Annotated in this window: 43 protein-coding genes, 1 tRNA gene and 4 pseudogenes (2 of these 48 only partly in view); 25 read left to right on the top strand and 23 right to left on the bottom strand. The window is 69.2% G+C overall.

Features of this window, described 5'->3' with window-relative positions; translation table 11 throughout:
* A protein-coding gene (locus BUB75_RS13730) for a ParB/RepB/Spo0J family partition protein (RefSeq protein ID WP_084741004.1) crosses the window boundary here: on the top strand, window positions 1-1,511 show its 3' portion. It extends 136 nt beyond the left edge of the window; the window shows 1,511 of its 1,647 coding nt (coding positions 137-1,647); its start codon lies off the left edge, out of view; its stop codon occupies window positions 1,509-1,511.
* Between the two features lie 257 nt (window positions 1,512-1,768).
* Complete coding sequence (locus BUB75_RS48130) at window positions 1,769-1,894, top strand: hypothetical protein (RefSeq protein ID WP_281248316.1); 126 nt, start codon at window positions 1,769-1,771, stop codon at window positions 1,892-1,894.
* Between the two features lie 123 nt (window positions 1,895-2,017).
* On the opposite strand, the gene BUB75_RS13725 is transcribed toward BUB75_RS48130, so the two are convergent.
* Window positions 2,018-2,839, bottom strand: a complete 822-nt coding sequence (locus BUB75_RS13725; protein WP_073256767.1) for a hypothetical protein — start codon at window positions 2,837-2,839, stop codon at window positions 2,018-2,020.
* A gap of 39 nt (window positions 2,840-2,878) precedes the next feature.
* Window positions 2,879-4,936: a hypothetical protein gene (locus BUB75_RS13720; protein WP_073256765.1), complete on the bottom strand. Its 2,058-nt coding sequence runs from the start codon at window positions 4,934-4,936 to the stop codon at window positions 2,879-2,881.
* Between the two features lie 465 nt (window positions 4,937-5,401).
* Between BUB75_RS13720 and BUB75_RS46220 the strand changes: the two genes are divergently transcribed.
* Window positions 5,402-5,481 (top strand) — tRNA-OTHER (locus tag BUB75_RS46220).
* Window positions 5,482-5,826: 345 nt separating this feature from the next.
* Complete coding sequence (locus BUB75_RS13715; RefSeq protein WP_143175181.1) at window positions 5,827-7,413, top strand: ankyrin repeat domain-containing protein; 1,587 nt, start codon at window positions 5,827-5,829, stop codon at window positions 7,411-7,413.
* Between the two features lie 940 nt (window positions 7,414-8,353).
* Here the strand turns inward: BUB75_RS13715 and BUB75_RS13710 are convergent.
* The 4 genes from BUB75_RS13710 to BUB75_RS13695 form a co-directional block, all read right to left on the bottom strand.
* The gene (locus BUB75_RS13710) at window positions 8,354-9,724 is read right to left on the bottom strand and encodes an alpha/beta hydrolase (protein WP_073256761.1); all 1,371 of its coding nucleotides are present in this window, start codon (window positions 9,722-9,724) and stop codon (window positions 8,354-8,356) included.
* A gap of 282 nt (window positions 9,725-10,006) precedes the next feature.
* Window positions 10,007-11,311: an L-serine ammonia-lyase gene (locus BUB75_RS13705; protein ID WP_073257241.1), complete on the bottom strand. Its 1,305-nt coding sequence runs from the start codon at window positions 11,309-11,311 to the stop codon at window positions 10,007-10,009.
* Between the two features lie 125 nt (window positions 11,312-11,436).
* A complete protein-coding gene (locus BUB75_RS13700) occupies window positions 11,437-12,732 on the bottom strand; it encodes an MFS transporter (RefSeq protein ID WP_073256759.1) in 1,296 nt (431 codons plus the stop codon).
* Between the two features lie 85 nt (window positions 12,733-12,817).
* Complete coding sequence (locus tag BUB75_RS13695; RefSeq protein WP_073256757.1) at window positions 12,818-14,242, bottom strand: amidase; 1,425 nt, start codon at window positions 14,240-14,242, stop codon at window positions 12,818-12,820.
* Between the two features lie 157 nt (window positions 14,243-14,399).
* Here BUB75_RS13695 and BUB75_RS13690 point away from each other — a divergent pair, with 157 nt between their 5' ends.
* Window positions 14,400-15,065 carry a TetR/AcrR family transcriptional regulator gene (locus BUB75_RS13690; RefSeq protein ID WP_073256755.1) on the top strand — a complete coding sequence of 222 codons (666 nt, stop codon included), beginning with the start codon at window positions 14,400-14,402 and terminating at the stop codon, window positions 15,063-15,065.
* 265 nt (window positions 15,066-15,330) lie between these two features.
* Here the strand turns inward: BUB75_RS13690 and BUB75_RS13685 are convergent, their stop codons facing one another.
* Window positions 15,331-16,875, bottom strand: coding sequence for a tannase/feruloyl esterase family alpha/beta hydrolase (locus BUB75_RS13685; protein ID WP_178379857.1), 1,545 nt, complete (start codon window positions 16,873-16,875; stop codon window positions 15,331-15,333).
* A 356-nt stretch (window positions 16,876-17,231) separates the two neighbouring features.
* Between BUB75_RS13685 and BUB75_RS45095 the strand changes: the two are divergent.
* Window positions 17,232-17,683 (top strand): annotated as a pseudogene (locus BUB75_RS45095) (IS1380 family transposase); the annotation flags it as partial.
* A gap of 155 nt (window positions 17,684-17,838) precedes the next feature.
* On the opposite strand, the gene BUB75_RS13675 reads toward BUB75_RS45095, so the two are convergent.
* From BUB75_RS13675 to BUB75_RS13645, 7 genes are read right to left on the bottom strand one after another with little or no spacing between them, the layout of a single operon-like run.
* Window positions 17,839-20,310, bottom strand: coding sequence for a toprim domain-containing protein (locus tag BUB75_RS13675; protein WP_073256749.1), 2,472 nt, complete (start codon window positions 20,308-20,310; stop codon window positions 17,839-17,841).
* Window positions 20,310-22,226, bottom strand: a complete 1,917-nt coding sequence (locus BUB75_RS13670) for a type IV secretory system conjugative DNA transfer family protein (RefSeq protein ID WP_084740998.1) — start codon at window positions 22,224-22,226, stop codon at window positions 20,310-20,312. The genes BUB75_RS13675 and BUB75_RS13670 overlap by 1 nt, the downstream gene beginning before the upstream one ends.
* Complete coding sequence (locus tag BUB75_RS13665) at window positions 22,223-23,689, bottom strand: hypothetical protein (protein ID WP_073256745.1); 1,467 nt, start codon at window positions 23,687-23,689, stop codon at window positions 22,223-22,225. The genes BUB75_RS13670 and BUB75_RS13665 overlap by 4 nt, the downstream gene beginning before the upstream one ends.
* 14 nt (window positions 23,690-23,703) lie before the next feature.
* A complete protein-coding gene (locus tag BUB75_RS13660; protein WP_342761131.1) occupies window positions 23,704-25,191 on the bottom strand; it encodes an SCO6880 family protein in 1,488 nt (495 codons plus the stop codon).
* Between the two features lie 7 nt (window positions 25,192-25,198).
* Window positions 25,199-26,428 (bottom strand): hypothetical protein, encoded by a 1,230-nt coding sequence (locus BUB75_RS13655; RefSeq protein ID WP_073256743.1) that lies wholly within the window; start codon window positions 26,426-26,428, stop codon window positions 25,199-25,201.
* Window positions 26,428-27,141, bottom strand: coding sequence for a DUF8175 domain-containg protein (locus tag BUB75_RS13650; protein WP_073256741.1), 714 nt, complete (start codon window positions 27,139-27,141; stop codon window positions 26,428-26,430). The genes BUB75_RS13655 and BUB75_RS13650 overlap by 1 nt, the downstream gene beginning before the upstream one ends.
* A gap of 7 nt (window positions 27,142-27,148) precedes the next feature.
* On the bottom strand, window positions 27,149-27,496 hold the full coding sequence (locus BUB75_RS13645) for a hypothetical protein (RefSeq protein ID WP_218617498.1): 348 nt from the start codon (window positions 27,494-27,496) through the stop codon (window positions 27,149-27,151).
* A gap of 270 nt (window positions 27,497-27,766) precedes the next feature.
* Between BUB75_RS13645 and BUB75_RS13640 the strand changes: the two genes are divergently transcribed.
* From BUB75_RS13640 to BUB75_RS45080, 11 genes are all read left to right on the top strand, one after another.
* Window positions 27,767-28,759, top strand: a complete 993-nt coding sequence (locus BUB75_RS13640; protein WP_218617497.1) for a peptidoglycan DD-metalloendopeptidase family protein — start codon at window positions 27,767-27,769, stop codon at window positions 28,757-28,759.
* A gap of 239 nt (window positions 28,760-28,998) precedes the next feature.
* Entirely contained in the window at window positions 28,999-29,664 is a 666-nt protein-coding gene (locus BUB75_RS13635; protein WP_073256736.1) for a hypothetical protein, read from the top strand.
* Window positions 29,665-29,700: 36 nt separating this feature from the next.
* Window positions 29,701-29,889, top strand: coding sequence for a hypothetical protein (locus BUB75_RS45090; RefSeq protein ID WP_143175178.1), 189 nt, complete (start codon window positions 29,701-29,703; stop codon window positions 29,887-29,889).
* A 168-nt stretch (window positions 29,890-30,057) separates the two neighbouring features.
* Window positions 30,058-30,492: a hypothetical protein gene (locus BUB75_RS13630; RefSeq protein WP_073256734.1), complete on the top strand. Its 435-nt coding sequence runs from the start codon at window positions 30,058-30,060 to the stop codon at window positions 30,490-30,492.
* A gap of 14 nt (window positions 30,493-30,506) precedes the next feature.
* Entirely contained in the window at window positions 30,507-31,997 is a 1,491-nt protein-coding gene (locus BUB75_RS45085) for a hypothetical protein (RefSeq protein WP_143175177.1), read from the top strand.
* Between the two features lie 210 nt (window positions 31,998-32,207).
* Entirely contained in the window at window positions 32,208-32,765 is a 558-nt protein-coding gene (locus BUB75_RS13625) for a hypothetical protein (RefSeq protein ID WP_143175176.1), read from the top strand.
* A gap of 38 nt (window positions 32,766-32,803) precedes the next feature.
* The gene (locus tag BUB75_RS46215) at window positions 32,804-33,475 is read left to right on the top strand and encodes a hypothetical protein (protein WP_218617496.1); all 672 of its coding nucleotides are present in this window, start codon (window positions 32,804-32,806) and stop codon (window positions 33,473-33,475) included.
* Complete coding sequence (locus tag BUB75_RS13615) at window positions 33,472-34,158, top strand: SAF domain-containing protein (RefSeq protein ID WP_073256727.1); 687 nt, start codon at window positions 33,472-33,474, stop codon at window positions 34,156-34,158. Before BUB75_RS46215 ends, BUB75_RS13615 begins: the two co-directional genes overlap by 4 nt.
* Window positions 34,158-34,964: a CpaE/TadZ family protein gene (locus BUB75_RS13610; RefSeq protein WP_073256724.1), complete on the top strand. Its 807-nt coding sequence runs from the start codon at window positions 34,158-34,160 to the stop codon at window positions 34,962-34,964. The genes BUB75_RS13615 and BUB75_RS13610 overlap by 1 nt, the downstream gene beginning before the upstream one ends.
* Window positions 34,961-36,460, top strand: a complete 1,500-nt coding sequence (locus BUB75_RS13605) for a TadA family conjugal transfer-associated ATPase (RefSeq protein ID WP_084740990.1) — start codon at window positions 34,961-34,963, stop codon at window positions 36,458-36,460. Before BUB75_RS13610 ends, BUB75_RS13605 begins: the two co-directional genes overlap by 4 nt.
* Entirely contained in the window at window positions 36,457-39,729 is a 3,273-nt protein-coding gene (locus BUB75_RS45080) for a LysM peptidoglycan-binding domain-containing protein (RefSeq protein WP_143175174.1), read from the top strand. The genes BUB75_RS13605 and BUB75_RS45080 overlap by 4 nt, the downstream gene beginning before the upstream one ends.
* 8 nt (window positions 39,730-39,737) lie before the next feature.
* On the opposite strand, the gene BUB75_RS13595 is transcribed toward BUB75_RS45080, so the two are convergent.
* Both BUB75_RS13595 and BUB75_RS13590 read right to left on the bottom strand, forming a co-directional pair.
* Entirely contained in the window at window positions 39,738-40,280 is a 543-nt protein-coding gene (locus tag BUB75_RS13595) for a GNAT family N-acetyltransferase (protein WP_073256718.1), read from the bottom strand.
* Window positions 40,281-41,564, bottom strand: coding sequence for an NsdA family TPR-like regulatory protein (locus tag BUB75_RS13590; protein WP_143175173.1), 1,284 nt, complete (start codon window positions 41,562-41,564; stop codon window positions 40,281-40,283).
* 416 nt (window positions 41,565-41,980) lie between these two features.
* Between BUB75_RS13590 and BUB75_RS13585 the strand changes: the two genes are divergently transcribed.
* From BUB75_RS13585 to BUB75_RS48820, 6 genes and pseudogenes are all read left to right on the top strand, one after another.
* Complete coding sequence (locus BUB75_RS13585) at window positions 41,981-42,388, top strand: hypothetical protein (protein ID WP_073256713.1); 408 nt, start codon at window positions 41,981-41,983, stop codon at window positions 42,386-42,388.
* A 328-nt stretch (window positions 42,389-42,716) separates the two neighbouring features.
* On the top strand, window positions 42,717-43,052 hold the full coding sequence (locus BUB75_RS13580; protein ID WP_073256710.1) for a PadR family transcriptional regulator: 336 nt from the start codon (window positions 42,717-42,719) through the stop codon (window positions 43,050-43,052).
* Between the two features lie 86 nt (window positions 43,053-43,138).
* The gene (locus tag BUB75_RS45075; RefSeq protein WP_073256707.1) at window positions 43,139-44,695 is read left to right on the top strand and encodes an MFS transporter; all 1,557 of its coding nucleotides are present in this window, start codon (window positions 43,139-43,141) and stop codon (window positions 44,693-44,695) included.
* Between the two features lie 231 nt (window positions 44,696-44,926).
* A complete protein-coding gene (locus BUB75_RS13570) occupies window positions 44,927-45,436 on the top strand; it encodes an FAD-dependent monooxygenase (RefSeq protein ID WP_218617494.1) in 510 nt (169 codons plus the stop codon).
* Window positions 45,433-47,665, top strand: a pseudogene (locus tag BUB75_RS48490) (transketolase-like TK C-terminal-containing protein). Before BUB75_RS13570 ends, BUB75_RS48490 begins: the two are co-directional and overlap by 4 nt.
* Before the next feature lie 83 nt (window positions 47,666-47,748).
* Window positions 47,749-48,712, top strand: a pseudogene (locus tag BUB75_RS48820) (fumarylacetoacetate hydrolase family protein).
* A 117-nt stretch (window positions 48,713-48,829) separates the two neighbouring features.
* On the opposite strand, the gene BUB75_RS13555 reads toward BUB75_RS48820, so the two are convergent.
* The 5 genes from BUB75_RS13555 to BUB75_RS13535 all read right to left on the bottom strand — a co-directional run bounded on the left by BUB75_RS13555 (window position 48,830) and on the right by BUB75_RS13535 (window position 53,205).
* Entirely contained in the window at window positions 48,830-49,687 is an 858-nt protein-coding gene (locus BUB75_RS13555; RefSeq protein ID WP_218617486.1) for a 3-keto-5-aminohexanoate cleavage protein, read from the bottom strand.
* 5 nt (window positions 49,688-49,692) lie between these two features.
* A complete protein-coding gene (locus BUB75_RS13550) occupies window positions 49,693-50,223 on the bottom strand; it encodes a TetR/AcrR family transcriptional regulator (protein ID WP_178379855.1) in 531 nt (176 codons plus the stop codon).
* Window positions 50,224-50,582: 359 nt separating this feature from the next.
* Entirely contained in the window at window positions 50,583-50,837 is a 255-nt protein-coding gene (locus tag BUB75_RS48815) for an SDR family oxidoreductase (protein WP_425430881.1), read from the bottom strand.
* A 275-nt stretch (window positions 50,838-51,112) separates the two neighbouring features.
* The gene (locus BUB75_RS13540) at window positions 51,113-51,796 is read right to left on the bottom strand and encodes an alpha/beta fold hydrolase (protein WP_073256699.1); all 684 of its coding nucleotides are present in this window, start codon (window positions 51,794-51,796) and stop codon (window positions 51,113-51,115) included.
* 143 nt (window positions 51,797-51,939) lie between these two features.
* Entirely contained in the window at window positions 51,940-53,205 is a 1,266-nt protein-coding gene (locus BUB75_RS13535) for an MFS transporter (RefSeq protein WP_073256696.1), read from the bottom strand.
* Between the two features lie 123 nt (window positions 53,206-53,328).
* Between BUB75_RS13535 and BUB75_RS13530 the strand changes: the two genes are divergently transcribed.
* The gene (locus tag BUB75_RS13530) at window positions 53,329-54,315 is read left to right on the top strand and encodes a LacI family DNA-binding transcriptional regulator (RefSeq protein ID WP_073256693.1); all 987 of its coding nucleotides are present in this window, start codon (window positions 53,329-53,331) and stop codon (window positions 54,313-54,315) included.
* A 238-nt stretch (window positions 54,316-54,553) separates the two neighbouring features.
* Window positions 54,554-54,837: pseudogene (locus tag BUB75_RS47635) on the top strand (transposase); the annotation flags it as partial.
* A gap of 161 nt (window positions 54,838-54,998) precedes the next feature.
* Here BUB75_RS47635 and BUB75_RS13520 read toward each other — a convergent pair.
* Together BUB75_RS13520 and BUB75_RS13515 are read right to left on the bottom strand one after the other, a co-directional pair.
* Window positions 54,999-57,077, bottom strand: a complete 2,079-nt coding sequence (locus tag BUB75_RS13520; protein ID WP_073256687.1) for a tannase/feruloyl esterase family alpha/beta hydrolase — start codon at window positions 57,075-57,077, stop codon at window positions 54,999-55,001.
* A gap of 149 nt (window positions 57,078-57,226) precedes the next feature.
* Window positions 57,227-57,671, bottom strand: partial view of an NADP-dependent oxidoreductase gene (locus BUB75_RS13515; RefSeq protein WP_073256684.1) — the end only. It continues 506 nt past the right edge of the window; the window shows 445 of its 951 coding nt (coding positions 507-951); the start codon falls outside the window, past its right edge; the stop codon is at window positions 57,227-57,229.

The following is a 57,671-nucleotide window of genomic DNA, read 5'->3' as shown; positions in this document are numbered from 1 at the left end:
GCGCCGAGAGCACCCCAGCCTTCGGCGCCGCGTTCGGGGACCTGCTGATGATCCCCTGGGTCGATCTGGTCGCCAACCCGGACAACATCCGCAGCCATTCGGCGCCGAATCCGGGTCTGGTCGCGAATCTCAAAGCGGACGGCATCGCTGGTCTGCTTCAGCCGCTCATCGTTGTCGAGCATCCCGAGCAGCCTGGCTACCTAGTTCTGGACGGCGGCGACCGACTCGCGTCCGTCGAAGAGGCGGCCCAGACCCGCCCGGACCTCACCCACGTCCCTGCCATCTTCCGTCCTGACCTGGCGGACAAGGCGACGCAGATCGTCACGATGCTGCGCACCGGTGTTCACCGTCGTGCGCTGACGAGCGTCGAGGAGGCACATGGCGTCGAGCAGCTCGCACTCGAAGGGCTCAGCGGCCGCGCGATCATCCAGCGCACCGGCCTCAAACGCGACCAAGTCAAGGACGCCCGTACGGTCGCCAAGCTGCGCTCCGACACCGCCGAGAAGGTCACGAGGCGTAGCCTCGACCTGCATCAGGCGGCCGTCGTGCAGGAGTTCGAGGATGACGAGCCCGCGGTCGCGCAGCTACTCGACGCCGCTGAGCGCGGCCCGATCGCGTTCGACAAGAAGGCCGCCGAGGTCCGCGCCGAACGGCGGGAGGCCGCGCAGCGCGCCGCTCGAATCGCGGAGCTGACGGCGGCGGGCGTCCCGGTCATCGACAGCGACGTGCTGCAGGCGAGCGGAACACGGGCGGCGCGGGTGAGCGCGCTCCTGCACGATGGGGAACCCCTCACCGGCGACAACCACGTCGGCTGCCCGGGCAGCGCGATCACCTTCGACCGGGTCTACGACGGCTACCAGGAGACGGCCTGCTGCCTCGACTGGCAGAAGTACGGCCACACCAACCGGTACGGGCCTAACCGTCCTTCGGGCGGGCCGATGAGCGACGAGCAGAAAGCCGAACGCCAGCTCGTCATCGCCAACAACAAGGCCATGCGCGCGGCCAACGACGTGCGCCGGACGTGGCTCGCCGAGCTGCTCAAGCGGGTCAAGCTTCCTGGTGCAGCCCGGTACGTCGCCGAGACGCTCGTCAGCCGCCCGCAGTTCGTCGCCCGCTGGATGCAGAAGGACGCGCCGCTCCTGGAGGAGTTGCTGGGCACCTCCGATGGCGGCGGCGGGCGCGCGGTCATCCCGCCGTCGGCCAACGACGCCCGTGCCACCGTCTACGCGTTCGCTGCGATCGCCGCTGCGCACGAACACGAGATCAGCCACGACACGTGGCGGGAGCTCAACCGCGATGCTGCCCGCTGGCTGGCCCATCTCGCGGCGCTCGGCTACGACCTGGCCGAGGTCGAACAGAGGGTGATCGACCGGGCTGGGGCGGCGGACGGTTCGGCCGAGCCCGACGGCACCGAGCCGGAAAGCGGAGTAGAGACCAGCGCTGAAGCTGGCGATCCGGAGACGATCACGGAGCCGTCCGTCGGCGATGACGAGCAAGAGCAGCAGCTATGAAACCGGCCGGTCGGCGTGGGACGTCCCCGGAGCAGAACCGCCGACCGGCCCGACCAGTCACCGATGCACCGGCAGGCCGCCGTCGGCTGACGCGGCCGTTCGCCGGACGCGCTCGTGACCGAGTTCTGGGTCGGCGCGCAGTCCCCGCGCTGGTTGGAGGTCCACCGGGGTGTGCCGTGGATGGTGTCGGCGACCCCGTCTGGCCGCCTACCGGCCCCGCGACGAGGAGGACACGCCCCGCGCCTACGGCCCCCTGGGTGATCGACTCCGGCGGTTTTTCCGAACTGCAGCGCAATGGCCGGTGGCGCTGGATCGAGAATGAGTACGGTTCGATGCCGCAACTGTCCGAGGTGGGCGATCGCGTGGCAACGGCGAATCGTTGATTCCCTCCCGTCAGCAGGGTGCGTTGGATCTCTGGCCGACGGGCGCGGCTTGATCGGCATTGCGGCAGACGAGGCACCCTGAGGAGGCGCGCGTCGGTGTGGTGCGCCGATCGGGGTGGTCTTTCAGCGGTATGGCTGTGAGGGTGGACGGTTGGGCGCGGGAGGTCCTGGATTCCGTCGCTGCCTGGTTTTTCTGTCGCTTCGGTCTGGTGGAGGAACCAGGTGTGGCCAGGGCGGCCGTGAGGCGTCGAGTCTCACGCCTGCGGTGTGGAGTTCGAACAGGTAGGTGGCCGAGGTGTCGTGCCCGAGTGTCCAGGTGCCTCCGGCGGCGCGGGTGGCTGTCGCTGCGGCGTGGAGGAACGTGTTGAGGCGGGGGGTGTGTCGGGTGGCGAGTTCGCGGTTGTCGAGCGGTGGGTTGTGGGCGTCGAATTCGGGGTCGGTGTTGCCGTCCACGGTGTAGCGGTAGATCCAGGGGAGCCAGATCTTGGTGGAGATCCAGATGGCGACGCCGATGGAGCCGTGGGGTTGGTTGCGGTCGGAGGCGATGGTCAGAGGCCACTGGCTGCTGGGGGCGTGGGAAGCGATTTGGCGCATCGTCCAGATGTCGGTCTCGGTGATGGTGCTGTCGGGGGCAGGGTGGGCCAGCCGGGAGATGGCTTGGGGGGCTTCGTCGAAGATGAGGCCGGTGCGGTACTCCCCGGGTGGGGCGGGGACCTGGTCGCCGAGGTGGTGCAGGTAGTCGGCGAACGAGCCGTGACGCGCGCGCTGGTAGCCGGTGCTGTGTTCGTCGTGGATGCGGTAGGCGAGGGTGTCTTCGCCGGCGGCGATGACGGTGTGCTGCCAGTTCAGCAGCGTGGCCCGGTCGGTGTCGGCAGGGAACTCGATGACCCAGGTGGCGATGGGTTGGTCGCCGCGGACGTTCCACGCGGGGTCTTCGGGTTGCACTGGTGGTCACCTCCCTCGGGCGGAGCGAGTCAGCGTCGTCTAGGGGCATTGTGCGCCGGAGGCGCCGAGGGCGTGGAACTGGGCGGTGGTCCACGTGTGGGTGTCGGCGCCGTTGACCAGCACGAGGCGTTCGGCGCGGTAGCGGCCGTCGTGGCAGAGGTGGCGGGCGAGGTCGAAGTCGGCGAGGCGGCGTTGGAGGGTGGGCTTGTCCGCGGTGAACAGCTCGCCGGTGCCGGGTTCGAGGTGGAGGAGAACTTCGCGGCGGAAGCCGGGTGGTGCCTGTTCGATGGCGCCGTCAGCGTCGACGCCCCGCGGGGTCGGGGTGCCGTTGCCGACGCCGGAGTCACCATTGAGCTGGCCGATCGCGGTGGTGAGGGCTTTCCGGAGACCCTGACGGCCGCTGACGGTTTTGACCTGGACGGCGGTCTTGTCGCTGCCGTCTTCGATGAGCAGGTCAGCGCGGTAGCGTCGGCCGGTTTCGGGGTCGGCGAGGTAGCCGTCGTAGGTGATTCGTGCGCGCGGGCGGGTGCGCAGGAGGTGCGCGACCTGTTCGAGTTCGCGGCGGTGGCCGATGCCGGCGGGAACCTGTTGATCGGGTGGGCGGGTGTCGTCGTCGACGACGGTGAGGTTGGCGGTCAGGTCGGCGGGGTTGCCGAGCCGGTCGGCGTGGGTGCTTAGGGCGTCGAGTTCCGGCAGGAGGCCTTTGGCGACCGCGCGGCGTACGGCGAGGCGGGCGGCGAGCACGTCGCGGGTGTCGCCCGCCGACAGGTGCCGGGTGGCCAGGTCCAGGGTTCGGAGGGCGATTTGCCGGTCGGGGCCGTCGAGGCGCCCGAGGACCGGGTCGGCGTCGGGGTTGATTCCGAGCATCGCGAGGCGCTGTTTGAGTGCGGGGTCGGGGCCGTCGAGGTCGGGGGAGAAGGCCCAGCCGTAGAGGGTGGTGCGGATCTGCCCGCCGGTGGCGTACACGACGTTGGGGTAGGTGACAAGGAAGTCCTGAGTGGCCGCGCCGGGTCGGACGGTGCCGGCGTCGAGCCGGGTCGGGGCGAGACCAGGGACGACGGTGACGAAGAGGCTGACCCGGGCTGGTGTTCCGCCGGTGTTGCGGGCGGAGATCCGGACGGCGCAGCGGGGGTTGCCGCAGTACTGCGGCACCGGTTGGACGGTGACGGCGAACGCCGCCGGCAGTGCCGTCCTGGCCGCCCGGGTTTGGTCGGGCGCGGGTGACGCTGGAGCCGGGGTCGGCGAGGTGCGGCTACTCGGTGCGTCGCTGCCGTCCGGAGCTTCCGATGCGGGCGGCGTGGTCGTGGGTGTGCCACCCCGGGCTGTCGCTGTGGCATTGGCGGCCTGCGCCGAGGTCGCGGGGGAGACGGCGGCCGCGACATACGGGTTGCGGTACTCGTTGTCGGCGGGCACGACCGTGGCCGTCGCGGCGTCTACCGGCGGCACCTCGTCGGTGCCCGGGCCGGGTGGGGTCAGCGCGGCGGCGGGTGCGACCGGGGATCCGGGCGCGACCGGGCCTTCGAGGTAGACCAGGGCGTGCGGCGCGGCCGCGGTCAGATACAGCGTCCAGGGGCCGTCGGTGTAGCGGACGAGGTCCTGCCCGTTGATGTCGCCGACCGGCTCGACAGTGTGGGCGCTGGTGACGGCGGAGGCGATCATGGCCGCGAGCCGGTCAGGGGTGAACGCGCCGGTCACGTCGATGGTCGGGCGCTCGGATCTGGAGGTGGCGGCCCTTGAGTGCCAGGTGCGGTCGCCGTCGAGGGCGGTGGTGCCGTCGTGGGCGCGGAGGCTGGCGGTGCCGCCGCCGGGTTGAGTGAGCGTGCCGGCGGCGTCGCCGTCGGCGGTGACGGTGACCCGCCCGTGGGTGCGCTGCCCCTCTTCGTCGGCCAGCCACAGATTCAACCGGACACCGGGCAGATCACTGGCCCAGGCGCGTGCGGCGTCGGCGACCACGGCGCGATCGGCATCCTCGGGTCCGCCGGAACGGATCAACAGGCCGGCAGCGACAGCGCCCGTGCCGCAGAGCAGCAGCAGCGCGGTGAGCGCGCCACCCAGGACGAGCGCGAGGCGTCGCCGCGGCGGGGGCGCCGAGGGCATCACGATCGGCGCAAGCGACGGCGGAGGCCGCCAGATAGGCGGCGTGCCGCCAACGGGGGGCTGCGGCCAGTCGCGGTCTGGTGGCCAGGGCGGCGGCAGGCCAGTCATCGAGCAGGCTCTTCCTGTCGGTGGAGGCAGTGCGATTCGGACGTGGGCGGCTCGGCTCGGCTGGACGGAAGCACGAATCAAGGAACACGAGCGTCGCGATTCCGGTACGTACGGAAGAGCACACGGAACGCATTGGGCTGCGGTTCGGTGAATGGCCAGATCCGCGTGGATTGCAGTTGGAGAAGTCGGCCGTATGCTCGCCGGACCTTGTGCCCGACGTTCGCCAAGCCGTCTGACCGATCGCGTTACCTGGCGGGCGTACCTTCATGCGGCATCAGGAGCTCTGCCGGCTGACACCCGACCGAGCACCGAATCGACCTGAGCCGAACCACTTCCGCCGGTACGGTTGTCCGGTGAGGGCTCGTAGCGCAGAGGTCGTCTGTCGTCGCGCCCGTCCGTTTGGCCGGAGGACGTCGGTTCGAATCCGACTGAGCCCCCCGCGCAATTCCGTCCCGTAAGGAATGTCAGTTTTGCGTTCGAGTCACGCAACGACGTCCCAGTACGCGGCTCCTCGTGCTGGCTTGCCAACTGCGCGACGCGCGACACGGCTCTGTTCGCCGCCAACGGTGCAGCGGCAGCATGCGGATGTTCCGGATTCCGTGGCGGATGGGTGCGGCCGCCACCAGTCAGGCGACCTCCGTCGTGCAGGTCCCACGCGGTCGACGAAACGGGCCGCCCGCCCTACCTCATGAGGATGTCCGGATGACGACGGGCCACGAGTCATGGCCCGGTTGGAGGCTTCCCGGTGGCGCGCGTGCCGCCGCTACGGTGTGCCGGCCTGGATGGTCGCCGAGGCCACCACGCATCGCCAGTCGGGTGACTGGCGCGGCGCCTGCGCGGCCGCGCGGGTCGACGTCCACCTTGACCTAGCGGCGATTCGGCGGACCCACGGATCGGCGCTGGCCGCCGAGGTTGAGGCCTACCTCCGTTGTTTTGCGCCGGATCTGGCGCGATGGCACGCACCGCGCGTTACCGAGGCCACGGGCGAGATGGTGGCGGCCCACACGCTGGTGCTCGTCCGCTATCCCGGGACAGATGCCAACGCGCCGATGCTATTTCTCCGCACGCCCCCATACGTCGATGGTGCACAACGGTTGAGCTTGCACTTCGGTACCGATCGACGACCAGCTGACCACCTGCCTCAGTACAACCTCACCTGGTGGGACCACGCGCGTCATCTGTGGGACGCCGAGGCTGCGCCGGAGCTGCTCGAGTGGATTAGCGGCGGTGAACGACTGCCGTTCCACACCCGCGACGGTCGGCGGCTGGAAACGGGCGAGTTACCAGGGGGCGAGCCGCCGGATCGACTCACCGACCCGGTGGGGTGGACTGAATGGACGATCCGAGACGCCGCAGCCGATTACTCGCGGGAGGGGTGGGCTTCCGCGGGCATCACCGTCAACGTCGACCCCCATGCGCGGATCCGCATCTGGGGCACGAATCACCTGACCGGAGTTGGGCGGATCAGCGCGCTCCGGCACGCCTTGGACCACCCCCGGGCACCACGATGGCCCCGAGCGTTCCTCGAAGGCATGGACCACAGTTTTCCACCTCGCCCAGTTTTGACGCGGGCGTCCGATGGCGAGTACACGCTCACGCTGGGCGACGAGGCTGACGGGGTCATTCCCTGCGCGTGGTGGCAACCCTCGCCGGACCTGGAGCTGCTCCGGACGGGCCAGCTCACCCTCCCCGAGCTACATCCGCTGGTGCGCGCAGCGCTGTTTCCCGACGCGCCCGAATCCGCGGACATGGCGTCACCTACGGTCGACGTCGAACCGGGCTATGTGCGGTGCCTCGGTACGTGGCACGAGCTGGGCTGGCGGGACGGGAAGCTGGCATCGCGAGCCAGCCACGATCCGGCGGAGGTCGCGCGCGAACGCATGCTCGTGGTCCTGGGCGCGCCCAGCGCCGGCTGTTCGGACGTCATCCGGTCCTGGCGCGACTCACGCGGCCGGTTGCCTCGGCGGCTCAGGTTGCTTCGCGCCCATGCCCTGGCGTTGGCCCGCCACGGCGACGCGCGTAACCTTGCCCGCCTACTTGATGACGGCGTTGAGCTCGCCGACTGCCGCGATCGCTTCGGCTGCGGCCTCCTTTTCCACGCAGCCAGCCTCGACGACGCGATCCTGATACGCCGTCTCGCCGAACCTGGTCTGGCGCTTGACGGATACAGCCTGGATGGGCTGACGCCGCTGACGAAAGCGATCCGGGACCACGCATCCGTGCCGGTCGTGCGCGCACTCGCCGATGCGGGCGTGGAGCCGGGGATCGATTCTCGGGGCGTCGTCGACCGGGAATTGCCGTACTACGACGGCGCGCTGGACTCGGTCCTCCCTGGCCGGACTCAAGGCGGCGGCGCGGACGCCCTTTGATGTCGGCGCCTCAGGCCACGGCTGCCCGCATCACCTCGCAGGTCGACTGAGCCGCTCAAGCCGTCGGGGCATCCTGCGATTCCGACGCCGCCCTGGTAGTGCACTGCAATGGTCACGTCCCAGGCGGGCTGACAACGGTCACGCGCCGCCGATCAGGACTACTGGCAATCGTTCGGCCGTGATGAGGGTTCATTGTCATCCCGCGCCACTCTGGGCTGCAGTGCGTCGGAGCGCCCCGCGCTCGGCGCCGGGGGGCAGGACCGGCAGAGCAATCCGCGGCCGCTGCGACGTGCGGGGCGAACCGTTTGCCGTCTACCGTCGGCCGGGGGCGGCGGATCGGGTTCTTCCGGGCGCGTGATCCATCCGGTGATGGTCGGCATGCCGTGCCAGGGACCGGTGGTGTTGTCGTCGGTGGCAATAGCGGCCATCGCGTACGGCCGGGCGAAGCTATCAGTCAGTCAGCGGCTTCTCTCTCCGTGCGCGCTGCGCCTGCCACCGGCTCCGGCGATCGCACCGAACCGGCGACCAGCACGTCGACGACTACGGCGGCGGCTCCTGGCGGTCGCTCGCGCGTCGCGAACACTTGCGCGAATGCTGACGTCCATCGGCTCCGCGCCCTTGAGCACCAGCATCGCAACCCGACGCCACGGCGACCCCGAATACTCGCCCAGCGTAAGCGCCCTACGGGCCCTTGGCGGACGAGCGGCAGCGTGGCCAGTTCACCGACCGACGCATCAGTGTCCGCGAGGTGGCTGAGGCCGGCGACCACGACTGCCCCGTTCGGGGCCGACGCCGGCGTCGACGCGCCATCGAGGCCCTGGTTGGTGACCTCCGACCACGTGACGGTCCGGTCTCCCTGGATCGGCCAGGCGAACTCACCCGGATCGGTCGGTCCCGGGCTCGGGGACCGCCGCCGTCACCGACTGCTCGTTTCCCTCGGCTAGAGAAGCTTCGCGCAGTTGGCCGCGCCGTCGTCATTGCGCATGTCGTCGTTCCGCACGGTGCCGTTGCCCAGGTGGTAGCCCGAGGCGAAGTAGAACGACAGCCGGTCGTCGACCGGCAGCCCGCCGACCGTCCACGGCACGTTCCCCGCCAGCACATCGCCCGCCTTCTCCGCGCGGGCAGGGTCGAAGCTCCCAGAGCCGATCTCGTACACGTCGGCAGATTTGTCGAAGACCTCAGCCGTCAAGCGGCGGCAGGCGTCGACCTTCTGGCGCGGCCGGTCGCCCTTGAGCTGGTAGTCCAGCCAGGCGATCGTGTAGTAGTGGTGGGCGGCGAGGCCGTAGCGCGTCTGGTTCGTGTTGCCGGGCCGGGCGAAGGCCGTCTCGTTGTGCTGACCGGCCCGCAGGCTGACGTGCATGCTCTCGATGTCCTTCGCGACGAGGGCTCGGTGGTATTCGTCCTTGTGGTGCGGGTCCGGCGCCTGCGTGCGGGGGACGTCGTTGGAGTTGTAGTAGTCGGCCTGGATGGCCAGCCGTGGGGTCCTGAGCTGCTCCGGGAGCAGCGGCCTCGGGCTGGTCCGGCACCCGCCGCCGGTATTGGTGTTGCTCGTCGGGTCCGGCCCTGTGTTGCCGAGGGCATCGAGTCGGTATTCGCAGCTGTCATAGGCGACGGCGGTGTCCACCCGGGGATCGACCTGGGCGAGGTAGCTGGTGGTGATGGCCCCCAGCGACTGTCCTAGGGTGGCGACCTTGCGCTCGTCCACAAGGGCGTGCCACGGGTTCACCTGCCCCGTCGCGGTGGGTTTCCCAGGGGCGGAGAGCAGATAGTCGAGGGCATGCCGCGCCGCGTGCAGCGCCATCGGCTCGGCCGGCGCTACCGTGGGGCTGATGGAGCCGCCCGCGCCGCCCGGAACATCAATGCTGAGCACGACGTAGCCGGCCTCGGCCAGCACCTCGGCGTCCTGCCAGTGCGGTTCCTTAAGCCCGCGGCCGCCGTGCTCGATCAGCACGGCCGGGTAGGGCGGACGATCGGCCTTGAGCCGCTTCGACGGGTCCGCGAGCGGCGCGAAGATCTCGGCTGAGATCCTCCCGCGGTTCGGGATGTCGATCCAGACGTGCTCGTACTGCCCACGCTTGTCGTCCCAGTAGACCGGCGGGTAGCGCAGCGGGTCTCCGACGACCAGACCTGAGATCACGGCACGGCCTTCGTCGCCGGACCAGGCAGCCTGGAGGTCGGCGAACGCCTTCTGGTAGGCCGGGCTCGCGTTGTAGTCCTTCGACCCCTGCGAAGAGCACTGCAGGTTCGTGAGCTCCCGCTCCGTCCACGCAGGAGTGCCCGGAACAGCGTCTGGCGCCGCGACCGTGCACACATCCGCATCGCCCGCCGGCCCGGATGCCCTCGGGGCCGCCCCAGCCGTCCCGGCTGCGGCTGGGATCAGTATCAACAGCGTGAGCGCTGTGACCGCGGACAGCCGGGCGCCCCTCTGGGCTCGTCGCCTCGTACTCATAGTTCCTCCAGTTGCTGGACATGGGTGAGCGGATGCCGTGACCGGGAGCCAGGGTCCTTCGCAGATGCTGCGGCCGAGGATGTCGGTTCCGAGTGGTTCAGGCCCACCGATGCGGAACCGGCCGCGCCGGTCCCTGTGGTCTGATCAGCATTCGATGACGTTGACGGCGAGTCCGCCCCGGGCAGTCTCCTTGTACTTGCTCTTCATGTCGGCGCCGGTCTCCTTCATCGTTTTGATGACCTTGTCGAGGGAGACGTGGTGGAGGCCGTCACCACGTAATGCCAGCTTCGCGGCGGTGACGGCTTTCACGGCGGCTATCCCGTTGCGTTCGATGCATGGGATCTGGACCAGACCGCCGACGGGATCGCAGGTCAGGCCCAGGTTGTGTTCCATGCCGATCTCGGCGGCGTTCTCCACCTGCTCGGGTGTGCCGCCGAGGACTTCGGCGAGGCCGGCCGCGGCCATCGCGCAGGCGGAGCCGACCTCTCCCTGACACCCCACGTCGGCCCCCGCTATCGACGCGTGCTGTTTGATGAGCAGACCGATCGCTCCGGCGGCGAGCAGGAACCGGACGACATCGGCGTCGTTGGCGCCGGGAATGAACTCCAGGTAGTACCTCAGCACGGCGGGGAGGATTCCCGCCGCGCCGTTGGTCGGGGCCGTGACGATCCGGCCACCGGCGGCGTTCTGTTCATTGACTGCCATCGCGAAGACGGTCAGCCATTCCATCGTGTGCCCGGCCGGATCGCCGGCGGCACGCAGTTGCCGTGCCGCCGCGGCTGCACGACGCCGTACCCGCAGCCCACCGGGCAGCACACCCTCGGCCTGAAGCCCTGCGTCGATGCAGTCGCGCATGACCTCCCAGATCCGCAGCAGTTCGGCGCGGACCTCGGCCTCCGGCCGCTTCATGGCCTCCTGCGCCAAGGTCAGGCCCGAGACCGACAAACCGGTGGTCCGGGTGGCTGCCAGCATTTCGGCGCCGCTGCCGATGTCATACGTGTCATTCGTACGTCCTGTGCCGCCGGTCTCCTCGATGACAAATCCTCCACCGATGGAGTAGTAGGTTCTGCTGGCCAGTTCCGCCCCGCTGTGGTCGTACGCGGAAAAGGTCATGCCGTTGGGATGGCCCGGCAGTGACCGGCGGCGATGGAGCACCAGATCGACCTTCGCCTGCTGCCCGCCGGGCAGTGTGACCCGGCCGTCCATGGCCGGTTCGGCCGTGACATCGACCGTCTCCGGCTTCTCACCGGCCAGGCCCAGCATGACCGCCTTCGGCGTGCCATGGCCCGGACCTGTCGCGCCCAACGATCCGAACAGCTCGGCCCGGATGGCCGTGGCCGAGCCTGCGAGGTGTCGCGTGAACATCCGGGCGGCGCGCATGGGGCCGACCGTGTGCGAGCTGGACGGACCGATGCCGATCGAGAACAGATCGAGGATCGAGACGGTCATCAGCAATACTCCCGGGGGTGGTCGCCGCGCTGGGCAGGGTCCGTCTCACCGCCGTTGAGCGATTCGCGGCTCGGACGGCGGATGGTGGTGCGGTCCCAGCGGTTCCGGTGGGGTTGTCCCGACGCTCAGGCGGGGACGGCGTCGGGTTGGGCGGAGTGCCGCGCGTCGTACAAGTCGCCCTGCCGGACGAGCAGCCCACCGGTGAGCCCGAGGACCGATCCCAGAGTGACGTACCAGGGCAGGAGACCAGCGTGTCCGGCGGCGGACAATGCGGTCGCGACCAGCGCGAAGGTGCCTCCGAACAGCGCGACGCCGATCATGCTTGGCAGTCCGGCTCCCACCGCGCGGATCTGTGGCGGGAACAGTTGCGGCGTGATGATGCCGATCGGTGCGGTGATCACCCCGAGGACGGTCAGGTAGAGCAGCGAGCCGGGGATGACCGGCAGCGCCCCGGACTGCAGGGCCAGGATGACCGGCGCGGTCGTGACGACCAGCACCACGAGCCCGGCGCGCAGGACGCGCAGGCCGCCGAAGCGGTCCGCGAGGCGGCCGGCCAGCGCGATGACGGCGATCAGATAGATCATCAACAGGGGCAGGTAACGGGAGATGTCCGCCTTGTCGGCGACACCGGCGTCGTCGAGGAAGACCGGCAGGTACGCCGTCACGAAGTACAGGCCCATTGTGGCCGGAACGATCAGCAGGAACACCGCCACCGCTTGACGCCAGTGGGCGCGCAGCAGCGGGAGTTGCGCCGCCTGCCGTTGCTCTGCCACCTGCTCGAGGTAGGTGTCGCTCTCCGGTGCGGCCCTCCTGATCCACAAGGCGACCAGGCCCAGCACCGCACACACGGCGAACCCGATGCGCCACGCTCCTGACTCCAGGCCTTCGGATCCGAGGACTCCGAGGAGCACCGCCAGGGTGGCCAGCGCGAGGAGCTGCCCGACGTAGTTGGCGCTGCTGAGCAACGCTCCGTAGAGGAAACGACGGTCCGGTGGTGCGGTTTCCACGACGTACGTTCCCGCCGCGGTCTGTTCGCCGCTCATCGCCAGGCCCTGGACGAGCCTGGCGATGACGACGATTACCGCCGCGAAGATGCCGATGGCGCCCGCGTCCGGGGTCAGGGCGATGATCAGCGAGCTGACCGAGATGAGCGCGACCGAGACCACCAGCGAGTAGCGGCGGCCACGCCGGTCGGTGAGCCGGCCCATGACGACCGCGCCCACCGGCCGGACCAGGAACCCGACGGCGAAGACCAGGTAGGAGGCGAGTAGCTGGGCGACCGGGTCGTCACCGGGGAACATCGCGCCGGCGAAATACGGTGCGAGCACGGCGTAGATGAGCCAGTCGAAGGATTCGACGATCGAACCGACGCAGGCGGCCAGAAGCTGGCGCTTCGCGGGCGGGGATTCACGGGATGGCACTGAGGTGACTGCCTTTCGGTAGCCGGCCGGAGCGGCGGCCGCAAGGATGTGGAAGAACACTGCCGGCGGGGGCGCGGCCGAAAGGTCAGCTCAGCGACGGACGTTCGCTGCGGGGGTATGCCTGCTGGACGGCCGAGGCGAGCCGGAAGATCCGGTCCTCGGAGCTGGGCGGGCCGACGATCTGCAGGCCGACGGGCATGCCGTCGACGAAACCGCACGGCACGGTCACCGCCGGGAAGCCGAGCAGGTTGAACAGCACGGTGTGTGCGGTGTAGATCTCCGCGTAGCCACCGGGGACCGCGGCGTGCTTCGCGGTGGTCCAGCTGTCCTGCCATTCCTCCCACGTCGGGGCGATGTGCTGGCTGGTCACCGAGAGCAGCAGGTCATAGTCGGCGAACAGCGACTGGAAGCCCTCCCAGTTGCGCGCACGCCATTCCAACGCCGCGCGGTAGAGCTCAGGATCAGTGGCCGGCAGCGGGTGGGTGTTCGCACTGACGTCGATCTCGTAGACGGCCGGCTCGCCGACGCCGGGTCCGCCGCCGCGCCGGGCGGACTCCCAGACCATGCTGGTCTCCTCGACGACAGCACCGGCACGGTGCAGCCCGAACGCCACCTCCCGGGCCAGAGCGATGACTCGCGGGCTCTCCTCGGTCGCGTGTTCGGCCGCGAATCCGTAGTCGTCGGTCCACGCCAGCCGCATGCCGTCGATGCCGTCCTCGAGGGCAGCGAGGTAGTCCGCAGGCTGCTGCTGGATACAGATGTAGTCGCGCCCGTCCGGCCCGGCCAGCACCTGGGTGACCAAAGCGGCATCGCGCACACTGCGGGTCAGCGGCCCGTTCGTCGCGGTGAGCCGCAGCGCCGCCCGCGTGTAGTCGACGTGCGGGATCAGGCCCTGGGTCGGATGAACGCCGACGACGCCGGAGAACGCGGCCGGCAGGCGGGTCGAGCCACCGCCGTCGCTGCCGATCGTGACGGGCAGCAGCCCGGCCGCCGTCGCGGCGGCTCCGCCCGCACTCGACCAGCCGGGCACACGCGCGGTGTCCCACGGGTTACGTGCCTCCGCCGCCCAGTTGAACATGCCGACCATGGGCGCCTCTGGCTGCGCCTCGGACGGCCGGGCCGCGCTGGTCCCCATCATGGTGTTGGTCCCGACGATGACGGCACCGGCCGCACGCAGGCGCTCGACGGCGATGGCGTCGTAGGCGGACACCCCGGACATTCCGCGCCGAGGGAAGCTGAACGCAACGCCGGCGACGCTCAGGTTCTCCTTCACGGCGATCGGGATGCCGTGCAGAGGTCCGAGTGTGTCGCCCTGCCGCTGCGCCTCGTCGGCGAGGCGCGCCTGCTTACGAGCGCTGGTGGGGTCCAAATGCGCGAAAGCGCGCAGCGTCGGGTTGAACTCCTCGATCCTGCCGAGGAAGTGGTCCACGACGGTGGTCGCGGAGATCTCACCGCGCACGATCAGTTCTCGGATCGACCAGGCGTCCAACCAAGTCAGTTCTTCGGTCATGGAGCTACTTCTCCTTGCACACGGAAGCGGCTTCGCCACCACCAGGTGGAAATAGAATGACCGGATCGGTCAAATCATTGGAGAACTTTGACCGAGCAGGTCAAAGTTGTCAACCCGGCCGTTCAGGTATCGCCGGCGCCGTGGCAGGCTGAGAGCCGTGCAAGCGGAAAAGGACCCATCGGTCGACCGGATCGCCCCCGGCGGCGACGACGAAGCGAAACAACTCAGCGACGGTTGGGTACGGCGGCGTCAGCGCATCGCGGCGAAGATCGAGTCGACCGCGTGGCGGCTGTTCGCCGAACGTACGTACTCTCAGGTGACCGTGGAGGAGATCGCCGCCGCCTCCGGATGCTCAATCCGCACCGTCACCAGGCACTTTCCCGCGAAGGAGGATCTGCTCCTCGACTTCCAGCGCCGGAAGAACCGGGTCATCCTCCAGGCATTCGCCGAACTCGCCCCCACCGACGACCCGGTGCCCGCGATCTGGGCGACCTGGCCCCGGCTGGCCGATCGGGAAGGCGAGAGCCTCGCCGCGTACGCCATGTGGGGCAGAGCGGCCGAGACGGCCCCCGAGGTCATGCACCGCGCACATGGCGAACGGCGCAGCGGCATACAGGCAGCGCTGACCGCGCTGCTGGCGCGTTCCCTTGGGACCGATCCGGACAACGACGTGCAGGTGCACGTCATGGCGGCGATGCTGGAGTCCGCGAACTCGGCATTGGTCGACTACTGGCTGAGCCGGGGCGGAGTTGACGACCTAGGCTCGCTGTACGAGACGGTCGGCAGGCTACCGCGCCTGGAACGGCTCCCGGACGGGGGCTAAAAGAACGGTTCTGGCGCGAAGTCGGTGGCCGGGCCAGTCGCATGTGGCTGGTCGGCATGCGGCAGGCTGAGTCTGGCTGCGTGAGGAGGCCCTGCCGGCGGGCACCAGTCGCGGGGTCTCCAACGTCCTCGTGGGCGCGACCGCACGGATCACGGTGACCGACGGCGTACTGCTGGCCGTCCAACCGCACGAGAACGCGCCGGGACGCGTCCGGCACTGACGCCGGCGCCCCCGGTCGCACGACCGCGACCGGGGGCGGAGCGACTCAGCCGCGGCACCCCCAGGCGGTCGCGTCGAGGGGGTTCCCACCCTTGAAGACCGGCTTGCTCGGGACGGGACAGAGACGGAAGCTCGCCGCCGGCTGGTTGGCGGCGGAATGGACGACGATGTTCCCCGGAGCCTGGCCGTGCTCCACCCAGTTCGCCAGCGCGGCGAGGCCCTCGGTCGGCGTGTCCTGCGGGCCAGGCCCGCCGGCGCAGTGCAGGAGCCCCGGGACGGTGAAGAAGCGGGTTGACTTCTGTGCCGCTGCGTAGCCACCCTCGTGCTGGGCGAGCTGCTGGTACTGCCGGAGGTTGTCGGCCAGCGAGATGCCGTTGTCGCTGACTCCGTGCCAGATCACCATCTTGCCGCCGCGCGCCTGGAACGCGTCGAAGTCGTCCGGAGTGGGTTCCTGGCCGGGGAAGACCTCGACGAACGTGGAGACCCACCGCTGAAGGTCGGCTGGGTTGTCGAAGTTCATCTGGGTGCGGAAGTCGTAGTTCAGGCCGAACATGGCACGGGTGTTCGTGTCGAACAGAATGAACGCTGCCGGCGGAGCGGACGCCCAGGTGGCCGGCGGGGTGGTGCCGGTGAGGAACGCGGCCCAGCCGGTCGGATTCGACGCCGAATAACCCTTGTAGATTCGTTGACCCACCGTCAGATCGCTGGTAATCAGCCGAATTGTGGTGAGCTGAGCCGGATTGAAGATTCCTAACTCTCCGAAGTTGCCGGTGTCGATGACGCTCGGGTCGCGGACGAGCCCGTCGGTCGCGCCGTCAGCCGCGTCGTAGGTCTTGACCACCGCGGTCTCCAGTTGTTGGAGCTGGGCGGGCGATACCCAGGACTCGGGCTTGCGCAGCAGGTGGTCGACGATCTGACCGAACTTGAGGATGTTGAGGTTGTTCGCGCCCGGTGCGCCGGCCAGGATCCCGTCGTAATCGGTCGGGAACTGGGCCGCCTCGACCCGCCCCATCCGGCCGCCGCCGGAGCAGCCGCTGAGGTAGCGGTAGAGCTTCCTGGGCTGGCCGTAGTAGGCCCGCGTGATGGCCTGCGTCACCCCGGTGGTGAGGTGGACGCCGCGGCTGGACCAGTCCAGCGCCTTCGTGCGGTTGACCGCGAACGTGAAGTCAGCCAGCGAACCAGGCCCCCGAGCGTCGGTGCCGGCCTGCGCCCAACCCTCCTTCAACTGCTGCTCGTCGGGGTCGGGGACGACGCCGGCGGCGCTGCCGACGCCGATGAACAGGTACCGATTGGTGAAGGTGTCCGGTAACGACACCTGGAAGTTGACGGTGTTGGGCCCGGTCGGCCCCGACGTCGCCACCGTCCCGTCGACCCGGCAGTAGGGGGTGTGCGTGGCGGGGGTGACCAGTCTCCGGGCGGTCACGATCGTGGCGCTGCTGGACACCAGCCGTTGCAGAGCGGCGACGTCGCAGCTGACGCGCCCAGCGGAGGGTCGGGCCTGGGGGGTGCTGGCCTGGGCGACGGCTCCGCTCGCCATCAGTAGGCATCCGGCCGCGGCGCCGGCGACGAACAGTGTTCTCGAAGTTCCCATCCTGTCGACTCCTCTGATGCTGCCGTAAGCGTCGCCAATGGCGCTCACAGTCACCAGCAGCCTAAAGAGGTCCTGAGGAAAAAGTACCGATAATCCCGGATGTGAGGGTAACCGAGACGTCAGAAAGGCGCGCTGGCCGGTCTCCCCATGGACGCTGTTCGACCGCAGTCGGTCGATCGCGGACAGCGTCGTTACGACTGCCAGCACCATGGTGGCGAGCACCGCGTACAGCGACGACGCGGTCCCGGTCACCAGGTTGGTGGACGCGGCCCACCGAGACCGCGAACGGCCGGATGCTCAGCCACCGCACCCGGACAGCACGCTCGCCAGCGTGCTCTCCCAGATCACGGTTGTAGCAACGGCAGGGTGGCCACGACCCGGGCCGGATCGCGGTGGATCTGGCGGTGATGCTCGCCGACGGCGGCGAAACGATCAGCGATCTGACCGTGCTGCGCGACCAGTCCGGGCTGTTCGGACCGGTGGCCTCGGTCCCGACTGCCTGTCGGTTGCTGTCCCGATTGGACGCTCGGCTGCTGGGCGCCCTGCATGCGTCGCGGGCCGCGGCCCGCGAGATCACCTGGGGCCCAGCACGCGCAGACCCGCGGTGATCTCCACCGTCCTGGATCAGGCCCTCGCGCAGATCCCCGACCACCACCGGCGCGGCACCCCGATCCCGCTGCGATCAGACTCGAAGGGTCCAGCCACGGGTTCCTCGCCAGATCCGCGCCCTGCGCGAGCCGCACGTGGACATCCGGTTCTCCATCGGTGACGCGGGGCACCCGAACCGGTCCGGGACGCCATCCGGGCGGTCGGCGCGGCCGAAGTCCCACTCGTCACACGGGAGGTTCTCCATGGGGAGGAGGCGGAACAACGGTGCGGTTCCGTCCTTCCGGCCAATTTCGGTGTTTTGGCCGACGCGAAACTGACCGAAACGATAGTGACGATCGGAAGGTTCAACTGGGGTTAACGGCGATGTGGCCGGTGCTGGGGCACCGCCCCGCGGGGATCGCGGGACCTTTGCGGTCTGGTGGGCGGGGTGCCGAGCATGGGCTCGGCCAGGCGGGCGATGCGTGCTTCTGCGGTGGGCGCGTGCGGCTTGCTTGGCCGGATGACAAAGGCTGCTGTCTCTTGCGGCCAGCTGGCGGTGTTCGTCGCGTTCAAGTAGTTCGCCGCTGGCGGACCGCCGACGGACACAATGAGCTCGTGTGCGAGCGAGCCGGCGCTTCCGGCGCCCCGCTCGAGGAGCTTTTGGGCCTCCGGCCAGACTGCCAACTCGCGATTCAGAACGAGGAGGAGGTCGGGAGCGTCGGTCAGCTGGGTGGACTGCCCCGGACTGGTGCGGAGGCCTGCGGCTGGTCGCACGCCACCGCGACGCGGCAACGGCGGCATGCCACGAGCTCCTGGACGGACGCCGTGATCGCGGGCGCCGGCGGGCAGGCGGAAGATGCGTTGCCCACCCACGCTCTCGGGTACGAGCTCCCCGCTTCGGTAAGGATCGCCGAGGAACCGCGCGGCGATCGCGTCAAGGCTGTCGCGGGGGGAGGCGAGGTAAAGCTGACCTCCCGCATCGGTCGGCGGGGTGATGAGCGCGGTTGGCTGACCGCGGATTGTTCCGTACACCCGGTTGTCGCCGCAGGAGGAGATAGTGAAGCGCCCTTCTCCGGACACGGGTGGGAACTCGTCGAAATCGGTGACGATGGTGAGCGCCGCGTCGCTGCCATCGAGTCGACCGGCGGTCAGCGCCTGCCGTGCGAGTTCGAGTGCGCGCTCGGCGCCGACCAGGAGAGCGGCGTGGACACCAACCTTGGCAACGAGCCTGGCGGCTCGCCGCGCCGTCGGGCTGTCGCTGGTCGCGGTAGCCATCACCCACGCGGTGTGGCCGGTAACTGCGTCGTGCTCCACCCGGCTGACCGAGGGACCTGTCGCGGGGGACCGGTGCGCGTAGTCGTGCGCGACCAGCGTGGGGTCGGGGAAGCCCGCTGCTCCGGGGCTCTGCCCGTGGTGGAGCCGTGCCCGGCTGGCCGCCGTCCGGGTGAGCCGCGCATTGTCGGATAACCAGAACCGCCATGGCTCGGGTACAGCGCCGATCGAGTGCAGGTCCACGGTGGCGACGGTTCTGCCGTTGACGAATCGGATCGTGAAGTGGTCGCCATGGTGGCCGCGGGCGACGTCTGGGGTCTCCCATCCCCGGTGGCCGATCCGATAAAGCACCCCGTCGGCCCGGACGGCGTCCGGCCGCTGCGCATGGCGGGCGTGCCAGTTCCAGATGCTGCAGTCGCAGCCGGCTTCTGAGCAACCCGACGCGTGGTCTGGTGGCTCCGGCTGGTCGTGAGGGTTAGCGGACTTGTTAGCGGCGGCGTTACCTACTGGGTCGGTCGGGGGTGCGCGTCTGTCCGGTGGGAAGACCGTCTCGACGACCAGCACCGGATCGAAGCCGAGGCGCCCCGCGATGTCGATGATGGGCCGAGAGAGGCGCTCCCGCTCGCGCGGCACCGTATCGACGACGTTCCGGAGGAGCGCTGCCGCCGCGTACAGCGCCATGGTTCGTCCCTCGATCTCGTCCAAGCGGAACTGATCGAGTCGTTCGTCAAGCAGCTGCTCGAGGAGCGGCCTGCGCGCCGCGGCGAGTAACTCGCTGGCACGGGGTGGGCCGCAAGCGGAGATCAACGATGCAGGGTCCTCGCCGGACGGGAGACGAATCGCGTCGACCGGTCCGGTCCAGCTTCGCAGCAGGCCGTAAGCTCGTGCCGCCGCGCGTCGTCCGGCATCGTCACCGTCGAACGCCATGATTAGTGGGGTGTCTTTCCCGACAGCGGTGCCCAACGCGGCGACCTGGGCAGCGGTCAACGCGGTGCCGCACGGAGCGACGGCAACCCATTGGCCGATCGCGTCGGCGGATAGCTGGGCCATCGCGATTACATCAGCCGGTCCTTCCACCAGCACTACGGCGTCGGGGTGTGATCGCACCCTGCCCTGTTCGGCCAAGCCGAACAGCAACGCGCTCTTGTCGTATATCCGTGTCGCTCCGGTGTTCAGCCACTTCGGCGTCGAGTCGGGGAGTTGCGATCCGACGTTGCGCCCGAGAAACCCGACCGTGCCCCCACTGAGGCTGCGGACGGGGAACATCACGCGGGCGCGGAAGACATCGATGACTCCGCCGGTGCGCGCTCGCCGGGCAAGGCCGGCATCGATGAGTTCGTTGTCGCGGAAGCCCTGGCCTCGCAGGTGTGTTGTCAGCGCGGTCCAGTTGTTGGGGGCGTACCCGATGCGCCATCGCTCGGAGCGCATGGCGTCAGCTGAAATGCCCCGCGACGCCAGGTAGTCGCGTGCCTGCTGCGCGCGGAGTCTCTGCAGGCAGTCTGCGTAGAACGCTGCCGCAGCCTCGTGGGCGGCGATCAGTCGAGCTCCGTCATCCCCGTTTGTGGTCGTCGGCATTACGCCTGTGGGTTTCCTGATCGCCGAAATCGGCGGAGCAACGCCGGCACAACGGCGGCTGGCTCGGCCCTGTCGACTGTGTTCTCCGGCCAGAGCGCGACGGGCTCCGCGGAGCGGATGCCATGTGCCCGGAAGCCGGCAATGGCGCGGACTGACGCAGCGGTGGCGGCGGTCAGGTCCGCTGCGCGCGGGCCTTCATACCAGGGGAGGAGTCGGACGAGCGCAGGCCGACATCCGACCGCGAGCAACAATGCCGTTCCTCGGGTAAGGCGGCGGACATGTTCGGGGCCGAGTACGCGCTGCCGCCGGGTAGACAATTGCCGTGACATCGTGCCGTGCGGATCCCGCGACAGCGACAACGTCGCGACGTCGTGCTCGCCGACGAGCGTCGAGACATCCGTGGCGAAGCGCGGATCGTCGATGCCGGCGCCGATCAACTTGATCGTGCCCGCAGCCCACAGCGTGGCCATACCGCGATCGCCCCAGACGCCGCTGCCCTGGGCATAGTTCTGCAAGATCGTGATCAAGCTCAGCCCGCGGCCTCCGTAGTGGGAGTAGAGCTGCGGGAGGTCCGCGATCGGGCAGATGTTCGCGGCCTCGTCGAGGACCGCGACGAGCGGCGGGTCGAGCCGGCCGCCGTAGTCCTCGGCCGCCCGGACTCCCCAGCGCAGCACCTGGTCGGTCAGTCCGGCGACCATCGGCGCGCAGGATCCGGCGCCGTCCTTGCTGAGCAGGTACAGCGTGTCGGTGCTGAACGGAAACTCCGCCGGGTGGAACTGGGCAAGCGGTGACGATTTCTGAGGCGTCACCCAGGCCATGATCGCGGGATCTTGCAGGCATCGTGCGGCGGTGCGCGCCGTCTCCCAGATGCCGTCCCGGGTCTCGATCGCGCCCTGCTGGCGACCGCGGAGCGCGCGTCCGGCCTGCGCCCATCCCTGGCGTAGGAGCAAGGACGCCGGCTCCTCGTCGCTCGGGTCGGCGAGCCACATTTGGACGTCGTGCAGCGACCCACCGCGAGCCGCAGCGAGGAATAAGGAGGTCAGCAGATCTTCCGCCGCGGCGAGCCAAAAGTCGCTGGTTCGGCTGCCGCGGATCGGTTGTACGAAATGCGCGGCCAGCCGCGCCGCATCTTCCACCGTGGTGAGCGCGGTGAGTGGATCCCACCACCATCGCTGTTCACCGCGTGTGATGCCCTGCGGATCGAAAACCCAGACTCGGCCGTGATCGGTGCGTGCAGCGTGGGTGGTGGCCCACAGATCGGCGCGGTTGGAGGTAGCGAGTGCGGCGCCCGGAGCCCCGAGCAACATCGGCACGGCCAACGACGTCGTCTTCCCCGAACGAGGGCCCATGAGCGCGAGGACGCCGTCCTCCCAGGACGCTCGCAGGACCGGTCCGTCCGCGGGCCCGAGGAGCAGCCGTGACCGCCGGAGGCTGCCGAGCGCCAGGCCGGTTGCATCAGGAGCGATGTCTTCCGGCGGGAGCCGGGAGAGCATGGGCCGCAGTTGGCGCGCCCGTGCGGTAACGGCCGCTGGCGTAAGCCCCACCACGTCGTGGAGGCGCGCGAGTGAGGGCAGGGCGTCGTCGGCTCGGCCGAGTCGCCCGCTCCACCAGGCGATGCAGATGACGACCGGGGCCGTCACCGAGATCAGCAAGGCACCGAAGACCCCGGCCACCGCCGCGAGAGGAATCCCCGGGTAGGCGAGGCTCCACTCGCCGTTCACTACCGCCCCTGCGAATGGACCGCCGAAAGCCGGGCCATGTGCGCGACCCGTCACCGTGGCGACTATCCAGCCTGCAGCCCACGCCAGCCAGCACACAGCGGTGGCACCCCATATCGCGCCGACCAGCAGAAATGGCGTGAGGGGCACCAATGCGCCAGTTCCACGGGGTACGACGGGACGGGGAGCGAACGTCATGACCGCACCGTCGAGCTGGGTAACGCCGGCCTGCCCGGGCGCCGGACCGCGGCGTCCGTGTCATAGAGATGCGGTTCCTCATCCACCAATGCCATGGAGACCGGGATGCCCGGACCGTCACCGGTCTTGATCAGATACTTGCCTCGGCCCGGATGAACGGATCCCGCGCGCATCAGTTCAGGAGCCGCCCAGGACGCGACCAAGCTGCGCTCGGGTGCGGTCAGCCGGATCACCTGGCCAACTCGGTCGAGCTCACGTCGAGGAAGTGCGCCGAGAACCTTGATCGCGGCGCGCTCGACGAAGCCGCGCGCCTTAGCGCGCTCCTCCGTCGGCAACGCATCGAGGTCGTCGAGGCTGTGAGTGATCATCACGGAGCCGACGCCGAGCTGGCGGTTGAGGCGAGTCAATGAGTCGGCATGGTCGACCAGCCCCGGCGCACCGCGCAGCGCCCTCCAGAGCTCATCCATGATGGCCAGCCACTGACGGCGAGGCGCGAGACCTTCCTCGGCCAGTAGGGTGGCTGCGTTGATGGCCGCGAATCCGTAGCTCCAGACCGACAGCATCGCGGCGGCGATCAATTGGTCTCCGGACGCGGATGCGCCCGAGATGTCGACGGACACCGCGGGTGCGGCAAGATCGATCGGTGTGCTTGTCGGACCGTCGAAGACCCCTTTCAATACGCCGTCGCAGAGCAGTGCGAGGGTCGGAACGAGATCTGCTGCCGAGGTTCGGTAGTCGCCTTCAGCGGCGAGCCTCGCCGCGGACCGCAGCTCGTCCGGCTCGTGGGCCAGCACGGCCACGACGTCCGGAATTGTGGGATCACGATCGAGGCGTTCGGCTAGCAGGTCGACGACCCGTCCGAGCAGAATTTCCTCGCCGTTACTCACGGGTCTCCGGCGGACGAGAGCGCACAGGGCGAGCAGTAGAGCGAGGCGCCGACTGCGAGTCTCCAGCCGGAGGCGGTCGAGTCGCGCGCCGCTCAGCCGACTAAGCACGGCTGCAAGCGGACCGCTGTCCAGCGGATTGATTCGGGCCTTGCCTCGCGCCACCGGAATGACCTGTCCGCCAAGGTGTCGGACGAGCGGTGCGTAGTCGGGCTTGAGGTCACCGAGGATCAGCGCGGTCCGCCCGAACGCGACGTTTCCGGTGACCAACCGCTTCACGAGTGCGCTCTTGCCGACACCGGGCTGCCCGAGAACGAACATGCCGGGATTCGTCACCAGGCCGGCGTCCAACCAGCTCATCGGATCGAGGCCGACGGGTTCGCCGAACACGAGGTGTCGACCGATCGGCACGCCATGAATCGGCGCACCTGATCCGGCAACGAACGGAAACAGGCCGCAGACTTGCACCGTCGTGCCCTGGTACTCGATGGTCGGTGGGACGGTACTGGCGCGCCCCGCGCCCGGGCCGCGCCAACCCCTCACGGGAGCGGTCGACGCGCGGTTCTTGAGCGTTGCCAACGATTCCTCCCGGGTCAGACCGGCCAGGTGACCAGCTGCGGCGGGCAGATGCCGCAGGGCAACGTGGTCGCGAAACCGACGGATTGGCTGCCCCACAAGCGGCGCAGCCGGATCCTCGCGACGTCCGCCCGCGTCTCGATGTCGGCGACCGCGTGGCTGACGTCGTCGGGGTGCAGGACCGTCGTGGTGACGAACAGGCTGATCAGGCCCATCCCCGCGCCAGCGGCCTCCTCTCGGGCCGCGCGGACCGCCTGACCTCGATCGGCGTGGTCACGGGCGTTCTCGTCACGGCGCTGAGCGACCCGCAGGGTGTCCCGGAAAACCGCAGCGTTGACCTCCCGCTCGACCGCCTTGGCAGCGTCGGCCGCGGGAAGCGGCCGGTAGAGCAACGTCACCCGTTTGTGGTGTTGTCCCGGTGCCAGTAGCCGAGCCAGCACCTCGGCGTGCACTTGTTGGCGCGGTGCTTCATGCCAGGCCCAGGAGACGCTGATCGCCGCGTCGTGCCGGTAGAGGCCGTACTCCTCGTCAGCGGCAACGGGACCCGCCGAGCTCCAGTCGAGGAGGGTCTCGTCCGGCAATCTGCCGTCGGCGGCGATGATTCGGTCGATGTCGTCGCGCAGCGTCGGGTCGAAGGCGGTCAACACCGTCGCGGTGAGGTCTGCGCCAGTCGCACGGCCCAGCACCGTGACGCCGCAGGCGGCAAGCGAGTCTTCGAGCCCGGGCAGACGGTGGCGTACTTCGTCGACGGCGTCGTCGAGCCGGCGCGACCTGGTCGGTGAGCGAGCCGGATCGAACGTGATCGACACGTTTGTCCGGACGTCGGCGGTCGTTGCTGGGACGACGCTCGCGAGGCGTCGAAGGATGCGGTGGGCGGCCGTCGGCGCGTTCGGTGCGAGCTGGGCAGCCAGCGAGTTCCGTAGCCGTGCCGCGGAAGCGGGGGCGGTGGTCACGGTGACCGCGATCCAGCGGAGGGTCGGGACGTAGCCCAGGCCGGCCAGCCAGGCTCCCCAGTGTGCGACCCAAGTGTCTGCTTGGTCGCGATCGACCAGCCACGTGGAGGTGGCCGCTACTTTCAGCGTCGCGGTCAACGTGCCGGTGCGCTGATGCCGGACCAAGCCGAGCGTGCCGTCGGCGTCGTCCACGGTGACGAGTTCGGTCGACGCGAGGACTCCGGGCAGCGACCAGGCGTGGCGATGATGCGCTGTCACACCCGCCCGGAACGATGTCCATCCGCGTGCCTGGCCCCAGCTCCACCGCCACCGTTGCGTTAGCGCGGACGCCAACGGAACTCCACCCCGCCGGGTGACCGCGACACCGATCACGATCAAGGCGACGCACGCTGTCGCGACCATGGCGGTCGTCGATATCGAGCCGGCCCCGAGAATCGCGAGTATCAGGGTGAGTACCGCGAGGGTCTGGCTCGGTCCCAAGCCCCAAAGACCCATTCCCCGGCGCCGGCGCCAGCCGCCGTACGTTCGGACCTCGTCGGTGTGTTCTTCCACGATGCGTTCACCCTCCGCTGGTCGGTGGGTCGGTCATTTCGCGTCCAGCGCGTCGCGCACCGGACCGAGCGGCCGATATGCCGCTCTGCGCGACGGTCGCCGCGGCTGCGGCCGCGCCGCCCGCTCCCGCCGCGCCCGATCCGCCGGTGGCGCCGGCCGCGCCGCCCGCTGATGCACCGGCCGCCGGGGAGGAAGCGGCCGGTGCACCGCGACCCGCAGCAGGGCCGTGGAACGTCGGAGGGCTCGACGCTGCGGGTGGCGCCGCACCCGGCGGTTCGGACGCGGCCACGCTGGTCTCCAGATAGCGGATGTAGTCGTGCATGTCGCGGCCACCGGCACCCCGCAACGACGCCGCGGCATGCACGCCACCCGCGCCCGCCCCGGCGAGCAGCGCCAGTCCTCCGCCGCTCTGCAGCGAGCCGGTCGTCCAGGAGAACAGGCGGACCAGCAGAGGCAGGGCGAGGATGGCGAGGATCAGCACGGTGACGCCCATGAAGAACGACCGCGGATCGTCCGGATCGCTCGCCATGGTGATGCCGACCGTGTAGATCACTGCTGCCGTTGGCTTGTAGGCAGCCAGGGCAGCGCACCAGGCGACGACCCTCGGCCGCCATTGGCTCGTCGCCTGGCTACCCGCGCCGGACGCCGCGAGTTGGAGCAGCCCGGCCAGGACGACCAAGCCGATCTCGCGGAGAAACATCAGGAGTGCCTGCACGAAGCCGGCTATGAGAACCAGGGCCCCGACCACGACGATGACGCCCGGCGGTACAGCCCGGGCGGGGACCAGCAACGCCGCCAGACGGGCGGTTAGTCCGTCCTCGGTGACCTGCCCGAGTCCCTGGTTCAGGATCCACAGTGAGAAGTCGTCGCCTGCGCGCAGGACGAGGTGTGTGCCGGCTACGCCGATCGCGCCCCACAGGGCCGTCGACCACAGGATGCGCACCACCTGAAGTACGGGCTCCGGGCGGCGGGACACCATCATCAGCAGGCCCTGCCACATCACGCCGCCGACCGCGATCATCGCCGTGATCGGAGCCACCCAGCCCTGCAACCGAAGTGAGGTGTCCGACGTGTAGCTCGGCACAGCCAACCACCAGGCGGCGGTCCACGTCGCCAGCCACGCGATCGCGCTGGTGATCGCCTGCGACAGAACGCCGAGGACGCTGTCGCCGGCTTGGGTGGCGAGTTGACCGGTGACTTCGCACGTGACGTTCCAACCGCCGGCCGGGCACGCCATCAGGGGACCACGAATGGCGTGAAGCCGTCGGCGGCGTAAACGCGGGCCACCATCGGTGTCCAGTCGCCGCCGGGAGGAGCCACGAGCGCCCAGTCGCCGGCGACCCACCGCAGCTGGATCGCGAAGGTAGTCAGCATGGCGCTCTCCCGGCCCGCGAGGAGCAGCCGGACCGCCGCAGTGTGGGCATCAACTGCATCCACCCGGTAGCCACGGGCGGTCGCCTTGACCTCGCCCACAGGCTGGCCGTAGGGAATTCCGGTGCCGTCGCGCTGACGAAGGTATTCGTCTTCGACGATCGCCTTCAGGTCCTCGACGTCCTCGCCGACGACCTGGTCCTCGAACGTCGGCTGGTAGACGCCGGGGCCTACCTCGGGTGTGACGCGCAGACTCAGATGTATAGCTGCGTAGGCGGCCCCGACGGCGTTGTGTGCGAACCCTTCTGCAAGGCCCTTACGGACGACGCGCGGACCGGCGGCCGGCGAGATCGGTAGATGAACCCCGGCCAACACCACCTCGCTCGGGATGGCCACCCCGCGCGTCTCAGTTCGGCTGGCAGTAGACGACGCCGGCCTTGTACCTGTGTCGTCGAGCTGCCGAACGAGCAGGGCCGCGCCGAACGCTACGGCGACCACCAGCACGAGCAGTAGGGCGAGCTGGGTCAGGAGCCGCCGCGTGCGACGGCGGGCCTCGGTGGCCGGATCGAAGCTCGTCATCGGCGTGCTAGAAAACGCTGCCGACCAGGGTGACCGCGACGGCGGCAAGGCTCATGCCACCGACCACCCACGGCACGCCGACCGCGCCTTCGACGGCCATCGCTGACCGGTTCCGTCGGCCCAGGATCATCATTGCGGCGCACCACAGAATGCCGATGACGCCGGCGCCGCGGACGACCCACTTGCCCCAGCCGATGAACTTCTCCATCAAGGGCCCGAGCCCAGGAATCTCGCTCGGCGGCGGATCAGGGATGCCCGAACTCGGGCTCGGAGCCGGCGCGGCCAGAGCGCCGTGCATCATCGCGTCGATGTCCGGCGTGCGCTCGGCGATCGCCCCTATCAGTGGCAGCGTCACAACGTCCTCCGTTCGGTCTCCGCCCTCGTGCGGGCGGCGGCAGTCCGGCCGAACAGTGAGCCGCCTCGGATGGCGGACGTCCTGATGCATGACTTAGCCGAGCGCTTACCAGTGGCCGGCTAACCCGTCCGTCTCGCCCGGGCGCCTTCGCTTGGCGTCCGAGCTCGGACGTGGGAGGCGGGCATGAGGATGCTCTATTACTCGCTGCCCTCCCGGCAGCCGTCTGACAGCGGATCAGCCGTCGCAGGCGTTGTCGCCATCCTCGGAACCGTGCTCGCGCTGACCCTGGGCTTGATGGCGCTCGCCACGTCGCCGTCGGCGTCGGCGCCTGCGAGCAGTTCCTCGGCGGACGGGCGCGCGTTGCGAACCGATGCGCCCGTGCCGCCGCCATACCGCGCGTGGGTCCTACGGGCCGGCTCGATCTGTCCAGAGATCGGGTCGGCGCAAATCGCTGCGCAACTGGACCTCGAGTCCGCGTGGAGGCCGGACGCCTACGCCGACAGCGGCGAGGTGCCCGCGCGCGGGATCGCCCAATTCACTGATGCCACCTGGGCAGCCTGGGGTGCGGACGCCGACCAGGACGGCGTGGCGTCCGCGCTCGACCCGCCGGACGCGATCGTCGCTCAGGGCAGGTTGATGTGCGACCTCGTCGCCTGGGCGCGACGTGGCATCGCCGATGGGCGGCTACGCGGCGCGCCGATGGATGTCGCGTGGGCGGCGTACTTCTGCGGGCGCGCGTGCATCACCCGGGCTGGTGGAGTTCCGGTGAAGGGGCTGGCGCACGACTATCCGGGACAGATCCGAGCCCGCCTGCCTCGGTACGCGGCGCACGGTCCTAGCGACGGCTGGACGTTGCCACTCCGGCGTTTTCGGTTGACGAGTGGTTTCGGCTCGCGGTGGGAATCGATGCATGCCGGGCAGGACTTTGCCGCGCCAGTTGGAACGCCAATCCTTGCGGCTGCGGCAGGGACAGTGGTCGAAGCCAGGTGCACGAGCCGATACTGCGATCGCCCAGGTGGCCTGAGCGTGGCCGGGTGTGGGTGGACGGTCACCATCGCGCACGGCGACGGCATCACGACGAGGTACTGCCACGCGGTCGGGCTCGCTGTTCGCGAGGGACAGCCGGTGGCGGTCGGCCAACCGGTCGGGTGGGTTGGGTCGACCGGCAACTCGACCGGGGCTCACCTGCACTTCGAGGTGCGCCGCAACGGCAAGCCCATCGATCCTTTGCCGTACCTCCGCGCCAGGCGTCTTCGCCCATGAAGTGTTCGTCGCCAGACATGTCCCGGTGGCGAACAAGCCGCAGGTCAGAACCATCGATGCCGTCTCCGATAGCAAGCGCGCTAACCCCGCTCTGGCGCCCTGAGGCCAACCCATCGGCCGAGGAGGGCGACGGTGCTTCACCGAACTGCGCCAACGCAGGCGGCCGTGACTGTTCCGCGCGCGCCGGGGCGCCCTCCCGGCTATCGGAAGCGCGTCCTACGACCAGCCGGGTTCGTGCCATGACCCCCGCCGAGGCCGACCGCCGCGCGATCGAACAGCATTTGGATCAGCAGGTCGGCCACATTCTCGCGGTACTCGGATTCGAACCCGGCAAGCCGGTGCCGCACACCACCGCCTTCGCTGAGATCGAGAAGGTGATGGCGGCCCGCGGCGCCGACGACCGGTACCTGCCCTTGGCCAAAGCGATATTCGCGCCGGCCCGGCCTTGGATGGACGCCGTTACCGCGCGGGCCGAGGCTCTGGCGTCGGTGGCTCCGGCTCGGTGGCCGGCCAACCTGACCGAACCGCTCGCCAAGCTGAACGTGGCGCTCGTGAACGGCAACCCCATGGACGTGGTGCGGACGGTGAGCGAGCTCCCCGCGCTCACCGTGTCGCGCCTTCCGCCCCTTACCGCGCAGGCCTATACGAACCTCCGTCAGCTGGGCGAGCAGCCCGCGATCTCCGCCTGGCGATTGATGCTCGAGTACGCCCACGGCGAGCGGGAGCACCCGTTGAGGCGCAGCTACTTCCCGAAGGGGGGTGGCCGGCGACTCTCGGTGGTCCCGGATCAAGAAGTCTCGCCAACCCCGCGTCCTCTGGCTGCTCCATCGACTCCACGAGACCGGCGGCGGACGCAATCCTCGGCTTCGAGGACACCGGACAACAAGCCTCGGCGAGGCCGCTGACGCTAGCCACGGACCGAACCAACCCAGCGGAGCGTTATGAACGCCGATCGCGCAGACCTCGACCAATCGGATCTGCTGTCCGCGATACAGACACAGATTGACGCACTCCGCATCGTCCTCGAAGCCCAGCAGCACCTGCTCAACGCGATCAAGTGCGCTAACCCCGGCGCCCCACCATCTGCCATCGTGCGGCCGTCGCCTCGTCGTATGGGCAAGAAGCGCTAGACGCGCCGCAGGTCGGGGCCGAGCGCTAAGGCGTTCGCCATATCTGCCGCTACGCCGGCACCGGCAACGTCGCTCTGACGACGGTCCGTCGGCGTCGGTGTCCTCGGGTTGTCCACAGGCCCGAGCAGAGCCGCGAACCCTTCACCGCGATCGGAGGAGCCTCTCTCCATGTTTCCCGACTCTTTGAACGATTGGCATGCTGCCGTCCACGCCGCGGCCGAGTCCATCCGGGCGGCTCCCTTCGCGGATCTGGATCCGGCGCGCGTCGGCATCGCCCTGACGCGCTATGCCGCGGTCGTCGCGGAGCCCGAGGACTTAGACGCCGCCGCCCGCTGGATGGCGATCACGGAGACCGTCATTGCGGTGTCCGATGACCTCGCCTTCCTGCCCGGTGGGGAGGCGCTGACCATTCCGCTTCCGGATGAGCCCTTCCCAGAGACGCCCGAGTTGTGGGCCGCTCTGCAGGTTCTTTGGACTGCCATCTACGACGGCTTGCAGCGCTACATGCTCGGCGCGAACAACGCTCCGATGATCGCGTGCGCCGCCGTGACGACTCGCAGCTTGCTCCGGTTGATCGAGGCAGGCTCAGGCGCCCGACCGTGAACAGGAGCGGGCCGGTGACCTACGGCGAGCTCCTGAGCGGAGCACACCGGGAGATGGCGACCGCGCTCCGGCAGCAGACGGACCTTGTTGAGGTCCGCGATGTGCTGCGCCTTGCAGCCAGCCGCGATCGGCTCAATCGGGGTGCAGTCCGCATCCTGCAGACGTTCGCGATCGCGCCGACCACTCCGCTCGCTCACCGGGAGGATCACGTGTCGAGCGTCGACGACCATGAGTTGGCGGACATCGAGGCGCTACGCGCCCGAATCGGTGCCTTCACGCAGACAGCATCAGTGTCCGCATTTCTCCACGAGTTGACCATCGAGGACGGCCAATTCAGTCGACCTCCGGCCGTGGCTTCGTTGCTCAGAGCGTCCGACTACGTTGGCGCGGCGTGGGACCTGCTGGATTCCCATGTCACCGCTCCGCGATCGGCGGACCCCGAGCCGTACCGCGCGTTGCGAGGCAGGGACAACGCCCGCATCATCCTCGCGGACGCCGCGATGGCCGTCAGCACGTACTACGCGGCTCACGAAGCGATTGTGCCCGGGCTGGCGCGGGGGATCGCGCGCCACCTGGGCAGGCCTGCCGGGACGTTCGAGGAACTTGACGATGTGGGGCGAGTGGCTTGGCTGACCTCGTCGCTCGGTGTCGAGGGTAGGCGTGGAAGGACCCGCATACGGAGCGCCGCAGGGAGGGTCCTCGATCGGCTACGCCCGATTGCCCGCGGCGCCGTTGATCAAGTGACGGTCTATACGTCGCCACGCGTCGAACCGCCCCGTTCGCCATCCGAGCTCAGCCGCGCCGCCGCAGAGTACAGCCGGTGGCTGCACGAGAACGCGTCCGAGCTGACCGCTACAGATCTCAGGATCGCGGTCAGCGTGGCATCGAGGTTCACACACCTGGCGGGTGTTGTGCATCCCTCGCTGGCGGCGCCGTGTGCGCAGGCAGTCAACGCGTGGCGTGCCTGCTATCACCGTCTGACACACGTTGCGACTATTCATGCATCTCCGGACAGAAATGGTGGCGGGGTCGCATTGGCGCGAGGCGTGTCCGAAGTCTTGTCAGAGTTGCAAAGCAACCCGCGCAGTCGCCCGGCTTGGCAGGGTGCTGCCGCGGATGGCCTGCGCCACGTTCTGCGATTCGCGCGCGTGATTGAGGGCTCGCTCTTCGCCGGACGGGATGCCGGGCATCTGTTCAGCCGCCGAGAACCTTCGCCCGACGCATCGACGAGCACGGCGCTGGCGTGGCGGGCTCCCGATTCCGCTGGTGGGCGTGTCGAAGATGTCCAACTCGCGCTACGGGCCGCGCTTCGAGCGCTGGTCGCTGGCGTGGTTCCGCGGCTCAGAGCGGACGGCGGTGGGTTCGATCGCGCCCCGACCGCAGAGGATTTCCCGCTTACGCAGCGCTCACTCAACGCGCCCCTTCTGCCGGTGCCTCCATCGGCGGGAACACGTCGCTTCAAGGAGAGCTCCACATCCGCACGGACGCGACGCCGCAGCGCTTGACCGAACAAGTTTCCGAACCGGCTCGGGGCTTGGTACGTGTGACTACCGATTCACGCGTTACGCAATATTCAGCGTTCTCTGTAATTCCCTCGTTTCTCACAGTGATCGTGAGCTATCGTCGGGTCCACTTTGCACGGAGACGCCGGCGGATGATCGTTCCCGCTGGTCCGTAGCGCCCATGCTCACGTCAAACCGGGTAAGGACGTGACGATGACCCTCCGGCCGCGTCGATGGAGCACACGCTGGATTGCTCTGTCACTCGCGCTGCTGATCGCCTGCACACAGGTTGGGTGTGACCGCGAGTCCGAGAAGACTCCCGCGCCATCGACGGCGTCCTCTGCCAGCACCGACGGTGTCGCTACACGGCAGCAGGTGAAGGCCGCCTACGACGGCTGGTACGACGCCTTCGCCGATGCGGTGACCTCGGGCACTTACCGACGCGAAGACTTCGCGAGGTACTCCGTTGATCCCAAGCTAACCGCGACCATCAAGGACCTCGACAAACTTCGCGATCTGAACGTTGTTTATCGCGGTAGACCCACATGGGATGCGCAGGTCACGTCGCTCAATCTCGACACCAAACCGCCGACTGCGGCGCTCCGCATCTGCCTCGATATGTCGAAATCCACGCCGGTCGACAAGACGACGGGGGAAAACCTCAAGCCGGCTGGCGAGCTTCCGCGGTTCGTTATCACCGCATCCGCGAAGCAGCTCAACGGCAAGTGGTACCTCGCTGACTCCACGACCCAGCGGACGACGCCGTGTTGAGCCGGATGGGCGCCTGTCTGCTCGCGGGCACCGTAGGCATGACGCTGTCCGCTCAGGCGGCGAACGCTGACGACGATCCTCCCGCCACCTGCCCGCCCGATCTAGGGTGCATCAGTCGCGTCGAGAAGCCGCGCGTACCGGGAAGAACCGCCGATCAACCGGCAGTCGCTGCCGAACCTCAGCCGGGTGGAGCAGCCGGCCAGGCCGCCCCGGGCCAAGTGGCACTTACCCCAGCTCAGGCGGCCGAGCAGGCGGTCTCCTTCCTGCCGCTACGCGGTCCGGAGATCGGTGTCGCCCCGAGTACGGACGGCCAAGGCCTGGTGGGCCTGCCGGTCTGGCTGTGGACCGAAGTGACGCCGGAGACCTGGGGTCCTCTGGAGCAGACGACAGCGGTCACCGGGATCGCGGTGACCGTGCGAGCGGAGGCGACGTCTATCACGTGGGAACTGGGTGATGGCACGGTGATTACCTGCAACGGACCTGGCACTCCGTACGACGCCTCCTACGGGAACGCGGAGTCGCCGGACTGCGGCCACCGCTACACGAAGTCGAGCCGCTCGCAGGCCGACGGCGTCTACACGGTCACCGGAACCACTCACTGGAACGTGGTCTGGCAAATCGTCGGCACCGCCGAGACGGGCGTTATCGCGACGACAGCGCAGAGCGAAACGCAGATCCGAATCGACGAGCTACAGGTGGTGAGCCAGTGACCACGCCCACCCCGAACGACCGTCCGGCCGCGCCCGCGTTTCGGCCGGTCGCGGCCCCGCGTGCGCTCGGACCCCGCCGTGTGAGCAAGGGGCTGCTCTCGCTGGCGGTCTTCCTCGTCACGACGGGCGGCGTTCTCTCGGCGGCCGCGTTCTACACGGTCACCGACACGCACGATTTTCTAGCAATCGCCCGTGACGTAAGGGCTGGCGCTCGGATCGACAACGCGGATCTCACCGTCGTTCAGGTCCCGGACGTTTCCGACCTCTCGCTCGTGTCCGCGGGCGAGCGATCGACGATCATCGGCCAGCGGGCGACGGTGACCCTCCTGCGAGGGCAGCTCCTCGTCAGCGACGCGGTGACCGACAAACCGATCGGCGGCGAGGGACAACGGCGCGTCGGGATCGAACTCGAACCCGGACGCATGCCGGCGGAGCGCCTCTATCCGGGCGACAGCGTGACGCTGGTCGAGCTGCCCGACACCAAGACTTTGGCGAGTGCGGCCAAGACCCAGACAGCCGGCCAACTCGGTGAGTGGGACGCCACGGTCGTAGCCAGCGGCAGACCTCGGCAATCCGATGGCTCGACGGTCGTGTATTTCGCGGTCGAGGCCGAGTTAGCCGCCGACGTCGGAACGGTCGCCGCCGCGGGGCGCGTCATCGTCCTATTGAAATCGGTGCGCTGATGACCGTGATAGCGCTGGTCTCTGCCAAGGGCTCACCGGGGGTAACGACGATGGCCTTGGCCCTGGCCTTGACTTGGAGTTCCCCGGTCGTCCTGGCCGAATGTGACCCCGCCGGAGCATCGGTGCTGCCCGGCTACCTTCAGGGTCGGCTCGGCGCGGGCGGCGGATTGCTGCCCGTAGCGATGAGCGCTCTGCGTCGATCGGCTCCGCCCGACGCTGGCGTCCCCACGGATTTCTGGGGAGAGCTCGTCGACCTCTCCCCACCGGGAGAGGATCGGCTACTGCTCCCTGGGCTGACCGATCCGGCGCAAGCCGCGACCGTCGCGCCGGTCTGGCGCTGGTGCGCCGGCCTCTTCGCCCAGATCGAACGTGACGAGCGTGCGTACGACGTCCTCGTGGACTGCGGACGTCTGGTCGCGCCGCACACGCCGTGGCCGGTGATCGCCCGTGCCGACGTCGTCCTGTTGGTCGTCGAGCCCACGTTGCTGTCCGCAGGGACCGCGGTGCCGGCCGCCGAAGCCCTGCGCAAGCACCTGACCGAGCAGACAGGCTCGGACCGTGCTCTGGGCGTCGTCGTCACGCGGTCGGGACCCTATGGCGCACACGAGGTCGCCGGCCAGCTACGAGCACCGCTGATCACCACCCTGCCGGACGATCGGCGAAGCGCGCATGCACTGGCACACGGCGGAAAGATCGGCTTCGGCCGTCCGTTGATGCGCGCGGCGATCGAGAGCGATCGCCGAATACGCCGAGCAGTCGGTGCCCGTCGAGAGCAGCATGCGCCCCGTGCTCTCCAAGGCGGGTGAGCGTGCCGATCCAGCCCGCCTTTCAGCCTCCGGACCGGCAGTCGGCACCCAACCTCCCTGCTCCACGATCAGGTGGCGAGAGGAGTACGCGACCTGCTGCGCAGGCCGCCGTGGACTACGCGGCGGTGCGGTTGTTGGGGCGGCAGATCAGCGAGCGGCTCTCGCTGTGGTTACGCAATCATCCGGACGTTTCTGAGGACGATCGTCGTCGGGAACGGGACCGGGTCGCCGGTCAGCAGGTCGCGGAGTGGGTGGACGCGCAGCGGCGGGCGGGTGTGCCGTTGGGGGCGGCTGACGAGCGGGCGCTGTTGGAGGCGGTGATCGCCGATCTGGTCGGGTTGGGTCGTCTGCAGGCGTTGCTGGCGGATCCGTCGATCGAGGAAGTGCACGTCCTGGGGTGCGATCGGGTGCGGATCACCCGGCGGACCGGGGCGGTGGAGGTCGGGTCGCCGATCGCGGAGTCCGACGAGGAGATGGTGGAGATCCTGCAGACCGCGGCGCGGCGGGCGGGGTCGACCGAGCGGTCGCTGTCGACGTCGCGTCCGGTGTTGGATCTGCAGTTGCCGGACGGGTCGCGGCTGGCGGCGGTGTATCAGGTGTCGCACCGGCCCTACGCGGTGATCCGGCGGCATTCCACGTTGGACGTGACGCTGCCGGATCTGGCCGGTGGCCGTGGGGATCTGTCGGAGATGATCGATCCGCTGATGGGGGAGTTCCTGTCCGCGGCGATGCGGGCCGGGCTGAACATCATGGTCGCCGGTTTGGCCGGGGCGGGAAAGACGACGCTGCTGCGGGCGTTGGCGGCCGAGATCCCGCGGCAGGAAGCGTTCGTGGTGCTGGAGGAGTCCCGGGAGCTGGGGTTGCACGCGTCGCCGCGGCATCCGTGGGCGATGTCGTTCGAGGCCCGGGAGGGGCACGGGGAGCGGGACTTCTCGGGGCGTCCGGCGGGTGAGGTGACGATCGCGGACCTGATTCCGTTGTCGCTGCGGTTGGGTGTGCTGCGGGTGATCGTCGGTGAGGTGCGGTCGCGGGAGATCGTGCCGATGCTGCAGGCGATGACGACCTCGCGGGGGTCGATGTGCACGATCCACGCGCGGACGCCGCAGGCGGTGACCGAGCGGATCATCGAGTTGTCGCTCTCCCACGGCAAGGACATGACCGTGGAGCTGGCCCGGCGGATGGCCGGGAACGCCCTCGACCTGGTCGTGTACGTCACCGTGCAGGACGAGACCGCGATCGGCGGGCGTAAGCACCGGTTCGTGTCGCACATCGAGGAGATCGACGGGGTCATCGGTGACCGGATCGCGACCACGACCGTGTTCGGTCCCGGCAGCGACGGGCGGGCCGTTCCGAAGCACCTTCCGGGGCGGACCCGCGATCAGCTGCTGCGGGTCGGGTACGACGCCCGCGCGCTCGCCGGCTGGATCAGTAGCGAGCAGGGCACCTGGGCCAGACCGCTCGACAGCGTTCTCAGACCGATGGAGGCAGCCGGATGAGCAGCCTGTCAACGGCACCGACCGGCATAGCGAAGCGATTAGCGGCCGGCTTAGCGGCCCTGGTCACGATCGTCGGAGTTGTCGCGGGCGGCCCAGTCGTGCTGCTCACCTGGGCTCCGTCCCCGCTGCCGGATCACCTACCGGATGTTGCGGAAGTGCTCGACACGTTGACGGCGCCGGACAGCGGCGCTCTGTTTCTCCGCGTTCTCACTGCCGTTGCCTGGATGGCCTGGTTCAGCTTCACCCTCTGCGTCGTGGTGGAGGCTGCGGCGGCGCTCCGGCACCGGCCGTCGATCCGCCTGCCGGGACTAGGTGGTCCACAGCGGCTCGTCGCAGCGTTGATCGCGGCCGTCCTTCTGGCGAGTGCACCCACGATGGCCAGCGGCGCGCCGCCCGCGAGCGCCGCGCCGACGGCAGCGGCGTGGCTCGATACGAGCCGCCTGCAGGCAGCACCGACGGCACCGGCAGCCGCCACGGTCGCACCGTCTATCTACGTAGTCGCCCAAGGAGACAGGCTCGCCGAGGTCGCGGAGCGCCTCCTCGGCGATTCGAGCCGCTATCGGGAACTCACGACGCTCACCGCGATCGATGACGTCGACCTGATCCGACCCGGCGAGCCGATCTGGCTACCGGCCAACGCCCGAGATCGCGGCCCACGAACGCACGCGGCCGGCCGCGTCGAGACTGCCGCAGGCATCTACACCGTTACCCGGGACGACAGGCTCGCGGAAATCGCGGAGCGCTTCCTCGGTGACCCTGGTGCATTCCGACAGCTCGCCCGCGTCAGCGGTATCGCTGACCCCGACCTCATTGGGCCGGGCCAGCGGATCCTCATTCCCTCGGGCGCCAGGGACAACGGCGCCCGACCACACGCGAATGGCGGATTCTCGCCCGCTCGCCGGGTCGTACCTGCTCCGCCGCCATCCACCGCGCCGAAGAGCCCGGCACCGCCGGCGCCTGGTCCTGTCACGCCCGCGCCGAGTCCACCCGTGGCGTCTGCCAGTGCCGCGCCGTCCACACCTCGGCCGGATGCCTCGGCTTCGGCAAGATCTGCCGCACCACCGTCGACCACGGCGCCCAGCCAGTCAGGCGCCGCTACGACACACGAGAGCACGCTCGAGCAGGCCTTGCCGGTCGGGGCGCCGCTAGCTGCTGCGGGACTGCTCGCCGCAGTGTCACTCGCGATACTCGCTCGTCGACGCCGTCGGCAGCAGAATCACCGTCCCGTTGGCAGGCGGGTCCCCATGCCGTCGGATCCGCGCGCGGAAACCGAGCTCCGCGCCGCGGCGCAACCCGTCGCCTCCGACCGTCTCGACCAGGCGCTCCGTGTTCTCGGGTCCGGCCTGGCGGGCCGACCGGCAGGCACGGTGCCTGACATCGTCGGAGTCTGGCTCGACGGCGAGACCGTACATCTGCTCTTGACCAAGCCTTGCGCGATGCCACCGACGCCGTGGGTCTCGGACGGCACCCGCTGGACCCTTCCCGCAGAGGCTGTTCTGCCGCCGGTGGAGGGGCTCCTAGCAGCCCTCCCGGCCCTGGCAACCGTCGGCTCGCAACCGGGAACGCACCTGCTCCTCGACCTCGAGCGTTTGGGCACCCTCACGCTGGTGGGTGATCCGGCGCGCTGCGCGGATCTGCTGCGATACCTCGCCGCCGAGCTCGCCTCCAATACCTGGAGCGACCACGTCGACGTCATGCTTGCTGGATTCGACGCGGAGGAGGTCGGCGTCTTTGCTGCCCTGAGCGGCGGAGAGCGCATCGAAGTTGTCCCAAGCGCTGCCGAGGGGATCGCAGGATTGCGCCGCCGCGTCGCCGAGGTCGTCGGCAACGTGAGCCACCGCGGCGCTACCGATGCACTTGACGGACGTCTCAACGACACCGCCGCCGATGGCTGGACACCCTACGTGCTTCTTGCCGCCGATTGCGGCCCCGATGACCTGAACAGCCTCGATGCGCTCGACACCGAACTCGCCGCTGCCGGCCGATGCGCGGCAGCCGTAGTCATCGCGTCCGACCGGAACGCCGGGCGCTGGACGCTGCAGATCGCCACCGACGGTCGACTCGACGTTCCCTTCCTCGGAATCCAGGCAGATGACGGCGAGCTGACCGCCGCCAGCCTGCCTCGCATCGAGCTGAGCGCCCTCGCGGAGCTACTCGCCACCGCAGACAGAGGCCTGGACTCTTCAGCGTCCACGAAGCCGCCGACGGCCCCCGACTCCGCCCTTCACCTAACGGAGGGGGACGGGCTATTCGCTCCGCCGCGTGGTGAGGCGCCGTCGAACCAGGCCACTGAGCAGGACCGCAACGCCTCCGCTAACGCGGAAGCCGCCTCCGATCCAGTGTGGGATGGACGTAAACCGCCCGTCGCCGACGCGTCGGCGATGGCGAACGAGGTGTCGACCCAGCGATCCGCCGTTCCGCGTAACCCCGATGACACCCTCGATGGCGACCTCGCGGCCTGGCTCGGTGCGGATCCGACGCGGCCGCGCATCGGCATTCTCGGGCCGGTCTCCCTCGAAGCGCCGGGTACTCAGCCACGGCAGCGACAGCGCTTCCACGCAGAGGTTGCCGTCTACCTTGCGGGCTGCGGCAGTCGTGGTGCTACCCCGGACCGGCTCGACGACGCGCTCTGGCCCAACCGCGTCATCGAGCCGGCCGCGCGGCGCGTCGCGATCACCCGCACTCGCACGTGGCTGGGTAAAGCCCCCGGTGGCGAGAAGTGGCTTCCCGAGCTGGACAGTGAGCGGCGTTATCGGCTGCGTGACGGCTACCTGCTCGACTGGCACCTGTTCCGGCGCTTGCGGGCCCGCGCGGAAGGGAAGGGCCCGGACGGTGTGGCCGACCTGAGGGCGGCGTTGAGCCTCGTGCGCGGCGCGCCTCTTGCCGGAGCGGACGTCGCCTTCAGCAGCAACGCCCGGAACCCTTATCCGTGGCTGACGACCTCTGACCTCGCGCCGATGCATCTGGTTTCGGCGATCGTCGACACCGCGCATCACCTCGTCGACTTCTGCTTGGCCGCCGGTGATCTTCGGGAAGCGCGGTGGGCCGCCGATCAGGCGTGGGTGGCTGACGTCGACCGGGACAGCGACATCCCGTGGCGCGACCATTTGCGGATCGCTGCTGCGGCTGGGAACGAAGCGGAACTCGAGCATCTTCTGGGTTCGCTGATGAGTGAACGCGAGGCCGAGGTCCCGGAGGATCTCGATCGCGTGACGTATCAGCTGCTGTGCGAGGTCATGCCCGACCGGATGGGGGTGGCCGGGCGCTGACGGGAAGGTCAGCTCGGGCGGAGGTCGCGCACCATGATGTCCAGCAGCGGTGCCGCGATGCCAGGCGGTCGGTGCGCGCCGACGAACCGGTAGCCCCACCGTTCATACATGGCTCGGACGCGCGGATGGGCATGGTCGACCGCGAGCGACGCGCGTTGCTCAGGCCGGTCGGCGAGCAGCTCTTCGTGGATCGCGTGAGCCGCGCCGGTCTTGCGCCAGGGCCTGCGGACCATCAGCTCGAAGATGCCCAGGGTGCGATGGCCGTCCTCGCGGATGAAGTCGCCACACACCGGCGGATCGAGGTCGTGCCACCAGGAGGTGGTGGCACGGAGCGAGCCGCCGTAGATGTAGGCGACCGGCTCGGCGTCGTCGTAGCCGACGACGCACTCCCATCGCGGAATCGTGACGTGCCCGGCGAGCCGATCACTGAACGCCTCGATGGTGGAGAAGGGTTCGTTCAACTCGTGGGCGTAGACCTCTGCGTAGACGTTGACGAGGAGGTCACGAACCTCGGACGGATTGCGGTAATGCCGCAGGTCGAGGCTGCTCATTCACGCAGCGGTGGTCGCATCGAAACGGTCGACCCAGTCCCGCGCCGAGGACACCTCACGCCAGGCCGCGAACTCCTTCCGGACGTCGTGCATTCTGCGGAGCAACCGGTCGGATCGCAGCGCGGGCAGTTTCTGAAGCGGCGTCTCTGCCGCCTCTGCTGCTCCGTCGACCTCGCCGAGCCCGAGCCGGGCTTGGACGCTCATGAGCGTGCGGCTGATCCGGTTTCGGTCGCGACCTGGGGGAGTGGCCAGCGCAGCGCGTTGAGCCAGGTCATCGGCCTCGCGATAGCGGCCCATGCGGCGGGCGGCGTTGCTGGCGAACGCGTCGACCTCGGAATGGTCGACGAACGTGAGCCATTCCGCGGCCGGCGGCTGGGTCACCTTGTTGACGGCGTCGTGGGCGCGGCCGATCGCGCGGGTCGACCAGCCTTGGTATCCCTGCGCCGCGTAGCTCTTGGCGGCCCAGCCGTGCATGATCGCGGCGATTCGTGGCTCACGGCGTGCCCCTGTGCTCGCCAACCCAGCCTGGGCGATGGTGAGGACTTCATTCCAGTTGCCGGCCTCGCTCGCGCGGTAGGCCATCAGGTTCCAGATGTCTCCTTGCAGCAGAGGATCTTGTGCCATAGCGGCCACGGTCAACGCGCGATCGAGGTAGCGGCCAGCGCTTGGGAGGTTGTCGGAGTCCAGCGAGAACCAGGCTGCTGCGGTCATGTATTCGCCCTGAAGCGTGTAGGCGGATCGACGGACGCGACCGGACATCGTTCCGTGGCGCAGTACATCGGACACGAGGGCCCCGGCCTGAGTCGCCGCACCGACGAGGTTCGCCGCTCCGTGCTGCTGGTCGAAGACGCAGAGTTCGTGGAGCGGCGCGCGGAGACGTTCGAGATCGGCCAGACCGATCCGTGCGCCGGTCCTCACGTCCGGCAGCGTGACCGTCGCTGCGCCGAGGGCACCGGCCAGGTAGAGGAATCGCCGTCGATCCACGTCAACCTCCTTGCTCCTCGTCGGCACCCGCCGACACGCGCCAGGCTTACCCAACGGAGGGATGAAGCCGAGGTCGAGAGCGGTACACCCGAAGATCTCCTCCAGCGCGGCGCGATAATGCGCCCGGGGCCAACGTGTCCGGCCGGACAGCAGCAGATAGACCCACCGTTCGGTCGCAACCGCCGCAATGGGCGAACGAGTTCCTGCGACGACGCGATTGACCTCACGCGCGAGGCCTTCCCGGGTGAGTCCGAGATCTGCCATTCGCGCCGCGAGTCGTGCATTCCGGCTCTCTACCACCGCGGCTCCTTCCTCTTTGTTTCAAACGCTAGACCCCAGAGCCCGGTCAAAGTGTTCGGAGGAGCGGCGTTGTGGACGGAGATTTGTTCAGGGTCCGTGCGAGTCAACTCCGGTCTTCCCACAGGCCATTGCCGACCACCTCGCGATCGAATGGCACTACCGACCCCTCGCGTCAATTACGGCGCCGCAACCCCCTCATTCGCAGGAGCGCAGCGATGGAGACCGGCAACCGGATTCCAGGACCAGACTGGTCTGCCCGAGTCGGCAGTGCCCGACTTCGTGCTGTGCGGAGCGATTGTCCGGCGCCCGCCGAGGCAGGCAGCGAAGACGGCCGTGATTCCCCAACGGCCGTCCGGCCTCCTGCCTGCCTCGGCCCTGTCCGGGGCACGGAGGGGGCCTCGGAACTGCAAGGACCGATGGCCGATCAGTGTCCGGACGACCTGCGTGCCGCCTCCCTTGGCGCGTTGCTCGCCGAAGAGGCGCAACTCGCGCATCGCGTCACCGTTGCTCGCGCGTCCGACTTCGGGGAACCCTTGACGGCGGGCACCTACCTTCGCCTGCTGGAGGTGCGGGCTGCCATCGTCCGCACCTGTACGTGGGGCTCCCAGGCAGACGTCCGCGATGCAGTCGAGGCCGGCGCCACCTGGGAGGAGATCGCCGATGCCCGATCCGTTACACCCATTCGAGCCCGAGCGGACTTCCTTCACTGGGTCGAGGCCCAGGCAGCGCTCTGGGACAACGGTGCAGTCGCCGGTGGTGCCCGACTCGGACTCTCCCCCCGTCACCGACGAGCCGTGCGCGCCCTGGCCGGGTACCTCTTCTAGACGGCGCACTGAGACTGACATAGCGGCGCGGGCGACCGGCGCGGCGTCGCTGTTGCCGAAACGTGCACCGGGAATGGCTCTCGCGGCAGCGCAGCAGCAGGTGACATGCCCGGCAGCGTGGCGTTTCCACATGGCGCCTCGGATCGAAGCATTCCGGGGTAGCGACTGATTTGACGTGGAGGTCGGACGGGTTAGTCGATGCTCGCGGCCGCTGACCGTCTGGATCGCAACCACGAGGCGGCAGGGCCGCTTCCAGTTGCCGGGGTGGTGGGGAGCCGGTGCAACCGTCGGCATTGCTCGTACTCGATATACGTCTTACCGTGGAGGTATGACTACGCCGCCGCGGCTGACCAAGGCCACGCTGGCGGTCATCGACGTCCTCACCGCCGCGAACGAGGCGGATCCGATGTGGGGCCTGCGGATCTGTGAAGAGGCGGACCTGGGTCCGGGGACCGTCTATCCGATTCTGGAGCGGCTTGCCGAGATCGGCTGGCTCACGTCCTACTGGGAGGCCGAGCAGCCGAGCGGTCGGCCGCGGCGCCGCTACTACCAGCTGACCGGCGCCGGGCGGATGGAGGCGGCCGCAGCAAAGGCGGCTCGCGAGTCGCGTCGGCGTCGCTGGCGGCCCCGTGGCACCGCGGCGCCCGGGTTCGAGGCGCCGTGAGGGGGCAGTGGGGGCGGCCGGGCTTCCGACTGCTTGCCGTCGGGGCCGTTCTGTCGCCGTTCGCCGATGCACTTCCGATCTGGACGATGGCGATCTGGGTCAAGGACCTGACCGGGAGTAACGGCGCCGCCGGTCTGGTGCTGGCCTGGGTCGCTTTCTGGCCGCTGGCACGGCCTCTCCTTCTGCGGATCGTCGAGCGCGCGCCCCGGGGGAGCCTCGTCGCGGCGAATCTGGTGTCCGCGTTGGCGCTGGTCCCGCTGCTTACGGTCCGGAACGCGGACCAGCTCTGGCTGATCCATACCGCCGGCGCGGTGTGCGGCCTGACTGCTGTCGTGCGTTTGGACGCCCTGCGCACGCTCGCCTTACTTGTTCCGCTGCCGGACCGGGGGCGGGTTCTCGGCGCCTTCGCGGCGACGACCGTGGCGACAGGCTCGATCGCCGCGCCACTGGTCGGAGGCACGCTCTACAGCGTCGTGGGAGGCGGTGGCGTCGCCGTGCTGAGCATGGTGGTGTCGGTCTGCGCAGCAGCGCTGTGCGGCTTGTGGCGGGTGACTGCCGAGCCACGCGAGGCACGGACGCCGTCGGTCGTCAGGAAGCTGGGATCGGGGTTGCGCTGGCTGTGGCGAACGCGGCAGCAGCGCCACGTCATCATCGGAACGAGCGTCGTGTTCCTCGTGACCGGTCCGTTCCAGGCGGTGCTGTTCGCGATTGTGGAGTTGCTCGGCGCACCGCCGGAGTACGTGGGAGTGCTCGTTGCGGTCCAGGGCGTCGGCTTGGCGGCCGGGGGCATCGTCGGTGGACGCGGGGTAGGCGCGTGGGGCGGTCTCCGCGTCCTCCAAGCGGGGCTGGTGGTGTTCGGCTCCGGCGTCGGGGTTCTGTTCGTGCCGCACCTGGCAGCCATCGCGGTGGGGACGATGCTCGTCGGAATCGGGCTCTCGATGATCACGACCGGCAGTTCCGTCACGGCGTACAGCGCCAGCGGTCATGCGGAGCCCTCTCAAGCCTTGCTTGCCGTCCAATGGATTGGTTCTGCGCCTCGCGCCGTATCGGCCGGGGCAGGCGCGGTGCTGGTGGCGTTCATCGATTACCGGGTGTTGTTCGGCGTGATGGCGGTAGGTGCCCTCGTCGGTTTGTGTTATGTGCTCATCATGGCGGGTCCGCGCCCCGTCACCGGGCTGATCTCCATTGCGCGGCGGAGCGGGCTCGCGGTGAGCCTGGCGCAGATCGCCGACGTCATCGCCGGTCAACGCCGGACCGGCGGGTTCGCGGCGTGGCAGGCAGACCTCGCCGGTCGGCCGGAGGACGGTCGGCCGTTGTCGACGCGTGCTCAACGGCGCTATGCCATTGGGCTGATTCGGGCCGCGATCCGGATGCGGCTCGACGACCTCATCGCCGTGGCCTGGCGCCCGGTGGAATGGCTGATCAAGAGCGATGGACGGGTCTTCGGCCTCACGCTCGTCGCCGGGGCGGTCATGGCGCAGGACTTCTTCGCCAGAGGCGGACTCTCCAACCTCTACGGCAACTGTGACAACCTGTTCGCGCTCGGCGCCGGTGCCGCGGCCACGACAATCGCCTTGCGCAAGTATCGCGGCATCACGCCGAACCCCTCGAAGGCGAAGCGCCGGAATGACCCCGGCAGGTGATCCGGTCGGTCGGGCGCTTCGAGACGCGTGCCGGCTTATACCCGGAAGCGGCTGACCAGCGCGGGGAGGAACGGCGACACCGTGCACCTCGACATCGACCTGGGCGGTGCACCCCCGCGCGGCGGGGAGGAACGGAGCCGCATGCCGGAGCCGGGCGGGGAGGAACCTTGACACAACCCACTCTGGGATCGCGACCCGGGCGGCACCCCGTTCACCGGCGACATCCGGCCGGTGGCGACCGAGTACACCCGCGATTTCGTCGGGCCTATTCCCGCGCTGATCGCCGCCACGGACCCGGCGAACCTCCGGACCTGGCCGATCCGGGACCGCCGGCCGCTCAAGCAGTGGGGGAGCGGGCGGGCCACGATCATCGGCGACGCCGCGCACCCGACCTCGCCGTACGCGGCCTACGGAGCCGGTATGGCCGTTGAGGATGGTTACTTCCTCGGCCGCCGCCTGGCCGGGGTCGACCTGGCCGACCACCAGCAGGTACGAACCGCACTGGACGAGTTCGAGGCACCGCGGCGGCCCCACACCGCTCGGCAGTCGCAGACCGCCTTCGTCCTCGGCAAGGTGTCCCACTACACGCCCAAGCCGCTCCGGCCGCTCCGGGACGCGATGCTCAACCACACTCCGCTGCTTCAGAAAGCCGTTGGCGAGGCGACTCCGGGCGAGATCCTGGACCAGATCGCTGAGGTCGACCGGGCCGAGGCAGCGTTCACCACGAGGCCGATTTCATGACGCCGGACGTCGACCGCACGACCACAGACTCGGTGCTCCGGCAGGTGGAGGAGCGAGTGCTGTGGCTGGCCACGGCGATCGTCGACCACGCCAACCGGGCGCGCCCCAAGCCGACCGGCATGAAGGTCGGCGGGCACCAGGCTTCCAGCGCGTCGATGGTGACGATCATGACGTCCCTATGGCTGGAGCAGTCGAGTGCCGACGACCGGGTGAGCGTGAAACCCCACGCGTCGCCCGTGCTCCACGCGCTCGAGTACCTGCTCGGTCAGCTGGACGGCAAGTACCTCACGACGCTGCGGGAGTTCGGCGGACTGCAGAGCTATCCGAGCCGGCTGAAGGACCCGGTGCCGGCCGACTACTCCACCGGCTCGGTCGGCATCCGGGCGACCGCGCCGATCTGGGGTGCGCTGGCTCGGCGTTACGTCCAGACCCCGGTGACCGGCCGGCAGTGGTCGCTGGTCGGGGATGCCGAACTCGACGAGGGCGTGGTCTGGGAGGCCGTTCTGGTCCGATGGTCGCTGAGCTCGGCGAGGTGGTGTGGATCGTCGACCTCAACCGCCAGTCGCTCGACCGGGTGGTGCCGACGATGGGCGCCGCCCGCCTGCAGGGCATGTTCACCGCGGCCGGCTGGCAAGTGCTCACGGTCAAGTACGGGCGGCTCCTCGAAGATCTGTTCACCCGTCCGAGTGGCGCGGCCCTGCGCGGACGTATCGATGACATGTCCGACGCGGAATACCAGCGACTGCTCCGGCGCACGCCGACGGAGATCCGCCGCGAGCTGCCGGGCACGGGTACGGGCGCCGCGGAGATCGCCGCGCTCATCGCCGAGGTGTCCGACGCCGATCTCGCCGCCGCCGTGCGCAACCTCGGCGGGCACGATCTGGCAGCGCTCCGCGAGGCGTACGCGCGCATCGACGACGACCGTCCGACCGTGATCCTCGCCTACACCCTCAAGGGCTACGGGCTGGCCACGGAGGGACACCCGCAGAACCACTCCGCGCTGCTCACCGAGGGGCAGCTGCATTAGCTGGCGACGCGCGTCGGGGTGGATCCGATCGATCCCTGGGCTTCCTTCGAACCCGGAAGCGCTGCCGGTCGGCTGCTGGCCACCGCCGCGGACCGGCTACGGCGGTCGGAGACCCCGGCGCCGGCCGTCCCGAGCGTCCCCCGAGGACCTGGGCCGCACTCCGAAAGGGACGGCGATGACCCAGGCAGCGCTGGGCCGGCCCTGCTCGACCTCAACCGGGCGGCCCCGGAGGTCGGCAAGCGGGTAGTGACGGTCAGCCCTGACGTCAGTTCCTCCACGAACCTCGGCGGTTGGGTGAACAAGGTCGGCGTCTGGTCACTGCAAGAGCGCACCAACTGGTTCGCCGACGACGCCGAGACGATCCTGCACTGGCGGGAGAACACCACCGGCCAGCACACCGAGCTCGGCATCGCCGAGACCAACCTGGTGGGCCTACTCGGCGAGCTGGGCGCGACCTGGAGCCGTGGTCGTTCGGCATCTACGCCGGGGGCCAGTCGATTCTCATCGGTACCCCGTCCGGTGTGACGCTGGCGCCGGAAGGCGGTGCCCACCAGTCGACCAAGACCCCCTCGATCGGCCTGGAGCAGCCCGGCTGCGTCAGCTACGAGCCCGCGTTCGCCCTCGACGCCGAATGGTGCCTGCTCGCCGCGATGGCGCAGCTGGGCCGGCCCGACGGGCAATCGGGTTACCTGCGCCTGTCGACCCGGCCCGTGGACCAGGGCCTGGCGGCGATCCCCGCCGACCCGGCCGCCCGCGAACGGCCTCGCCGGCAGGTCGTCGCCGGTGCCTACGCGTTGCGTCGGGTGAGCGAGCCCGCCGTGACGCTGGTGACCATGGGCGCGGTGGTCACCGAGACGCTCGCCGCCACCGAACGGCTCGACGCCTTGGGCGCCCCGGCTGACGTCGTCGTGGTGACCAGTCCCGGGCTGCTGTTCCGCGCTGTGCAAGCTCGCAGCGGATTGGATTAGGCCGCAAACTGGGCGCTCGACAGCGTCTTCCCGGCCGGCCAGGCCGCGCCGATGGTCACCGTGCTGGACGGCCATCCGCACACCCTCGCGTTCCTGACCGGAATCCGGAACGTCCCGGGTGTCCATCTGGGGGTGACCCGGTTCGGGCAGAGCGGTGACCTGGCCAGCGTCTACCGCTACCACGGCATCGACACCGAATCGATCGTTGCCAACGCGCTCGACCTGCTCGGGTGAGGTCGGCGCCCCGGACTTCCTGCGTGGAAAGAGTGAATTGAATTGACTTATCCGGGCATTTATTCCGTCGCGCATGCCGGCTCATGGGCCTGGCGCAGCTGTCGGTCGGGGGCGAGCCGACCTCCGCCGCTTTGGTCCGGGAGGATCGGATACTGGACCTCTCCGGGTGGCCCGAGCTCGACCATCCGCACTCGAGCGCCGATCTGCTCGCGCGATGGGACGACGTCCAGGCCACACTGGACGCTCTGGCGGATGATGAGGCCGCGGGCTGGAAGCCGCTCGCGGGCTTCCAGGTACACAGGCCGGTCGACCCTCGTCAGGTGTTCCAGTGCGGTGCGACCTATCGCACGCACGTCATCGACCTGGCGGTGGCCCACCACGACGGCCGTGACGGGCGAACGGTCGAGCAGGTGCGCGCGGACGCGGCGGCGCAGATGGACGATCGGCGTCGGCATGCGCCCTACGTCTTCGTCGGACTGCCCAGCGCGATCAGCGGCCCGTTCGATGACGTGATCCTGCCCGCTGATGGTTAGAAGCCGGACTGGGAGCTCGAGTTGGCCGCGGTCATCGGCAGGCGGGCCCGGCGGATGCGCCGCGAGGATGCGCTGGACGTCATGGCCGGCTGGGTCATCGTCAACGATCTGACGTTGCGCGAGCAAGTGTGGCGGCCGGATCTGCCGGAGCTGGGGACGGACTTTCTCGCGAGCAAGAACGCCCCCACGTTCCTGCCCACCGGGCCGGTCCTGGTTCCGCGCGCCGCGGTGCCCGACCCGTCAGATCTGCACGTGACGCTCCGCCTCAACGGCGAGGTGATGCAGGACCAGTCGACCAACGACATGATCTTCGACGTCGCCGAAATCATCGCGCACTGCTCCAACGTCGCCACCCTGCTGCCGGGAGACCTCGTGCTCACCGGCAGCCCGGCCGGCAACGGCCTCGCCCACGGCCGGCTGCTCCGCCCTGGTGACCGTATGGACGCGACCATTACCCGGGCTCGGCGCACAGTCCACTCTGTGCGTAGCCGAACGGTCGGGGAGCGACTCATGACCTACCGCCCGCCGTACGGAGGACTGAGGGCGGCGACTCCGGTGACATCGCCGGGCTGTCGATACAGAGCCAGGTAGCGGTCGCTCAGCCGGCCTGAACCTGACCGGCGCGACTTCGTCAGGCGCTGGTCAGGGCGGCGACCGGGCGGCCGACCTTGTCGGCGAGCGCCGCGGCGGCCTCGACCGTCTCGCGGTTGGTCATCGCGGTGGCGCCGGCGGTGTCCTCGACCCCGACGCGCAGGTGCCCGCCGAGTTCCAGGGCGTACTGCGCGAGGTCAGTGTCGGTCAGCACGCCGCCCTGAATGCTGACGATCCACGGCAGGTCAATGCCGTCCATCATCGCCAGGTACATGTCCAGGGCCTGCTTTGTCGGCGGAAGCCCGAAGCCAGCGGTCGGCCATTTGTCGCCGCCGAGCTGGTATTCGCCGCCGAAGTAGAGCTTGATCATCGAGCCGACCGGCAGTTTGCCCGCGCGGGCGTAGGCGATCGCCCAGCGCAGGTTACTCGGGTCGTAGATCCCGACGCTGAGCGGCGTGCTGGTGTGTCGGGCGAACTCGACGACCTGATGCGCGGACGCGTAGTCGGCGCCGCCCTGGACCGCGAGGTTGGGCAGGCCGTCGTCCGACAGGATCCCGAACTGGGTCAGGCCCGGGTCCAGCGCCGCCATGCGCAGGAGGCCGGCGTCGGCCAGTGGCTGGAGGTGGGCGTTCTTCTCCTCCATGATCTTGTCGCCGGCCAGGTAGTCGTTATAGACGTAGGCACCGGGGTAGGCGCGCAGGATCTCGCCCTCGACGTGGATGACCTGGGCGACGGCCTGCTCGCGGGTCTGCCGGAAGTCGTGGTGGTGATGGATGATCGCCGCGCCGGCCGCCAGCGACTCGAGCGCCTCGTGGATCAGCTGCTCGGACGTCTGTAAGGGCTGGCCTTTGCGCAGCGGGGTGATCGCGGCTTCGATCAGGACTGGGGTCTCGTTCATGCTGCTCATTCCTTCGTTGGACTGGTGAAGAGGGCTGGCCCGAGGAGCGCGAGCTGGGCTGCGAACTCCTCGGCGGGGTTCAAGTTCTCGGCGAAGCCTTCGATCGAGAGGCGGGTCGCGGCGGCCACCGCGGCGCCGGCGAGCACCGCCTGCCGGCCGGCCGGGTCGATGCAGAGTCGGCCGGCGATGACCTGCGTCCAACGGCGCTCGCTGTCGGTCAGGGCCTGGAGCCAGTGCGCGCGGAAGCTTTCCGATTCACGCAGGATCTCGTGCAGCGCGCGGGCCTTGTCGACGTGGACGGCGGCCCACGACCCCCGCCAGGCCTCGACCAGCGAGGCCACCAGCGGCTCGTCGGTCGGGCGGTCGGCGGCGATGGTCGCGATGCGCTCGGCGCCGGCGGCCAGGAACGGCCGGACGACATCTTCCTTCTTGGGAAAGTAGCGGTGGAACGATCGTTCGGAGATGCCGGCGTGGGCGGCCAGGTCTTTGATCGCGAAGGCGCTGGTGCCGTGCTGGATGAACAACTCGACCACCACGCTAGACGCGTCGAGCATCGCTTGCTCGCGGGGCGCCGTTGCCACTGCCATCGTCTGCCTCCCGTTGCCGACTGACAGCGGCAACGGTAATCGACGATGGCAGAAACTGCCAGTGCCTGGCAGAAACTGCCAGGCGTTAGGCCGGGCTGAGGTACTGGCCACCGTCGATCATGAAGATCTGGCCGGTGACGTAGTGCGAGTCGTCACTGAGGAGGAAGGCCCCACAGCCGGTGCTATGTCCTTGGCCGAATCGCCGATATAGCCCAGCGCGGCCTGCTTCCTGAGCTCCTCGAAGGCGTCCGGCTGCGTCCGTGACCACGTCTCCAGCGCTTCGGTCATCGCGTAGGGCCCGTAGGCATTCACCCGGATCCCTCCTCGTCCTGGTCGATGAACGGCACGCCTGGGCTCGTCCACTGGGCGTTGTTGACCACGCCGTCGACCCGGCCGTAGCGCTCGATGGTCGTCGCTACTACCCGGTAGACGTCGGTGCGGAGGGTGACGTCGCAGACCAGCCCGTTTACGTCCAGTCCCCGTTCGATCAGCGCGTCGGCGGTCGATTTGGCGGTGGCCGCGTTGTACCCGGCGATGACGGTGGAGGCGCCTCGCTCAGCGATGTGCGGCCGACGCCGACGCCTTGACCTGATCCGGTGACGATGACGACCTTGCCCGACAAGTCACCCACGATGTGCCCCCTGATATCAGCCCCTGGCGCAGTGCCCTCGGTGACCTATCGGCGGACCGGCCTCGATCTGAAGCGGTCGCCGCCGTGCTACCACGGGGAACGAGGTGGGCGGCGGCGCCCTGCACTCTTTTTGCAGAGCATCGAGTCGTCCCAGGCGACGATCGAAAGGTCGCCGGGCACCGCGATGCCCATTTGCGGGTGGTCGCACTAGATCCAGCCGTCGAGGGAGGCTAAGAAGCCGGCGAGGTCGTCGCGGTGGATGCAGTGGCCGGTGCCAGCCACTGTCCGGATCTCGAAACCGTTCGCGCGCAATTCTTCAGCGGCCTCCGGCGAGATCGTGAAGCTCGGGTCGGCCAGCTGCACCAACGACGGCCTCGTCGCCACGAAGGCCGAGGCCGGGCCGCTCATGGCGAGCTCGAACTCGGGGTCCAGGAGCTTGAACCCGGCCAGCTCGGCGGCCACATCGGCGTCGGACCAGCGGGGGTTCTGCGCGCGGACGCTCTCCTCAGTCGCGCTCGCCACCATGGCCCGCATCAGCTCCAGCACGTTCGGCGGGATATCGCCCAGCCGGAGCCCCGGGTCGGAGTAGACGGCGCGGGCCGGCCGCAGGCGGTCAACGGCCAGCGCCAAGGCCAGGCCGCCGAGCGAGTGGCCGATCGCTACGTCGGCGCCGGCCGGCAAGCTCTCGACCAGATCGTCGGCGAGTAACTCGGGGCGGTACTCGCCACGCGGGCTGACCCCGTGGCCCCGCAGGTCGGGGGCGAGGACCCGGTAGCCACGGGCCACCAGCTCGTCTTCGACCGCGTGCCAGGTGCGGTGGTCGGACATTCCGCCGTGGATCAGCAGGGCGAGCCGGTCGCCGGTTCCTCGCTCGTGCACGTTCAGTTTCATGGCTCCCTTTCGATCTTGGTTACACGTGTAATCTACGGAGTTCGACCTCGAAATCCTCATCGGAGGTCTGGAGCGGAGGCTTCAGTTCCCACGGTGAAGAGCCATCGTGGGTAGTGCCGCGATAGATCGTCACCCGGGGGGTATCACCGCACGCTGCGGATCCGGTACACGGAGATGGCGCCCACCACGGTGACGATTCCGGAGTAGACGAACAGCGTGTCGTAGCCACCGAGGTGCGCGATCAGCAGCGACGCCAGGAACGGCGCGATGATCTGCGGCCCGGCGTTGGCGACGTTGAGCACGCCCATGTCGCGGGCGGCGTCGCCCTTGCTGGGCAGCACCGTGGCGACAACCGCGGTGTCCACGGCCATGAAGCAGCCGAAAGCCAGGCCATTGACCAGGGTGAACACGATCATCGCCAGCCACGACGTGAACAGGAGCGGGATGAGCACGGCCAGGCCGGCGATCGTGCCCGACACCGCGACGAAAATCTTGCGCCGGCCGAGACGGTCGGAGAGGGTACCGCCGGCCGCTACGGCGATGCCCATGGTCAGCGTGCTGATCACGCTCAGAATGCTGGTTCCGCCGGCCGGGGAGATGCCGCTGGGCAGGTCGACGCGGTCCTGCAGGATGTAGAGCTGGTAGCCGTACACCGAGAAGAAGCCCAGCACCAGCAGCGCGCGGCCGATGAACGCCCAGCGGAAGTCGGCAACACGCAGCGCGTCGGTGAAGGCCGCGATCTGCGCGCGCACGCCCGGCGTGGCGCTCTTCCGGTTCAGCGGTACGTCCTTCACGCGCCAGGTGAACAGCACGCCGAAGAAGGCGATGATGACGGCGAAGGTCAGGTAGGCGATGCCCAGCGAGGTCGACAGGATGCCCGCGACGATGGCGCCCACGAGGCCGCCGACCGGCAGGCCCAGCCCGACGACAGCGGACGCCGTGCCGAGCCGTTCGGTGGGCACCCGGTCGGGCACCATCGCGGTGATCGCGGCCTGGAGGACGTTCATGAACATCTGGCCCAGCGACCAGAACAGCGCGACCAACAGCAGCGTGTGCACGCTGCCGAGGATCGCCAGCACTACCGCGGCCAGCACCGCGCCACCGAGGATGAACGGGTTGCGGCGGCCGACCCGGTCGGAGAACGCGCCGGCGATCGGGTTGGCGAGCGTCGCGAAGATCGCGCTGACGCCGTAGACGATGCCCAGTGCGGAGACCTTGTCGGCGGCGCCGACCGCCCGCTCCACTAGCAGCGGATTGAGAACGCCGCCGATGCCTCCGTAGATGAGGTACATGGCGCTGTTGGCGAGGAGGAGCCAGGTGAGGATGCGACGGAGGTTGGCCGGTTCAGTGCTGGCCACCGGGCCTTCGACGACGGAGTCATCGGCCGGTTTTGCGTTCAAACTAGCCATGGGGACACGCCTTTGTGTGGGGGACCGGGGTATGGTTACACGTGTAATCGATGTTCGTCGATACTGAGGTCGGCCCGTGGCGGTGTCAAGAGGATGGCAACGGCAGGAGATGATGCCTTCGCTATGCCTAAGGAAGCCCAGGTCACCAGTGCGGACGTCGCGGTCGCCGCGGGCGTCTCGCGCGCCACGGTGTCGTTCGTCCTGAACGACACGCCCTCTGCCCGGGTCAGCGACGCGACCCGGGAGCGCGTCCTGGCGGCCGCGCGGGAGCTGGGTTACGTGCCCCACGCGGCGGCACGCTCGCTGCGGGCCGGACGTAGTGACATCGTGCTGCTGCCGATCCCGGTGTTCGCGATCGGACGGCTGTTCAGCGACTGGCTCGGCGAATTGGAGGCCGCGTTCGGCTCGTTGGGCTATCGGCTGATGCTGATCGGGGACCATTCGGAAGATCCACTCGCCGCCGCGAGGTCGTGGGCGCAGTTGCGACCGGCGGCTGTGCTCGCGATCGCGGCGGGCCGGATGGTCGGCGAGGTGGCAGGCGTGCTGGCCCACGCCGGGATCCAGACCCTCACCGTGGCGGAAGCCCCGGTCGAGGGCGTGCTGACCTTCGTGCACGACCAGTCGCTGGTCGGCGTCACGGCGGTCGAACACCTGGTTGCCAGGGGGCGGCGTCGGATCGGGGTCGTGATGCCGGCCGAGCGGGGCCTGTCGGTGCTCGCCGAGGCCCGGCTGGTCGGCGCTCGGCGGGCCGCGGGCGCTGCCGAGATCGTGCCGCTTCCGATGCGGTACACCGACTCGGCGGCCGCCGCGCTGGCGGTGCTCGGTCGCGAGCTGGACCTCGACGCGGTGTTCGGCTTCAACGATGAGTACGCCGCCCTGTTGATCGCGGCCCTGGGTGACGCGGGTATCACAGTTCCTGATCGGATCGCGGTCGTCGGCGCGGACGACCTGGTGAGCAGCCAGGTCGTCCGGCCACGGCTGACGTCGATCCGATACGTGATGCCGCCTGCGAGCGTTTTCGCGGACGCGGTGGACCGCTTGATCCAGCGCGAAGAGATACCGGAGATTCCCCCGGTCCGATTCGAGCTGGTCCCGCGGGACTCATCCTGATACTTGGGGGCGTGGCGGCGGCTTACTCGAAGCGTGAACTGACCTGGTCGAGGACCTGTTCGACGCTGCCGACGATGGTGAGATCGCCGGACTCCTTGAGCCAGAGCTGTGTCCCGAGCCGAAGGCCCGCGAGGAAGGCCGGGGCCAGTACGCGGGGTGAGATGCTGCGGGGATGACGCAGGTCGGCGTCGTGGCCGCCGCGTTCCTTCCCGCGGTCACCCTGCGCACCACCGTCGACCTGGCCAAGGCCGACACCGACCCGGTGGCCGGTCGATGGCGCGCACGATCGCGGACGACTGAGTTTGCCGCGATGCGGGCGGTCGCGCAGAAACTCGGGATCACCACCACCGAGACCGTCCGTGAATGGGTCCGCCAAGCCCAGGTCGACGACGGCCAACGACCGGGCACGACCAGCGATGAGTTGGCGGAGCTCAAGCGGCTGCGGCGGGAGAACGCCGAACTACGGCGGCCCAACGAGATCCTGAAGGCCGCGTCGGCCTTCTTTGCGGCCGAGCTCGACCGCCGGCCATCGACGGATCCACCACATTCGGGCGAGGCATCCGACTCTTCGAGCGGCGGCGCGGACGCGCTCAAGTACGGTCGGCTGTCGCGAACGCGGCGTGATCGACGCCCAGGCGTCGGTCGTGCTCGCGCCGGGCTGGGGGCACCCGTCGAGGCGTGGATCAGCGAACGACGATCCGCGCCGAGGCAAGGTTCGGGATGCGACGGTAGGGGTCGCTCGTGTCGCCGTTCCGGTGCGAGGCGACGCGGGCGGTGGCGTAATAGGTGCCGGGGCGGGGATACGTGTGGACGGTCGTGACCTCGGCCGCCGTTTGCCCAGGTTCGAGGTCGTGGTGGAGCGGGAACTCGCCGGTGCCCTCGAAATCCCAATCGAGTGCGACGAGCGTGCCGGCGTTCGGCGGCACTTCCACGGTGGCGGTCAGGCGCACCGCGTCCCCGGCGGCGATTTCGGCCCGGATCGCGCCGTTCGCCGTCACCGCCACGACCGGCTGGATGCCGCCACGTTCCGCAGCGGCGGTCGGGAGGCTCACCTTGCCGTCGTGGTAGCCGTACCGGGTGCCGACCGGCTCGACGCCGTTCTCCACCCACGCGATGAGATCGACGAGGCTTTGCTCGATCACGGGCAAGTAGTCGATCAGCCAGGTCGTGGTCGCGCGATCCGGAGCCGATGGCGCGTACTGCGGCGGGACGTGCTCGGCGTTCTCGGTCCAGCGCAGCCGGAATTTCGTCGCCGCCCCCTCCGCCCCCTGGGCGCGACGGACGGCGGTTTCGTAAATCGTGCCCTGCGGCGGCCAGAGCGAAGCGTCGTGGGTGTGGTGCACCCAGAGCAGCTTGCCTTCGTACTGGCCCGAATAGGCGACGCCCATCAGCGGAGACATCGTCGGCACGGTGTGCTGCGGGTAGATCGGGACGCCATCGAGGCGGAGGAAGTCGAAGCTGGAGTCGTCCATCAGGTGGTGGCGGTAGTAGTAGCAGAAGGCCAGGAACTTCCGGTTGTCCAGCGCGACCTCGTCCCCGACGCGGACGCCGGTGAATCGCTGCAGGTTGGCTTCGGCCACACCGTCGCCCTGGAGCAGGCCACCCACGTGGCCGGTGCAGTAGAGCTGTCGTCCCGTCGCCTCGCCGGTGAGGATCGTGATCCCGACGCCGAGCCGGTATCCCGAGCCGGCCCCCTCGACCTCGATGGCGATCGGGAAGTCGGGCCCGGCGGCCGTCAGACCGGCCATCACCCGCATCCCGGCGAACTCTGGGCCGGCGTAAGCGCTGTCCTCCAGCAGGATTCTCGGCGTCACGATCCGGGTGACGGTGGCCCGGGTGTCGATGAGGTCGGCGGCGACTGCATCCGGCTGATCGTGCCCGACGTAGCCGGGCCGGTTCCAGAAGGCGGTGAAGTAGTCACTGTCCTGTTCGGCCAGCCGGTCGGCGATCGACGACCACAACCAGATCTGCCCCATCGGCGAGAAGATCATGAACTCGTCTCCGCGCGGATACCCCAGCCGGTAGAGGTTGGCCAGTTCCTCGCGCTGATGCGTGTCCAGCCCGGCGTAGGGATCGCCGCTGCCGCCGGGACGCATCGCGTCAATGACGCTGCCCATCTCCCGCCGGAGCAGGCGCTGGACGTTGAACATCGATGCGAACGCCATCACCTGGGCGCCTTTCATCAGCGCGGTGGTGCCGTGTTCGGCAATCTCACCACCGCCCATGAACGGCAGTGCCCCGTCGTACACGTCCGGGGCGTTCTCCAGGCACAACGGCGATCGACGCCCGCCGCCGCTGCCGCCCCAGACATACGCGTGGTGCGGGCGCCGCCCATAGACCTGCTCGGCCAGGTGCTTGGAGACGTGGGCGGCCTCGGCGTGCGACCGGTGCCCGTAGAGCGTGGGGTCGTCGCCGGCCCGGTGGTCGACGTCGTCGCCGATGTGGCCCGCGTTCGACTCGACCATGTAGCCGCCCAGCCGGGCCGTGAGTTCCAGCCCGCCCAGCAACTGGCCCATCGGGCCGCCGAACGCGTCCTCGTGGCCCGCGTGCGCGCCCTCCATTGGCTGGATTAATCGTCCATGATAGACGTCTTCGGTGGGGAAGTAGCACGTGAATCGGGTGTCGGTGTCGGCGAAGCCTCCGTGCACGCGGCGGTGCGGGATCGGCTTCTCCATCCACTCGTCCTGGTCGATGTAGGGCGGACCGAAGTACCCGTCCCGACCCTGGTACGTCTCGACGTTGAGCGCATCCGTCGTGTTCACGAGCGTCCTTTCCTCGATTCCGGAGACCGCAGGCGTCGGCTGAGGCGGAGCGACGGGACCGGAGACTTAGCGTCTGAAGGTCTTACTGACGCCGTGTCTGCGACATCGAGCGGTCGAAGCAGCGGAATAGCGATGTGACGGAGGACACGTTAGCCATCATTCTGACTTCGTGTATTCATTTCTGGGTCGGCAGACCGCAGCAAGATCACGAGCTTGCCGCGGGTGTGGCCGGATTCGCTGCGCCGGTGCGCCTCGGCCGCGTCGGGCAGCGCGAACGTCTGGGCGACGGGCAGCGTGAACTGCCCGGCGTCGTGCAGGGTGACGGCGAGGTCGAAGGCTTCCCAGTAGCGCCGCTCGGCGCCGGTGGTGAAACGGACGCCGAGAACGGCGGCCCCGGGGCCGTCGGCGACGGTGATCACCCGAGCGGCCTCGCCGGTGAGCGCGATCAGGTCGGGGAGTGCTCCGTGACCGGCGGCGTCCAGGGCTCGATCGACACGACGAGCGAGAGTACGCACCCGGTCGGCCAGCCCGTCACCGTAGGGGACCGGAGTGATCCCGAGACTGCGGACGAAACCCTGGTTGGCCTCGCTCGCG

Source organism: Cryptosporangium aurantiacum, assembly GCF_900143005.1.
GTDB classification, from domain to species: Bacteria; Actinomycetota; Actinomycetes; order Mycobacteriales; family Cryptosporangiaceae; genus Cryptosporangium; species Cryptosporangium aurantiacum.
This window is presented reverse-complemented; position numbering and strand designations above follow the sequence as displayed.

Excerpts from the sequence above, each read along its gene's own strand:
- BUB75_RS13720 (WP_073256765.1), bottom strand. The coding sequence starts at position 4,936 with ATGCCCTCGGCGCCCCCGCCGCGGCGACGCCTCGCGCTCGTCCTGGGT.
- BUB75_RS13715 (WP_143175181.1), top strand. The coding sequence starts at position 5,827 with ATGGTCGCCGAGGCCACCACGCATCGCCAGTCGGGTGACTGGCGCGGC.
- BUB75_RS13705 (WP_073257241.1), bottom strand. The coding sequence starts at position 11,311 with ATGACCGTCTCGATCCTCGATCTGTTCTCGATCGGCATCGGTCCGTCC.
- BUB75_RS13695 (WP_073256757.1), bottom strand. The coding sequence starts at position 14,242 with ATGACCGAAGAACTGACTTGGTTGGACGCCTGGTCGATCCGAGAACTG.
- BUB75_RS13685 (WP_178379857.1), bottom strand. The coding sequence starts at position 16,875 with ATGGGAACTTCGAGAACACTGTTCGTCGCCGGCGCCGCGGCCGGATGC.
- BUB75_RS13675 (WP_073256749.1), bottom strand. The coding sequence starts at position 20,310 with ATGCCGACGACCACAAACGGGGATGACGGAGCTCGACTGATCGCCGCC.
- BUB75_RS13670 (WP_084740998.1), bottom strand. The coding sequence starts at position 22,226 with ATGACGTTCGCTCCCCGTCCCGTCGTACCCCGTGGAACTGGCGCATTG.
- BUB75_RS13655 (WP_073256743.1), bottom strand. The coding sequence starts at position 26,428 with ATGGCGTGCCCGGCCGGCGGTTGGAACGTCACGTGCGAAGTCACCGGT.
- BUB75_RS13650 (WP_073256741.1), bottom strand. The coding sequence starts at position 27,141 with ATGACGAGCTTCGATCCGGCCACCGAGGCCCGCCGTCGCACGCGGCGG.
- BUB75_RS13635 (WP_073256736.1), top strand. The coding sequence starts at position 28,999 with ATGACCCCCGCCGAGGCCGACCGCCGCGCGATCGAACAGCATTTGGAT.
- BUB75_RS45090 (WP_143175178.1), top strand. The coding sequence starts at position 29,701 with ATGAACGCCGATCGCGCAGACCTCGACCAATCGGATCTGCTGTCCGCG.
- BUB75_RS13630 (WP_073256734.1), top strand. The coding sequence starts at position 30,058 with ATGTTTCCCGACTCTTTGAACGATTGGCATGCTGCCGTCCACGCCGCG.
- BUB75_RS13625 (WP_143175176.1), top strand. The coding sequence starts at position 32,208 with ATGACCCTCCGGCCGCGTCGATGGAGCACACGCTGGATTGCTCTGTCA.
- BUB75_RS46215 (WP_218617496.1), top strand. The coding sequence starts at position 32,804 with ATGACGCTGTCCGCTCAGGCGGCGAACGCTGACGACGATCCTCCCGCC.
- BUB75_RS13610 (WP_073256724.1), top strand. The coding sequence starts at position 34,158 with ATGACCGTGATAGCGCTGGTCTCTGCCAAGGGCTCACCGGGGGTAACG.
- BUB75_RS45080 (WP_143175174.1), top strand. The coding sequence starts at position 36,457 with ATGAGCAGCCTGTCAACGGCACCGACCGGCATAGCGAAGCGATTAGCG.
- BUB75_RS13595 (WP_073256718.1), bottom strand. The coding sequence starts at position 40,280 with ATGAGCAGCCTCGACCTGCGGCATTACCGCAATCCGTCCGAGGTTCGT.
- BUB75_RS13585 (WP_073256713.1), top strand. The coding sequence starts at position 41,981 with ATGGCCGATCAGTGTCCGGACGACCTGCGTGCCGCCTCCCTTGGCGCG.
- BUB75_RS13580 (WP_073256710.1), top strand. The coding sequence starts at position 42,717 with ATGACTACGCCGCCGCGGCTGACCAAGGCCACGCTGGCGGTCATCGAC.
- BUB75_RS45075 (WP_073256707.1), top strand. The coding sequence starts at position 43,139 with ATGGCGATCTGGGTCAAGGACCTGACCGGGAGTAACGGCGCCGCCGGT.
- BUB75_RS13555 (WP_218617486.1), bottom strand. The coding sequence starts at position 49,687 with ATGAACGAGACCCCAGTCCTGATCGAAGCCGCGATCACCCCGCTGCGC.
- BUB75_RS13540 (WP_073256699.1), bottom strand. The coding sequence starts at position 51,796 with ATGAAACTGAACGTGCACGAGCGAGGAACCGGCGACCGGCTCGCCCTG.
- BUB75_RS13535 (WP_073256696.1), bottom strand. The coding sequence starts at position 53,205 with ATGGCTAGTTTGAACGCAAAACCGGCCGATGACTCCGTCGTCGAAGGC.
- BUB75_RS13530 (WP_073256693.1), top strand. The coding sequence starts at position 53,329 with ATGCCTAAGGAAGCCCAGGTCACCAGTGCGGACGTCGCGGTCGCCGCG.